This window comes from Microbacterium pygmaeum (genome assembly GCF_900100885.1).
Taxonomy (GTDB): Bacteria; Actinomycetota; Actinomycetes; order Actinomycetales; family Microbacteriaceae; genus Microbacterium; species Microbacterium pygmaeum.
In genome coordinates this window covers 56,028-113,698 of the sequence record NZ_LT629692.1, presented here as the reverse complement: position 1 = coordinate 113,698, position 57,671 = coordinate 56,028, and the positions used below count along the sequence as shown (strand labels likewise).

Genomic DNA, 57,671 nt, shown 5'->3' with positions numbered 1-57,671 from the left:
TCACCGGGTACCGCGCGGTCCTGGACCCCGAGAAGGTCGGCAGGTCGCTCTCGGCGTTCATCGAGATCACGCCGCTGGACCCGTCGCAGCCGGACAACGCACCCGAGGTGCTGGAGCATCTCAGCGCGATCGAGGCGTGCCACTCGATCGCCGGCGACGCGAGCTACATGCTGTTCGTCCGGGTGGGGACGCCGCGCGATCTCGAGTCGCTGATCCGAGACATCCGCGCTGCCGCCGCGGTCAGCACACGCACCACGGTCGTCCTGCAGACGTTCTACGAGAACCGCCCCATCGCACTCGAGGCTTGAAACGCCGCGACTCCTCCGTTTACGGACGGGACATGCCGCCATCGCGCGGCCCAGCGCGGCGTGTCTCGTCCGTAAACGGGCGGCGGCGTTGTCCTCTGGAGCGGTCGAGCAGCTCGCCGTGGAGTTAGTCTCGGGGAATGCACGAGGCGGCGGACAGCACCGGATCCGGCGTTGGACTCCTGATCCTGCGCAACAGCCGCTCGGGCACGGCCGTGATCCGCCGGGATCCCGCCGACGAGTTCGCTCGGCGCATCCCTGATGCGCAGGTGCGGACCCTTCAGGAGGGCGAGGATCTCGGCGAGGTCGTCGCAGCGTCGATGACCTCCGACCATCCTCCCGCAGTCCTGGGCATCTACGGCGGAGATGGTTCCGTGGCCCGGATGGCCGAATTGGCGCGCCGGTTCGCCCTGCCGCTGCTCGTTCTTCCCGGGGGCACGTACAACCACTTCGCGCGCTCAGCGGGACTGGACGACGTCGATGCCGCGCTCGACGCATTCGAGAGCGGCAGGACCGTCCGGGTGAGCGCGATATCGACGGCCTGCGACGGCGCCGACCCGACGCTCGCGCTGAACGCGGTCTCCGTCGGCAGCTATCCCGAGCTCATCGAGGAACGGGAGCGACTGCGTCCGCGACTGGGCAAATGGCTCGGCGGGATCCTCGCCGCGTGGCGGACGATGCGCACCGCTGAGCCCCTCACCATCGTGGTGGACGGCGAGCGGGCGCGCGTCTGGTCGGTGTTCGTCGGCATCGGCCGGAACGACCCCGAGCGGGTCGCCACGATGCAGCGGGCGGAGCTGACCTCCGCGATCCTCGATGTCCGCATCCACCACGCCCGAGGCTCACGGGTGCGTGCGATGGCGGCGCTGGCGTTCGGCCGCCGCACGACGGCCGTGCTGCGGGCGCTCGGTCTCATGCCGCCGAAGCAGGACGTCGAGCGTCTCCTCGTTCCCGCTTTCGAGATGCTGGTGCGCCCCGATGCGGGGCACTCCACGGTCTTCGTGCACGACGGCGAGCTGGCAGACCCACCAGGGCGTGCGTTCACCGTGCGGTGCACGGCGGTTGCCGATGCGGTGGAGGTCTTCGCTCGCTGAAGCGTCCGTTCACGGACGGGACACGCCGCCATCGCGGGGCCCAGCGCGGCCATTCTCGTCCGTGGACGGTCGACCGCTCCTCAGTCGTGCTGCGGGAAGCCGAGGTTCAGGCCGCCGTGCGACGGGTCGAGCCAACGGCTGGTCACGGCCTTCTCCTGCGTGAAGAAGTCGAACCCGTGCGGGCCGTACGCCTTCGCGTCGCCGAACAGCGAGGCCTTCCAGCCGCCGAACGAGTGGTACGCGACCGGTACCGGGATCGGCACGTTGATGCCGATCATGCCGACGTGCACCTCGCGCTGGAAGCGCCGTGCGGCACCGCCGTCGTTGGTGAAGATCGCCGTGCCGTTGCCGTACCGGCTGCCGTTGATGATGCCCAGGCCCTCTTCGTAGCCGTCGACGCGCACCACTGAGAGCACCGGGCCGAAGATCTCGTCCTGGTACACGCTGGAACCGACGGGCACGTTGTCGATCAGGGTCGGGCCGAGCCAGAAGCCGTTCGGGTCGCCGTCGACCTCGATGCCGCGGCCGTCGACCACGACCGAGGCGCCATCAGTCGAGGCCACGTCGATGTACGAGGCGACCTTGTCGCGGTGCACTTCGGTGATGAGCGGTCCCATGTCGGTGCCGCGCGTGCCGTCGCCGGTGCGGAGGGTCCCCATGCGCTCCTTGACCTTCGCGACGAATTCGTCGGCGATGGCGTCGACGGCCAGGACGACCGAGATCGCCATGCAGCGTTCGCCGGCCGAGCCGAACCCCGCGTTGACGGCGGCGTCGGCGGCGAGGTCCAGGTCGGCGTCCGGCAGGATCAGCATGTGGTTCTTCGCCCCGCCGAGGGCCTGGACGCGCTTGCCGTGACCGGTCGCGGTCTCGTAGACGTAGCGTGCGATGGGCGTCGAGCCGACGAACGAGATGCTGCGCACATCGGGGTGCTCCAGCAGTGCGTCGACGGCCTCCTTGTCGCCGTTGACGACGTTCAGGACGCCGTCGGGCAGCCCTGCCTCCTTCAGGAGCGATGCCATCCAGATCGCCGCGGTCGGATCCTTCTCCGAGGGCTTGAGGATCACCGTGTTGCCGGCGGCGATCGCGATCGAGAAGAACCACAGCGGCACCATCGCCGGGAAGTTGAACGGGCTGATGATGCCCACCACGCCGAGCGGCTGCTTCAGGGAGTAGACGTCGACACCGGTCGAGACGTTCTCCGAGTACGCGCCCTTGGTGAGGTGACCGAGCCCGCAGGCGAACTCGACGACCTCCATGCCGCGCGCGATCTCGCCGAGCGCGTCGGAGAGCACCTTTCCGTGCTCGGAGGTGAGGATCTCGGCCAGTTCCTGCTTGCGCTCGTTCAGCAGCTCGCGGAACGCGAACATCACCGCCGTGCGCTTGGAGATCGAGGCGTCGCGCCACGACTCCCATGCCGCCGCGGCGGAGATGACAGCCGCGTCGACGTCGGCGACGGATGCCAGTCGCACGTCCTTCTGGACGGTCCCGAGCGCCGGGTTGTAGACCGGAGCGGTGCGGGTGGACTCGCCCGACCACGTTGCGCCGTCGACCCAGTGGTCGAGGATCGTGGTGGCTGACGGCGCTGTCTGCTCGAGCGTGGTGGTGTCGGTCATGATCTTCCTTCTGCTTCGGCGTGCTTGTGGCACGTCCGTGGGCGCGTGTCCTCTCAGCGTAGGTCGCCGGTGCGACCGCCGGTAGGGGCTGGCGACGGCGAGGTCACCCCGAGGCTTCGACCGCGGTGAGCGCCTCGTCGTAGATCGCCATCGCCTGCGCGACCTCGTCGTCGGTCACCACGCACGGCGGCACGACATGGATGCGGTTGTCCGCCGAGAAGGGTACGAGTCCGCGTGCGGACATCTCCTTCTTCAGCTGCCCGATCACCGCGGCCGCGACCGGTTCGCGGGTGCCGCGGTCGGCGACCATCTCCACCGCCCAGAACACGCCCTCGCCGCGCACCTCGCCGATCAGCGCATGCTTCTCGGCGAGCTCCGCCAGCGCGGGTGCGATCGCCTCGTCGCCGATGCGGCGGGCGTTGTCGACGATGCCCTCGTTCTGCATGGCATCGATGGACGCGATGATGGATGCCGCGGCCAGCGGATGACCGCTGTAGGTCAGTCCCCCGGGGAAGACGCGCTCATCGAAGGTCGCCGAGATCGCGTCCGAGATGATGACGCCCCCGACGGGCACGTAGCCCGAGTTCACACCCTTGGCGAAGGTGATGAGGTCCGGGACGACGTCGTAGCCCTGGAAGGCGAACCAGCGTCCTGTGCGGCCGAAGCCGGCCATCACCTCGTCGAGGATCAGCACGATGCCGTACCGGTCGCACAGCGCGCGGACGCCGGCCAGGTAACCGGGCGGCGGAATCAGGATGCCGGCGGTGCCGGGCACCGATTCGAGCAGGATCGCCGCGATCGTGTCCGGACCCTCCGAGACGATGACGCGCTCCAGGTGATGCAGCGCCCGTGCCGATTCCTCCTCGGGGGTGGTCGCCCAGAATTCGCTGCGGTACAGGTAGGGGCCGAAGAAGTGCACGTGCCCGCGGGCGTACTGGTTCGGCATCCGTCGCCAGTCGCCGGTGGCGACGATCGCACCACCGGTGTTGCCGTGGTACGAGCGGTAGGTCGAGAGCACCGTGTCCCTGCCCGTGTGCAGGCGCGCCATGCGGATCGCGTTCTCGTTGGCGTCGGCACCGCCATTGGTGAAGAACACCTTCGCGAAACCGTCCGGTGCCCTGTCGATGATGCGCTGCGCCGCGCGCCCGCGCGTCAGGTTGGCGGTGGCCGGGCCGATCGTGGCGAGGATGCCCGCCTGCTCCTGGATGGCTGCGACGACGGCGGGATGCTGGTGGCCGATGTTCACGTTCACCAGCTGGCTGGAGAAGTCCAGCATCCGATTTCCGGCGTGATCCCACACGGTCGCGCCCGACCCGCCCGCGATCACCGGCAGGTCGAGGTTCGCCTGCGCCAGCCAGGAGTGGAACACGTACTCCCGGTCGAGCGCCTTGGCAGCCGTGTCGAGGTCTTCGTCGGTCATCATCGTCCTTCTCGTCGATTCGGTTCTGGCCATCGAACGGGGCAGGGCGAGACGAAACGCTCGCCCTGCCCGCTCGAAGACCGTCTCAGGCTACTGTCCGCCCTCGGTGAGCACGACGTCGATCGGCGTGTACTCGCCGCCGACCTCGACGCCCTCGTCCTTCAGCTCTGCCAGCGCCTGCTCGATGTACGTGTTGGAGTACGCCGAATCGGCCGGCTCGGTGGTGATCAGCTCGAGCCCGTCCTGGTTCTTGGCCGACAGGGCACCGGCGACCGTCTTGTCCCACGCCGCCTCGTCGACGATCCCGAAGTCGCCACCTGCCCAGATGAGCTTGTTGACCTCGTTCATCTGCCACTGCTGGTGCACCGGACCGACCGGGAAGGCGGCCTCCGCGTTGATCGCGGCGTCGTACGTGATGGAGGCGGCCTCTTCCGGGTTGTCCCGGGCGAAGACCCATCCCTTGGTGACGGCCTTGAGGAAGCGGACGGCGGCGTCGGCGTAGGCCGGGTCCTCCAGGCGCTGGGTGTCGGCCCAGATCGCGTCCTGCAGCATGGCGCCGTCGGTGTCCTCGTAGCTGATGACGTCGAAGTCCTCGGGCTGGTACAGCTCCCCGGTCGCGGGGTTGACGACCTCGAGGATCTGCGCCCACTCGTTGTAGGTCATCGCCTGCGCCGCGTCGACGTCGCGGTCAAGGAGCGCGTTCATGCTGAAGTCCTGGGTCGTGATGGAGACGCCGCTCGCGTCGAGGTCATCCGCCGCCATGGCGGCGAAGATCTCCCACTCGTTGCCGAAGCCCCACGAGCCGATGCGCTTGCCCTCGAAGTCGGCGACGGATTCGATGCCGTCGCCCGCCCATGACACCTGCAGCGTGCCTGACTTCTGGTACACCTGTGCGATGTCAGTCAATTCGACGCCGGTGGCCTCGAGGGTGCCGAGCACCTTCGGCACCCACGCGATGGCGAAGTCGACATCGCCCGCGACGAGGGCGTCCTGCGGCACGATGTCGCCGCCGGAGGGGACGATCTCGACCGAGTCGAAGCCCTCCTCTTCGAAGTACCCCTGGTCGAGGGCGACGTAGTACCCGGCGAACTGGGCCTGCGGCAGCCACTGGAGCTGGAGCTTGATGTCGGTGATGGGCTCGAAGTCGCCGTCGGCGCCGGTGGTGGCCTCGGGCGCGGGGGCCGAGCAGGCTGCGAGGGCGAGCGCGGTGACTGCTGCTGCCCCGGTGATGGCGAGGAGTCGCCTCGTGCGGTGTCTCATGCTGTTCCTTTCGGGTTGTGATGGTGCAGGTGGTGCGGGCCGGTCAGACCGACGTGTGCCTGGTGACGAGGCGCTCGAGCAGCGTGGTCACGAGGAAGAAGACGAGGCCGATCAGGATGCCGCCCACGACGTACGCCCAGGCGAGCGCGGCGCGCCCCGATTTCGCGTAGGTGGCGATCGCCGTGCCGATGCCGTCGGCGGGTCCCCCGAAGTACTCGGCCACGAGAGCGGCGATCACCGCGAGGGATGCCGCGATGCGCAGGCCCGTCATCAGGTAGGGCAGGGCGGTGGGCAGCGTGAGCAGGCGGAAGGTCTGGCCGCGGGTGGCCGCGGAGGCGCGGAGCAGATCCCGGTGCACGGGGCGGGTCTGGCGGAATCCGCGGAGCACGTTGACGAACACCGGGATGAACGCGGCGATCGTCGCGACCGCCTGTCTGCCGAACTGGCTGGACGCACCGAACATCGTGTTGAGGATCGGGGTGATCGCCACGATCGGGATGACGGCCAGCGCGGCGACGAGCGGCGCGAGCATGCCGTCGATCGGCCGCGCCGCGGCGGCCAGAGAGGCCAGGATGACCGCGAGGATCGATCCCACGAGCAGACCGACGAGCGCGTTGGTCGCCGTGATCAGCATGCCCTTGGAGATGATGTCCCAGCGCAGGACGAACTCGGCGCCGATGGCTGCGGGCGCCGGCAGCATGCGCGGTGCCGACCCGGTGGCGACCCAGACGGACCACAGCGCGAAGATGAGGACGCCGACCACGACCGGCGCGACGAACCGGAGCCACGACGGCAGCGCGCGCGGCGCTCGGGTGTTCGGTCCGTGCGCCTGGCGCAGGGTCGTCACCGTCGAGGCGGTCATCGCTCGTTCGCCCGTTCCACAGGCGTTCCGTGCAGCGCTTCGCGCACCGCCGTGACGCGTGCGAAGTACTGCGGCGACTCGCGCAGCGCCTCCCCGCGTTCGGTGCCGAGCTCGATCGGAATGACATCGGTGATGCGCCCAGGTCGCGGGCTCATCACCACCACGCGATCCGAGAGGAAGACCGCCTCCGGGATCGAGTGCGTGACGAACACGACGGCTGCCTCCGTCTCCACGGCGATGCGGGCGAGTTCGAGCTGCAGGTGCTCGCGGGTCATCTCGTCGAGTGCGCCGAACGGCTCGTCCATCAGCAGCAGCCGAGGCTGTGTGGCCAGGGATCGCGCGATCGCGACGCGCTGCTGCATGCCGCCGGACAGCTGATCCGGATATCGATCGACGAAGTCGGTGAGTCCGACCAGTTCCGCCAGCTCCGCCACCCGGGCCGCCCGTGCCGCGCGTCCCGTGCCCTGCAGCTCGAGGGGGAGCGCGATGTTGGCCGCGACGGTGCGCCAGGGCAGGAGCCCTGCCTGCTGGAAGGCGATCCCGTAGTCCTGGTCGACGCGCGCCTGACGGGCCGGCTTGCCGAAGATCCGCAGCTCGCCGCTGCTGGTCTGATCGAGGTCGGCGATCAGGCGCAGCAGGGTCGATTTGCCGCAGCCGGACGGTCCGATCAGCGACACGAACTCGCCGGCGCGCACCTCGAGCTCGACCTCGGTGAGCGCGAGGACGTCGCCGCCCTTGGTCGGGAAGACCTTGCCCACGCCGCTCGCGGAGACCGCCAGCGCCGCGGTCCCCGCGTCTGCGACGGCTGCTGAGCTCGTCGAAGGATCGTTCTGGGCCATCATGCGGTCGCTTCTCCTCTGCGGTACTTCTTGAGCCCGAGGGCGATGAGCGCGACCGATCCGGCCGCGATCAGTCCGAGCGCGATCGAACCGAAGGTCGGCCCCCACGGGGCGGCCGGGTCGCTGGATGCCTGGCCGGCGAGCTGGATCAGCATCCGACCGATCCCGCCCCGCATCCCGATCGACACCTCTGCGACGACCGCGCCGAGTACTGCATTCGCGGCCGCGAGGCGGAGGGCCGGCAGCAGATACGGAACCGCAGCGGGCAGTCGCAGGCGCAGGATCGTCGGCCAGTACCCCGCGGCGTAGGTCTGCAGGAGATCGACGTGGATACGATCCGGTGCGTTCAGGCCCCGGAGCACGCCGATCGCGACGGGGAAGAACGCCAGGTACGAAGCGATGATGGCGACCGAGAGCCACTGCGGCCATGGCGCGCCACCGCGCGAGATCTGACTGCCGATCGCGTTGACCACCGGGGCGAAGGCGATGAGGGGCACGATCTGGCTCACCACGATCCACGGCAGCAGGCCCCATTCCACGATCCGCCACCGCTGCATGATCAGGCCGAAGAACGCCCCGACGACGACGCCGATGAGCCAGCCGACGGCGGCGATACCCAGCGTGAGCAGCGCTGCCGAGGCGACGGAGACCCACAGGGGCGGCGTGCTTCCCCCGCTGGTGGACTCGAACAGGCGCGCTGCCATGTCCCAGATGTGCGGCATGGCCCGGTCGTGGGTGCGCGGCAGGATCATCACGCCGGAGCCGGTCTGGCCGGACACCGCGCCGACGACGACGCCCTCGGCGGGCCCGAGGAACTTGTACAGCTCCCAGATCAGCATCACCGCGATGATCCCGAGCGCACCCCAGGCGACCGCGGCCCACTGCTGCGGCGCCTCCCGGGTGCGCCGGAACCGTGCCAGGCGTCCGGCGGCGGGTGCGGTCAACGCTTCGCCCGCACGTGCTCGGACAACGCGGGGATCACCGTCTCGCCGTACACGCGGAGGGTCTCCTCCTTGTTGTCGTGCTGGAGGTAGCCGGCGAACTGCGTGACGCCGATCTCGCGCAGCTTCTCGAGCTTGGCGATGTGCTCCTCGGCGGTGCCCAGGATGCAGAAGCGGTCGACGATCTCATCGGGGACGAAGTCGACGTGGTCGTTGCCGGCCTTGCCGTGCGAGTTGTAGTCGTAGCCGACGCGCCCCTCGATGTACGCGGTCAGCGCCGCGGGCACACCGCTCTCGTCGGCGTGGTGGCCGTACTTCGAGACGATGTCGGCGACGTGGTTGCCGACCATGCCGCCGAACCAGCGGCACTGGTCGCGCATGTGCTCCCAGTCATCGCCGATGTACATCGGCGCGGCGACGCAGAAGGCGATGGAGTCGGGGTCCCGGCCGACGTTCGCCGCGGCATCCCGAACGGTCTTGATCATCCAGGCGGCCACGTCCAGGTCGGCCAGCTGCAGGATGAATCCGTCGCCCACCTCGCCGGTGAGCTTGAGGGCGAGAGGACCGTAGGCGGCCACCCACATCTCGAGCTCGGATCCGTGGCTCCATGGGAACTGCAGGGTCGCCCCGTTGTACTCGACAGAGCGCGAGTTCGCCAGCTCGCGGATCACGTGGATGGACTCGCGGAGCTCCTTCATCGTGACCGGTTTGCCGTTGGTCACCCGGACGGCCGAGTCCCCGCGGCCGATGCCGCAGATCGTGCGGTTGCCGTACATCTCGTTGAGGGTGGCGAAGACGGATGCCGTCACCGTCCAGTCCCGGGTGGCGGGGTTCGTCACGAACGGACCGACGGTGACCCGCTTGGTCTCGGCGAGGATCGCCGAGTGGATCACGTACGGCTCCTCCCAGAGCAGGTGCGAATCGAATGTCCACACGTGGCTGAAGCCGTGCGCCTCGGCCAGCTTCGAGAGCTGGACGGTGCGCGCAGCGGGCGGGTTGGTCTGCAGGACGACGCCGAAATCCATGGTGCTCCCTAGATCAGGTACTGGCTCAGGCCGCGCTTGAGGTAGCGTCCGTCGCCCTTGGAACCGAGGTACTGCCCGCCGTCGACGACGACCTTGCCGCGGGAGATCACGGTGTCGACGTGGCCGTCGATCTCGTAGCCCTCCCACGCGGAGTGGTCCATGTTCATGTGGTGGGTCTTTCCCTCCCCGAAGCCGATCGAGGTGTGCCCGTTCGGGTCGTAAACGACCACATCGCCGTCGGCGCCGGGCTGGATGACGCCCTTGCGGCCGTAGAGGCCGAACATCCGCGCCGGGGTCGTGGAGGTCAGCTCCACCCAGCGCTCGAGGGTGATCTGGCCCGTCACCACGCCCTGGTACATCAGATCCATCCGGTGCTCGACAGATCCGATGCCGTTCGGGATCGCGCGGAAGTCGTCGCGACCGAGCTCCTTCTGGCCCTTCATGCAGAACGGGCAGTGGTCGGTGGAGACCATCTGGATGTCGTTGGTGCGCAGGGCCTTCCACATGTGGTGCTGGTGGCCCTCGCCGCGACTGCGCAGCGGTGTGGAGCACACCCACTTGGCGCCCTCGAACTGACCCCACTCCTCGCTGAACGCGCCGAGCTGGTCCTCGAGCGACAGGTACAGGTACTGCGGGCAGGTCTCGCCGAACACGTTCCAGCCCTGGTCCCTGGCCCAGGCGAGCTGGTCGACGGCCTGCTTCGCGCTGACGTGGACGACGTACAGCGGAGCGCCGGTGAGGTTGGCGAGCATGATCGCGCGGTGCGTCGCCTCCTCCTCCATCTGCCAGGCGCGGGCGATGCCGTGGTAGTACGGCGCCTTCTTGCCCGCTTCGGCCAGCTGTGCCGCGAGCACGTCGATGGCCGGGCCGTTCTCGGCGTGCATCATCGTGAGCAGCCCGGTCTCGGCGGATTTCTGCATCGCCTTCAGGATCTGCGCGTCGTCGGAGTAGAAGACGCCCGGGTACGCCATGAACAGCTTGAAGCTCGTGATCCCCTCGTCGATCAGCGAGTCCATCGCCGCGAGCGAGTCCTCGTCGACGCCGCCGATGATCTGGTGGAAGCCGTAGTCGATCGCGCAGTTGCCGGCGGCCTTCTCGTGCCATGCGGCAAGGCCGTCCTGCACGCGCTCGCCGTAGCGCTGCACTGCGAAGTCGATGATCGACGTGGTCCCGCCCCACGCTGCGGCGCGGGTGCCGGTCTCGAAGGTGTCGCTGGCGTTCGTGCCGCCGAAGGGCAGCTCCATGTGCGTGTGCGCGTCGATCCCGCCTGGGATCACGTACTTCCCGGTCGCGTCCACGACGGTGTCCACGGATGCCGCGACGTCCGTCCCGAGCAGCTGCGAGCCGGGCTGCAGCACGGCGACGATGGTCTCGCCGTCGATGAGGACGTCGGCCTGGCCGCGGCCGGTCGAGGAGACGACGGTGCCGCCGGTGATGAGTGTGGTTGCCATGAGGTGCCTACTCCCGCTACGGCTTCGCGATCATCGTGTAGGAGTCCGGCCGGCGGTCCCGGTAGAACTGCCAGTCGTCGCGCATCTGCTGAACCATGTCCAGGTCGAGGTCGCGGATGAGCACCTCCTCGTCGGTGCCCGAGCCGCGGTCACCGACGAAGTTGCCGCGCGGATCGATCACCTGGCTGGTGCCGTAGAAGTCGACGGCGAGCTCGCCGTACTCGTTGTCCTCCCGGCCGACGCGGTTCGGCTGCAGCACGAAGTACCCGTTCGCCACGGCGGCACACGGTCCTTCGACCTCCCAGAGGCGGTTGGACAGACCCGGCTTGGTGGCGTTGGGGTTGAAGACGACGTGGGCGCCGTTCAGGCCGAGCTCGCGCCAGCCCTCCGGGAAGTGCCGGTCGTAGCAGATGTAGACGCCGATCTTCCCGACGGCGGTGTCGAAGACGGGATAGCCGAGGTTGCCCGGCCGGAAGTAGAACTTCTCCCAGAAACGGTCCAGGTGCGGGATGTGGTGCTTGCGGTACTTGCCGAGGATGGTGCCGTCCGCATCGACGACGACCGCGGTGTTGTAGTACACACCGGTCAGATCCTCCTCGTAGATCGGGAGGATCATCACCAGGTTCAGCTCCTTCGCGAGGGCCGCGAAGCGCTGCACGATGGGGCCGTCGGCGGGTTCCGCGTAGCGGTAGTACTTCTTGTCCTCGGTGATCCCGAAATACGGGCCGTAGAACAGCTCCTGGAAGCAGATCACCTGGGCGCCCTGGGCCGCAGCATCCCGAGCGAACTCCTCGTGCTTGTCGAGCATCGACTCCTTGTCGCCTGTCCACGTGGTCTGTGTGATCGCCGCTCGCACCGTCGTCATATCGGTCTCCATCCGTCCTCGCATGAGCCAGTTCAGGCCTTCGTCGAGTGGGCGCCGGTTCGGGTGCCGGTGGGATACGCCCTGACTCCCGATCTTGGTCGTCGCACATTTCCCATCGATTTCAGCCTGTGTCCGCACCGTAAAGCCTGCGCGCGATGCGGGGCAAGAGGGGAGGGCGGATACATCGCAGGACGGATGCCGCGGCATCCGCTCTCACGTAGCGTGAAACCCGTGTTCCGCCCGCTGAAGACCTATCAGGTGGTCGTCGACTGGTCGGTCGCCGCCGTCTGCTTCGTCGCAGCCCTGGCCGTCATCGCTCCGAACGGCTGGCCGGTGGAGGATCTCAACGCCATCGTCCCGACCGTCGCGATGGCGGTGGCACTGGGCCTGCGCCGCCTCGCGCCGGGCAAGGCGCTGGGCCTGGCGTGGATCGGGGCCGCGCTGCAGATGCTGGTCGGGGTGCCGCCGATCCCCGCAAACCTCGCGATCTTCGCCGTCCTGTACACGACGGCGGCGTACGGCGACCGGCTCGCGTTCTGGCTGGGATTCGCCTCGTCGTTCGTGGGCGGCGCGGTCATCTCGGTGTACCTGGTCGTCGCCCGCCCGTCCATCGGCGCGGGGGAGTTCACCTGGAACGCCATGCCACTGGCGCTCGCCGTCCTCGTGGCGGCCGCCTTCGCGCTGCTGCTCTCATGGACCGTCGGCGCACTCGTGCGGACCGCGCTGCGCGCCCGCGAGAACCGCAAGGCGCAGGAGCTGGCCGAGGCGGACGCGATCGTCGAGCAGGAGCGGGTGCGGATCGCCCGCGACATGCACGACGTCGTCGCACATTCGCTCGCCGTCGTGATCGCGCAGGCCGACGGCGCCCGGTACGCCGCCGCACACGATCCGTCCGCTGCGACCGAGGCGCTGGGCACGATCTCGACCACCGCGCGCTCGGCGCTGGCCGATGTGCGACTCCTGCTGACCCAGCTGCGCCATTCCCAGTCCGAGGGTCCCCAGCCCGGCCTCGCCGATCTGGAGGAGCTCTACGCGCAGGTGCGCGTCGCGGGCGCCGACCTGCGGATCGACATCGACCCGGCCCCGCCTGGCGAGCCGCCGGCGGCCGTGCAGCTCGCGGTGTACCGGATCCTGCAGGAGGCCCTCACCAACGCCCTCCGGCACGGCGGTGCTCCGGTGGATGTGCGCCTTGCGTGGCTGGCGGACCGGGTTGAGGTGTCCGTGCGCAATCCACTGAAGACGACCGCGGCCGCGCCGGGTTCCGGGCACGGCGTGATCGGCATGTCCGAGCGCGCGCAGCTGGCGGGCGGAAGCCTGCGTGCCGGCGCCGACGGCGGCGAGTTCGCCGTGCGGGCGAGCATCCCGATCGTGGCGGCCTCGTGAGCGGGCTGATCCGCGTCGTCATCGTCGACGACCAGGCGCTCTTCCGCGCTGGCATCCGCATGCTCCTGGACTCGCAGGCTGATCTGGAGGTGGTCGGCGAAGCCGCTGATGGACGCCAGGCGCTCGACGTCGTCCGTGCGAGTGGCCCCGACGTGGTGCTGATGGACATCCGGATGCCGGGAATGGACGGCCTCGCCGCCACCGCCGAACTGCTCCAGGACGACGTGCCGGACGGGCGAGCGCGTCCGCGGGTGGTGATGCTCACCACCTTCGACCTCGACGAGGCCGCCGCGCGCGCGATCCGTCAGGGTGCGAGCGGGTTCCTCCTGAAGGACGCGGATCCCGAGTTCCTCCTCGCCGCGATACGCACGGTCCACTCCGGATCCGCCGTGATCGCGGCATCGGCCACTCGAGAGCTGTTCGCGCGATTCACGGATGCCGCGCCCCAGCCGATCCCGGCGGCGTACGGATCCCTGACCGACCGCGAGAAGGAGATCTTCGCCCTGGCCGCGAGGGGACTCAGCAACGCGGAGATCGCCGGCCGCGAGTATCTGTCGGAGGCGACGGTCAAGACCCACATCAGCCGGATCCTCACCAAGCTGCGTCTTCGTGACCGCGTGCAGCTGGTGGTCTTCGCCTTCGAGCACGGGCTGGCCTGAGGGCCGGGAGCGCGCTCAGCGGCCCTCCAGCACCGCGCGGTTTCGCTCGTACTTCCCCTTCCCGCTCCACCTCCACAGCAGCCGCGCCGGCGGCGGCAGTTCGTGCAGGAACTCCGTACCCGCGTCCGGCTGCGCCGCCATGATGTCGCCGAGCATGTTCCAGGTCTGCCCCTTCGGCGTCGCGGCACGGCCGTGCGTGCTGAACCAGTCGACCTCCTTCTGGGTGAGGGTGTGCTCCATCACCGGGACGATCGTCGTCTCCTCGTCGGGCAGGTGAACGGCCAGGGCCGCATTGATGCCCTCGAGCGCGGCGAGCACCGCCGCGGGATCCCCGGCGGTGGTGCGCCACGTCGGCAGTGCTGCATCAAGGTCGTTCAGTGGCGCGAGCATCGCCTGATGCTGCTCCTTCATCCGGGCCACGTGCGGACCGCAGGCCGGCGAGCGCTCGTCCAGCGTGCTCCACAGCCGTTCGTCCTCCCCCTCGTGGTGCGCGTGCAGCGCGACCGACAGGGTGTCCAGGTGCACCGCGACCGCCTCGGCATGGCCGGCGTCGCCGGGCCGGATGCCGCAAACGAGGCCGGGCGCCTCACCGAAACCGCGGCGGAAGAAGCGGTGGATCATCGCCATGCCGCTGGCATCGCACATCTTCGCCGGCCGCGGGGCATCGCCGCTGGCGGGCAGGGGAGTAGCAGGCATCGTGTCTCCTTCGAAAGACGCCGGCGGCTCTGCGATCCCACATCGCCGGCCGAGCCAGAGACTAGTGCCCTTCGCCGTGTCGCGGAAGATCATCCCTGCGATGTACAGGCATGGCCCGAGCGACCGACGACGGCCCGGCGGGCGGTTCGTAGCGTCGAACACATGGAACTCACATCGACCGACCTTGGGCTCGCCGCCCGGGTGCACAACCTCACGAAGACATACGGAACGGGCCCCAGCGCCGTCCGCGCGCTGGACGCGGTGAGCCTCGGCATCCGCCGCGGCGAGTTCACCGCGATCATGGGTCCATCCGGCTCGGGCAAGTCGACGATCATGCACATCATGGCGGGGCTCGACACCCCCACGGGCGGTCGGGCATGGATCGGCGACACCGACATCACCGCCCTGTCGGATCTGGAACTGACCCTCCTGCGACGCCGCCGCGTCGGGTTCGTCTTCCAGGCCTTCAACCTGGTGCCCACCCTTGATGCGATCGGCAACATCCTGCTGCCCTTCGACCTCGACGGCCGCCGACCGAGCGCCCTGGAGCGTGCGCGGATCGACGGTCTCGTCGACTCGCTTGGGCTCGCGACGCGCCTCGGTCACCGCCCGCATCAACTGAGCGGCGGCCAGCAGCAGCGCGTGGCCATCGCGCGGGCCCTCGCGACAGCACCCGATCTCGTCTTCGCGGACGAGCCGACCGGCAACCTCGATTCGCGCAGCGGTCGGGAGGTGCTGGGTCGTCTGGCCTCGGCCAGCCGCGAGCGCGGTCAGTCGATCGCGATGGTCACGCACGACCCGATCGCTGCCAGCGCCGCCGACCGGGTGATCTTCCTCGGCGACGGCCGCATCGTGGCCGACAAGCCGAAGCAGAGTGCCGAGGAGATCTCGGCGTACATGCTGGCCGCCGAGCGCGGCGCGCCGGCGGTCGCGGCGGAGGTGCGCTCGTGAGCGCCGCGACGCTGCCAGTCCTCTCGCGGCCGGCTCCCGGGGAGATCCGCCGAGGCTCGGCATCCGCACCCCTTTCCTGGCTGCGGGAGCGGGGGATGGGTGCGAGCGTGCTCGTCGCGGCGATGTCGACCGCGTTCGGGGTGGTCCTCATCACGGCGACCGCCTACATCGGGGCGATGCTGCGCGCCGATCCGTGGCTCGGCGAGAGCGGCCTGCTGGAGTTCGTGCTCGGTTTCCTGACGCTGATCCTGGTCGGAGTCGCCGTGTACGTGGCATCCATCGTCACGGCCAACACCTTCGCGACCGTCGTCGCCGGCCGCACCCGCCGCATCGCGCTGATGCGGCTGATCGGCGCGACCGCGCGCTCGCAGCGCACCGAGATCGCCCGCCAGGGGCTCGTCGTCGGGGTGATCGGCGCGTTCCTCGGGCTGGTCGGCGCAACGGCGCTGGCGGCTGGTGGGGTGTGGCTCGCGGGACGGATGCTGGGCTTCGAGGATCTCGCATTCGCACTGGTGCGCCCCGACCTGCTGCTGCCGGCGGGAATCGTCGCCCTGACGACCTGGGCGGCCGCCTGGGCGGGGTCGCGGCGGGTGCTCGCCGTGACTCCGCTGCAGGCGCTGGGCGGTGCGGTCGAGGCATCCCACTCCTCCGTCACCGGGCGAAGCGGCCGCAACGTGACCGCCCTCGTGCTGTTCGCAGTCGGCGGTGCGCTGCTTGCCCTCGGGATCCTCGTCGGGCTCGTCTCGCCGCTGGGGGTGCTGGTCGCCTTCGTCGGCGGCATCTTCTCGTTCACCGGGCTTGCGCTGGGCGCGGCGCTGGTCATGCCTCCCGTCCTGCGCCTGGTGGGCCGGGCGTTCGGGAGCTCGGCGGCGGCACGGCTCGCGGCCGAGAACGCGCTGCGGTACCCGGAGCGCTCGAGCCGGATGGCGATCGGCGTGGTCATGGGCGTGACCCTCGTGACGATGTTCGCCGTGGCGATCGAGTCGGTGAAGGCGGTGCTCACCGCAGCGGCCGGCGGCCAGCTGCCGATCCAGATGGCGACCGTGCTGGACTCGTTCGCCGGCATCATGATGGGACTCGTCGCCGTCTCGGCGGTGATCGCGGGTGTGGGGCTGGTCAACCTGCTGACGATCGGCGTGGTGCAGCGGCGTCGCGAGCTCGGGCTCCTGCACGCCCTCGGCGTCTCCAACGGCCAGGTGCGGCGAATGGTGCTGCTGGAGGCCGCGCACATCACGATCGCCGCCACGGCGACCGGTCTGGTGCTCGGCATCGTCTACGGGTGGGCCGGTGCGCAGTCGCTGCTCGGTGCGGTTCCCGGCAATCCGGCGCTGCCGGCGGGACCGACGTTCGTCTGGCCCGCTGTCCCGTTGTGGCCGGTCGTGGCGATCGTGGTGGCGACCGCCGCGCTGACGCTGATCGCCGCGGTGGTGCCGACGCGTCTGGCGACGCGGGTCGCACCGGTCGAGGCGCTCGCCGAGTGACGCGTCAGTCGGCGGGGGCGGGCGCGGGATCGTGCGCCCACGACGGCGCCAGCGCGCGGATGCGGGCGGCCCGCCACTGCCAGATCGACCACAGCACCGGCCACAGGGCGACGGCGGTCGGACCGCCGATGACCAGTCGGTCGCGCCACAGCGTCTTCGTCGGATCCCCCGGCGCCGGTGAGATCGCCATCTGGTGGTCCCAGACGTCCAGGCTCGCGAGTGGTCCGGTCAATGGGATGCCGCTGTCGCGGAAGATCCGCACGGTGCCGGACGCGTCGCTGGTCACCCGCTCGCTGACGTGGATGAGCTGACGCCCCATCGGCAGGGCGCCGGCCATCGACAGCTGGACCGCGACGTCGTTGCCCGGCTCCCATGCGCTCGGCAGGCCCTCCGGGCTGAGCGGCGCGAGCTCCATCAGCGGCCCGTACAGCTCCGCCACCGCGCGGGGGGAGTGCAGCGCGCGCCATGCGGCGTCGGCATCGGTGTCGACCACGAGCTTCAGCAGGATGCGCATCTCCCCAGTCTCGCACCCGCGCGGCTCTAGGCTGGCGGGATGCCCGGGCAGCAGCATCCGTTCTCGCAATCCGACTATCAGGTGCGCCTCGATTGGGGCCTGGACGGCCTCGTCCGCATCACGCCGGCGGATGTCGTCGTCATCGTCGATGTGCTGCGGTTCTCGACGACGGTGACCGTTGCGCTCGAGTCCGGTGCCGATTTCCCGCTGGATGCTGCGGCCCACGAGATCTCGATCAACGGCGCGCCGCTCGCCGAGGCGGCCGGTCGAAGCGGCGCGCTGGTGCTGCTCGGCGGGCTGCGCAACGCCGGAGCCGTGGGCGCGGCGATCTACGCCGAGCAGGCCCGCCGCGGTGCGCGCACGAGCATCGCAGTGATCGCCTGCGGCGAGCTCGCCGGCCGCGGCGACGCCCACCGCAACCCTGACGCCCACGTGCGCTTCGCCGTCGAGGATCAGCTCGGTGCCGGCGCGGTGATCGACGCGCTCGCCGAGCTCGGCATCGACCACAGCTCGCCGGAAGCAGCTGTGGCGGGCGAGTCGTTCCGTGCGCTGCGACGCGCGGCGACCCACCTGGTCACGGCCAGCGGCTCGGGACGCGAGCTCGCGGAGGCCGGGCTGCGCAACGAGGTGCTGGCCGCGGCGACCGCGGATGCGGCATCCGTGGTCCCCGTCCTGCGCGAGGGTCTCTTCCGCCCGTTCTGACCACGCGCCCACTCCGGACCCGACACGCCGGCCCGCCCGCCCCCCGGCTACCTCGGCGTCATCGCCGCGAGCCGGGTCTTCGGACTGATCTCGCGCCGCGTCCAGGTGAAGACGAACCGATCGTCGAACCGGGGCGCGCACTTCGCGCACGAGGTCGGCCGGGTCACGCGGCGATGCCGGTACGCGAGGTGTCCGGCGGGGCACACACCGATCCACGGGGCGAGCTCGGTCGCCGTCTCGCCGTGGTGGGTCGTCCCGCCGACATAGCCGATGTCGCGCGCCACCGCCTTCCACTTCGCCCCGTGCCCCGCCGATGCACCCGCCATCGCGTGCGCGACCTCGTGCAGCAGTGTCTGGTGGTTGGTGTCGTCGTCGTAACGGGCCGTGAGGTAGCGCGAGACGCTGATGCGCTTGTGCGTGTAATCGCACAGCCCCGCGCGACGCTTGGCGTTGTCGAACCCGAACGACCACGAGTCATCGAGGTGGGAGGCGATCAGCGCGTCAGCCCAGACGCGCACGCGGTGCAGTTCCGACATGGCAGGGATGCTAGAACATACCTACGACACGATGCCGCACGGGCCGACCACCGTTCAGCTGGCGACGGAAGAGCGCGAACGGCGCCGGTCGGCCGCGTCGATGGCCAGGAGCGTCGACTCGAGCTGATCGTCGGTCGCGCCGGCCTCCTGGCGGAGGAACAGTGCACGCTTGAAGTCGGCGCGGGCTGAAACGAAGTCGCCGGATTCGAAGAACACCTTCCCGCGGTGCTGATAGGCGAACGCGGCGATCCCGTTCCAGTTCTGCCCCTCGGCCTCGTAGGCGCAGGTGGTGAGCTCCTGCTCGGCGGCCGCGAATGCGCCACGGATCTGCAGCACCGACGCGTGCAGGATGCGAGCGCGCAGCAGGTCCTTGCGGGTGCCCGCCATGCGCGCGACGCGCACCGACAGCTCCGACAGCACGAGCGAGTCATCGAGCTTCCCGAGCACCTTCAACAGCCAGACCCGCTCGAGAAGGGCCGGCAGGCTCCGCTGCTCGCCGATCTCGTCGAGGCGGTCCTTGCACTGGCGGGGATCGATCTGCTCCCGCAGCGTATCGGGGTCGTACCCGTGGATATAGCTCACTGCCGACTCCTTCCGCGCGACCCGGTTCGCTCTCCCAGTCTGCACGCGCTGCCCGGCACCGCCCCGAGGACTCGCCGCGCGCCGCCGTCGGGAGACTCGAAATCAGCGCTCGAAGACCGAGCCGGCGGGTTTCGGGGACGGGGTGGAATCGGCATCCGTCGCCACTCGCGCGCCGCGCACGAACTCGTCCAGCTCCGCACCCTGCGCGACCTTGGCGGGGTGGGGTCCGGCCGCCATCAGGCGGGGCAGCCAGTCGGTCGGAAGCGGAGCGTGCGACGCCGTGATCACGAGATTGCCGAATCGGCGACCCTTGAGCACCTGCACCTCGGCCAGCACGAGCACGTGCTCGAAGACCGCGCGCACCGTCGCGACCTGGCGCCGCGCGAAGGCGAGCCCGGCGCCGTCGGCGACATTCACCAGGAGCACGCCGGTATCGGCCAGGAGCGCGGATGCCGCGGTGTAGAACTCCACCGTCGTCAGATGCGCCGGGGTCTGGGCGCCGGCGTACACGTCCGAGATGAGCAGGTCGACCGCGCCGTGCAGACCCGGCGGGAAGCGGCCGAGCCCCTCGCGGGCATCGCCGATCCGCATCCGGATCGAGGCGCCCTTCGGCAGCGGAAGGTGCTCGCGCACGAGCTCCACCAGCGCGGGCTCCAGCTCCACGACCTGCTGGCGGGAGCCCGGGCGGGTCGCCTCGATGTAGCGGGGGAGGGTGAGTCCCCCGGCGCCGAGGTGCACCGCGGTCAAGGGCTGACCCGGCATCCGGAGCAGATCGATCACCGCGCCCATGCGAGCGACGTATTCGAAGTGCAGGTGCGTGGGGTCATCGAGGTCGACGTGCGACTGCGGGGTGCCGTCGACCTGGAGCTCCCACCCGCCGGCGTACGCCGAGCGCACGATGTGCGCGAGGGTGCCGTCGGCGAGCCGCGCCGACGGCGCGGCCGCTTCGAACCGGGCGCGGGCCATGGCTCAACGGTACCCCGGTGGCACTTCCGCCCCGCCCCGCCCCGTCTGCGGTCATCGTCGACTGCAGAACGCAGGACCGACCCGCCGCGTGCCGGCGGCGTGCCCGGGATTCCGCGGGTCCGAGGCGCGGGCGCCCGGCCGATCCTGCGCTGCGCGCGGCGCCCGTGTCATAACTCCGCCTGGCGTTGTGGCGCGCGGTGCGGCGCACCCGTGTTTCCGCGGACGCCGGGCCGACGCCGGCGATCCGAGGAGGAATTGTGACGCGCTCCGACCGCCCCCTGCGGCGATACCGTGGAGCATGGCCTGGATCGACCTCAACGCCGACCTCGGCGAGACCGTCGACGGCGTGCCGACGGCCGACGACGAGGCGATGTTCGCCGTGATCTCCAGCGCCAGCATCGCGTGCGGCGGGCACGCCGGCGACGCGGGGTCGATGCGGGCTGCGGTCTCCCGTGCCGACCGCTTCGGCGTCCGGATCGGCGCACACCCGTCCTACCCGGATCCGGCGAACTTCGGCCGGCGGCCGATCGACATTCCGATGCAGGAGCTGTCGGTCTCCCTCGCCGCGCAGCTCGGCGCCCTGACCGACGCGGGCGCGGACATCCGGTACGTCAAGCCGCACGGCGCGCTCTACCATTCGGTCACCACCGACCCGGTGCAGGCGACCGTCCTCACTCGTGCCGTCGTCGCCCTCGCCGACCGGCTCGGTCATCCGATCGCGGTGCTCGGTCTGCCGGGCGAGATCGAGCGCGCGACGCGCGCCGCGGGTGTGCGCTTCGTGCGCGAGGCATTCCTCGACCGCGCGTACCTCCCCGACGGTTCGCTCGTACCCCGCGGCCGGGCGCGCGCCGTGCTGGACGATCCCGACCAGGTCGCCGGCCGTGCGGTGCGCCTCGCACTCCATCACGAGGTGGAGGCGATCGACGGCACGATCGTGCGGGCCGATGCCGAGTCGCTCTGCGTCCACGGCGACTCCCCGGATGCCGTCGCCATGGCCCGCGCGGTGCGCGCGGCGCTCGGGGCTGAAGGCGTCGACGTGCGGGCGCCGCGGTGAACGGCGTGCGGCTCCTGCCGATGGGGGAGCGCGCGCTCCTGGCAGAGGTCCGCTCCCTCGACGCGGTACTCGCACTGCATGCGCGGCTCGAGACGTCGCGCATCGACGGGGTCGTCGACCTCGTCCCCGCCGCCCGCACCGTGTTGATTCGCGTCGATCCGACCACGCTCACCCTCGCGGCCACCCGGGCGTGGGTGCAGCGCAACGCTGAAGTCCTCGACACGCCGGTGTCCGGCCGTGCGCATCAGCAGGTCGTCGACCTCGACATCGCCTACGACGGACCTGACCTGTGCGACACGGCCGAGCTTCTCGGCATCCCGGTCGAGGAGCTCGTCCGCCGTCACTCCACCGCGGAGTGGACCGTGGCCTTCACCGGCTTCGCCCCCGGCTTCGGCTACCTCGTGAGCCCGGACTGGAGCTTCGATGTGCCGCGCCTCGACACGCCGCGCACCCGCGTCCCGGCCGGCGCGGTCGGTCTTGCTGCGGGGTTCACCGGAGCCTACCCGCGCGAGACACCGGGCGGGTGGCGGCTGATCGGCACCACGTCGGCACGCCTGTTCGATCCGGATGCCGCGGCCGCGGCATCCGCTTCCCTGCTGGCACCCGGCACGCCCGTCCGCTTCCGACCGCGCGCCCCTACCCCTTCCGGCGGGCCCTCATCTCCACCTCGAGACGGTGCGGAACCCCCGCAGTCTCGAGGTGGAGATGAAGTCTCAGTCTCAGGAGCCGCGCCGGTGCGGGGGATCCGGATCGTCGAGCCCGGGCTGAGCGCCACCGTGCAGGACCTCGGACGCCCCGGCGTCGCCTCGCTCGGGGTCGCGAACTCGGGTGCTCTCGACCGCGGCGCGCTGCGGATCGCCAATCGCCTGCTCGGCAACCGCGAGAACGCCGCCGCCATCGAGGTGACGATGGGCGGGTTGCGGGCGGTCGCCGAACGCGACGTCTGGTTCGCGATCGCCGGCGCCTGGGGGCCGCTCCGGCTTGCGGATCGCGAGGTCGACCCCTACCAGGCACACCTCTGGCACGCGGGCGAGGTGCTGCACGTGGACTGGTTCGCACACGGCGTTCGCGCGTACCTCGCGCTGCGGGGCGGGGTCGATGCACGGACGGTGCTGGGGTCCAAGTCGACCGATGTGATGGCCGGTCTCGGCCCGGAACGATTGACTGCCGGCATGCCGATCGGCGTGTCGGGTGACGCCGTGCGGCCGATCCCGGCGACGCAGCTCGTGCCGTGGGGCGCACCGCAGGACGACGAGATCGAACTCGCGCTCGCAGGTGGGCCGCGGGCGGACTGGTTCGAGTCGTCCGCATCGCGGACGCTGTTCGAGAGCACGTGGATCGCGTCGAACGATTCCGACCGGGTCGGCATGCGTCTCGACGGCCCACAGCTCCCGCGAACCCGCACGCGAGAACTCCCCAGCGAGGGGATGGTCGTCGGCGCCCTTCAGGTGCCGCCGAGCGGCCGGCCCACGATCCTCCTCGCGGACGGCCCGGTCACCGGCGGCTATCCCGTCATCGCCGTGGTGTCGGATGCTTCCCTCGATCAGCTCGGGCAGGCACGGCCGGGAACCCGCATCCGGTTCCGTCACGCCCGTCCCACAGCCTGACCTCATCCTGACGCGTCACCAGTGCGCGAGGGCCCGCGTCGCGAGTTCGCGCTCCGCCTCGGGAAGGGCCAGGGCCACCGCTTCGGCCACCGTCAGCTGGGCGCCTTCGCGCTCGCCGGCGGCCACCGCGTCGGGATCGCGCTGACGGACCGCGTCCAGCGACAGCGCGTGAACGGTGAATGCCTCGACATCGAAGACGCCGATGCGGTGCCGGATCGCCGCCGCAGCGGCCGATAGGGCACCCGCACGACGGGCATGGCCGTGCGCGGCGGCGATCGCGCAGAGCCCTTCCAGCCCGTACGCGACCCCCTCTTCATGGTGCAACGTCACCGAGTCGAGCAGGGTTCGGCGGAAGACCGCCTCGGCTTCGGCGACCTGTCCGCCGACGAGCATCAGCCGCCCGATCTGGTTGCCGGCGACCGATCGCGTGAACAGGTCCCCGCCGGCTTCAGCGACCGCGCTGGCGCGTTCGAAGTGCGCCAGGGCGTCCTGCCTCGAACCGCGCAGCCACGCGACGCGACCGAGCGACACGCGCGTGATCGCCTCACCCCAGCCGTTGCCGACCTGGTGCAGTCGCTCGACGGCGTCGTTCAGCTCGCGCTCGCCCGTGTCGAGGTCGGGCGACGGGAGCTGGACGCGCGCGGTCGCGCGGGCCGCGAGGGCCATTGCGGCGGCATCCTCATCACCGCTCTCGGTGAACAGCCGCACGCACTCGGCGAGCCCGGCGACCACCTCGGGCGACGGGTGCTGCCACATCTCGCCCCACAGTGCGAAGAACCAGGCGATCGCCCGCGAGTGGGGCAGGATCGGCTGCTCCTTGTCGAGCAGCTCCAGCATCCAGACGCGCACACCGCCGAAGAGGCCCATGATCCACCAGTAGATGAGCAGACCCCACGCGAAATCGGCCGCATCGTCCAGCCGATCGGTGTACACGAGGTGACGAACCGCTGCTCGGAGGTTGGCCAACTCCAGTCCGAGCGCGGCTGCGGTCGAGGCCTGGCTGCTGCCGCGCAGCAGCCCCGCCTCGCGGCGCACCAGCGCCGTGTAGTAGTCGGCGTGCGCTGCGCGCATCCGGTCGGCGTCGCCGCGCTCTTTCAGCCGACCGAGAGCGTACTCGCGCACGATCGCCAGCAGTGACAGCACCGGGCGGCCGTCGACCTCGGCCTGCTTGACGAGGGAGGCATCGATCAGTGCCGTCACGGCGTCGATCGCGCGCCCGTCCCAAGGCCGTCCGACCCCGAGCGCTTCGACCGCATCCAGCGTGAACCTCTCGGCGAAGACGCCGAGGTCCTCCAGGAGCGCTCGGTCCTCGCCCGCGAGGAGGTCCACGCTCCAGTCAAGTGTCGCTCGCATGGTGCGGTGACGCTCCGGCAGGTCGCGCACCGCCGCTGTGAGCAGGGGAAGGCTGCGCTGCAGTCGCTCGGCGATCGCGCCGGGGGTCAGGATGCGCAGCTTCGCGGCGGCGAGTTCGATCGCCAGCGGCAGGCCCTCCAGACGCCGGCAGATATCCATGACGGCGCCCGCGTTGCCCTCGGTCAGCTGGAAGGAGGGTTTCGCGGCCTGCGCGCGGTCGACGAACAGTGCGACCGCGGCGGACTGGCGTGCGCGCTCCAATGTGCCGGGCGCACCCGGCTCCGGGATCGACAGGGCGCGCACGTCGTAGACCTGCTCGCCGCGGATGCGCAGCACGATGCGACTGGTGACCAGGAAGCTGGCGGTCGGGGCGACGGTGTACAAGCGCACCAGCACGGGGGCGGCATCCACGATCTGCTCGAAGTTGTCGAGCACCAGCAGCACGCGGCGCCCTTCGAGCGCACGGGAGATGCGTTCCTCGAGCGCCGCCTCGCCATTGTCGCGGATACCGAGCGCGTACGCGATGGTCGGCAGGAGCAGGTCGGGCTCGAGGGTGTTCTCCAGCCCGACGAAGTACGTGCCGTCGGCGAACGAGGCGGAGCTTGCGATCGCCACCTCGATCGCCAGCCGGCTCTTGCCGATGCCGCCGGGCCCGATGAGGCTGACGACGCGGTCGTGCCCGCGCGCCAGCAGGTCCGTCACTTCACCGATCTCGCGCTCGCGTCCGACCGTGGTCGTGTATGGTACGGGCACGCGGGCGATCAACGAGTTCGCGACCTCTCCCTGCTCGGTCCAGCGTTCGACGCGCGAGTCGTCGAACCGCTCGGCAAGCAGAATCGCGAGGTCGGCACCGACCTGGTTCTCGAGCTCGTCGGCATTCTCGAACGGGAGGTAGGCGGCGGTGTCATCGGCGCGGATCCGGTCGATGAGTTCGGTCAGCCGCGCCTCGCGCGAGGTGCTCTTCTTGATGTAGATCAGCTTGGGCATCGACCTCGGGGCGAGGTTGTACTCGTCCTCGAGCCCGGAGATCTGCTCGTCGGGAGCGATCCAGCCGTAGCTGTCGGCGTAGATGCCGACGAAGATGTCGCTCTGGGCGAGGTACGACCGGTAGAGATCGCGCGGCGGGTGGGGGCGCGCACCGAGTTCGAACATCACCGCCGCCAGCTGCATCCGCTCGATCGCCGCTCGGACGACGCGTCGCTCGTCGGCGAGCTCGCGCAGCGTGGAACTCACGAACACCCGCAGTCGCTGATCCGGCGTGCGGATCATCGATTGCGCGTCCAGCCCGGTCACCATGCGGCCACCGCATCGCGAAGCTGCGCATCCGCCTCCGGTCCGGGCAGCACAAGCCGGATGGCCTCGCCGAGCCCCATCTCACGGCCGGCGCGTTCACCCGCCGCAACGCCGTCGGGGTCCTCCATGCGCAGGGCCTCGAGCGGAGCCAGATGCACCGCGAATCCCTCGATGTCGAAGACGCCCGTGGTCTCGCGGATCGTGGCGGCGACGGCGGCGAGCGCGCCGGCCCGCCACGCCTCGCCGCGGGTTGCCGCGAGTGCGCACGCACCCTCGATCCCGTAGGTCGCGCCGTCGAGGAAGTGGAGTCGGATCGAGAGCGTCAGCGTGAGGAGGAACTCCTCTTCTGCGGCTTTCTGTTCCCCCAGCAGGAACCGCAGCCGCGCTCGGTTGTTCCCGGACACCACTCGCGTGAACGCGTCGTCGGCGGTGTCGGCGATCTCCACCGCGCGCTCGAAATGCGCCATCGCTGCGGCCATGTCGCCGCAGAGTACGCCCAGCTGCCCGAGCGCCACCTCCGCGAGCGCTTCGGCCCAGAAGTCGCCGATCGCGGCGAGGCGTGCAACGGCCTCGACGAGTCCTTCCTGCGCCACTGTGACGTCGACGTCGGGAAACTGCATCCGCGTCGACGCCTGTGCGGCCAGCGCCATGGCCGCGGCGTCCTCATCCTGACTCGCCGTGAACAGCCGCACGCACTCGCCGAGTGCCGCGACCACCTCGTCGCCCGCGCGCTGCCACACATTCGCCCAGAGAGGGAAGAAGGTTGCGACCGCTCGTGTGTGGTCGGTGATCGGCGATCCGGTCGCGAGCAGCTCCTGCATCCACAGACTCACGTCCGCGAAGTAGCCCGATATCCACCAGTACGGCAGCATCGTCCACGCGAAGTCCCCGGCGTCATCCAGACGCCCGGTGATCACCAGATGGCGAGCGGCTGCGCGCAGGTTGGGAAGATCGAGTCCCAGTTCCGCCGCGGACGCGATCTGTCCTGCCCCCCGCAGCCGCGGCGCGATGCGCTGCACGAGATCCAGGTAGTAGTCCGCGTGCGCCATCCTCAGCGCGTCCGCGTCGCCGCGGGACTCGAGTGCATCGAGGGCGTACTCTCGCACGGTCGCAAGGAGCGAGAAGACCGATCGTCCGCCCGCCTCGACCCGCTGCACGAGGGACGCGTCGATCAGGGCGGCGAGCGTCTCGATCGCGTCGGGGCCCCATGGGCGCGACGCGCCGACCGCCTCCACGGCTTCGAGCGTGAACCGCGCGCCGAAGACTCCGAGATCCTCCAGCATGCTGCGCTGCTCGGGCCTGAGGAGCCCGACGCTCCAGTCGATCGTCGCGCGCAGCGTCCGGTGGCGCTCGGGGAGGTCGCGCGCGGCGGATGACAGCAGCGGGAGGGTCCGCTGGAGGCGCTCGAGCACGTCGTGCGGCGATAGCAGCCGAACGCGAGCGGCGGCCAGTTCGATCGCGAGCGGCAGGCCGTCGAGGCGCCGACAGATCTCGATGACGTCGGCGGCGTTCTCGGCATTCAGGGCGAAGTCCGGCTGGGACGCGGTCGCGCGTTCGGCGAACAGGACGCAGGCCGCTGACGCGCGCGCGCGCGTGAGCGGCGGTCGTGCGTCGTCCGCGGCGAGATCGAGCGTCTCCACCTCGAACACGCGCTCGCCGCGGATACGCAGCACGACACGGCTCGTGACGAGGAAACAGGCGTTCGGCGCGATCGAATACAGGCGCACGAGGACGGGCGCCTCGTCGACGATCTGCTCGAAGTTGTCGAGCACGATGAGGACGCGGCGGTCGCCGATGGCCTGCCCGATGCGATCTTCGAGCGTGCCCGCACCGGTGTCGCGGACGCCGAGGACATACGCCACGGTGGGCAGCAGCAGGCCGGGCTCCAGGACGCCCTCGAGGGGCACGAAGTACACCCCATCCGGGAACACATCGGCGTTCGCGTGCGCGGCCTCGATCGCCAGGCGGCTCTTGCCGATCCCGCCCGGACCGATCAGGCTGATCACGCGGTGGTCGCCACCGGCCAGCAGCGCTCGGATCTCGGCCAGTTCGCCGTCGCGTCCGATCGTCGCGGTGTACGGCTCGGGCACCCGCGCCGTCATGGGGGTCGTGGCGTGTGCGCTCGCTCGTATCCGGGATTGATCGAATCGCTCGGCGAGCAGGGTGGCGAGGTCACCGGCGACCTGATCGGCGAGATCCTCCGCGGCGCGGAAGCGCAGGTACGCCGCGGTGTCATCCGACTGGATGCGGGCGATGAGCTCGCTCAAGCGTTCGTCGCGATGCTCGCTCGCCCTGATGTAGATCAGCTTGGGCATCGACCTCGGGGCGAGGTTGTACTCGTCCTCGAGCCCGGAGATCTGCTCGTCGGGAGCGATCCAGCCGTAGCTGTCGGCGTAGATGCCGACGAAGATGTCGCTCTGGGCGAGGTACGACCGGTAGAGATCGCGCGGCGGGTGGGGGCGCGCACCGAGTTCGAACATCACGGGCGCCAGTCGCATGCGTTCGATCGCGGTGCGCACGGCACGTCGCTCGTCGGCGAGCTCGCGCAGGGTCGAGCTCACGAAGACCCGGATCCGTTGGTCAGGCGTACGGATCGCGGGCCTCTGGGCCCCAGTCATGACGACATCATGGCGCGGATGCCGCGGCATCACCAGTGGCCGGGCCCTTCATCCGGTTGTCGCGCCGGGACCCCCCGGCAGCGGCCAGCGCGTATTCGGCCGCCTCCTGTGCGCCGTAATCCGCACCGCGGATCTCCGCTTCGCGGATCCGATCGGCTGCGCCCTGATCGCACAGCGCCTGGAGGTAACGCGTGTGGAAGACGAACGCCGGGGAGTCGAACACCGCGGCCCGCTTGCGGATCGCTCCCGCCGCTCCCGCCAGGACGCCCGCCCGCTCGGCCTCTCCGCGCAGGGCGGCGATCGCGCAGAGGCCTTCCAGCCCGTAGGCGATGCCCTCCTCGTGGCGCAGGATCACCGACCCGGCGATCGCCTCCGAGAACAGTCGCTCGGACTCGTCCACGCGACCGAGGAACAACCGCATCCGGGCCAGATGATGCGTCGCCACCGTCGCGGCGAACGTGTCACCGCTGGCAGTCGCGGCCGCCACCCCTCGTTCGAACTCGACTGCCGCCGCGTCCAGGTTGCCCAGCAGGGCGTCGATGCGCCCCAGCGCGACGAGGGCCAAGGTCTCGCCCCAGCCGGCTCCCAGTTCGCGGAACCGTTCCGCTCCCTGCCGCAGCCATCCGGTCGCCTGCGGCAGATCGGGATCGGCGGTGTTGATCTCCGCAAGACCGGCTGTCGCGGCCGCCATCGTCGCTCCCAGGTCGTCGCCCTCTCGGGCGAAGCCGTCCGCGGCATCGCGAAGCGACCTGGTCAGCTCGTGCGAGGGCTTCAGCCACATGTCGCGCCACGCGACGTAGAAGGCGGCGATCGCCCCGGTGCGCGGCGACACCGTCGATGCCCTGGACGCCAGCAGCTCCTCCATCCAGACCGCGACTTCGGTCAGGTAGCCGCCCACCCACCAGTACAGGTAGAGCCGCCAGGCCATGTCGGCCGCGCTCTCGACGTCGCCGATCGAGGCGAGATGACGGACGGCAGCGCGCAGGTTCCCCCGCTCGAGATTGAGTCGCGCCACGGACTCGACCTGCTGGCCGAAGCCCAGCCCCCTGCCTTCTCGCTGGGCGAGTTCGACGTAGACATCGGCATGGGCGCGCCGGGCGTCGGGCTCCTGACCGGAGGTGCACAGCTGTTCGAGGGCGAACTCGCGCACGGTCGCGAGCAGCGAGAAGGAGGACTCTCCGTCGAGGTCGTTCTGGCCGACCAGCGACGAATCGACGAGGACCTCCAATGCGCCGAAAGCGTCGAACGCCCACGCGCGTTTCGCCGCGAACGCTTCGACGGAATCCAGCGTGAACCCCGGCGAGAACACCCCGAGCTCGTGCAGCACGATCCGTTCGTCGGACGCCAACAGCCCGGTCGACCATTCGATCGTCGTTCGCAGGGTGCGCTGCCGCTCGGGCAGGTCGCGAGAGGAGTCCACCAGCATCGGCAGCTGGTTGTCCAAGCGCTGCAGGACGCTGGTGGGGCTCAGCACGCGCATGCGAGCGGCCGCGAGCTCGATCGCGAGGGGGAGTCCCTGCAGGGCCTTGCAGATGCCGACGACCGCCGCTGCATTGGCGTCGGTGAGCTCGAAGTCGGGCTTGACCGCGCGTGCTCTGTCGACGAACAGCTCAACGGCCGCGGATGCGCGGGCGCGCGCGACTGAATCCGGCGAGGCCGGATCGTGCGTGGCGAGCGCAGGCACCTCGAACACCTGCTCGCCACGGATGCGCAGCAGTACCCGGCTCGTGACCAGGAACGCAGTGTCTGGCGCGATGGTGTACAGCCTCACCAGAACCGGCGCCGCGGCGATCAGCTGCTCGAAGTTGTCGAGCACCAGCAGCAACCGGCGTCCGGCGAGTGCGATCGCCAGGCGTTCCTCGAGCGGCAGGTCGCCGGCATCCCGCACACCCAGCGCGTATCCGATCGAGGGCAGGACCAGATCCGCTTCGAGCACGTTCTCCAACGGCACGAAGACCGTGCCGTCCGGGAACAGGTCGTCCGCGGCGCCGGCGACGGCGATCGCCAGCCGGCTCTTGCCGATGCCACCGGGGCCCAGCAGGGTGACGAGGCGTCGATCGCGGTTGGACAGCAGATCGAGGATCGCTGCGACGTCCTCGTCGCGTCCGATCAGTCGCGAGTACGGCGAAGGGATGCGCGAGGCCAGGGGTTCGACTGTGGTCGGGGATCCGCCGACGCGTGAGGCGTCGAAGCGGTCGGCCAGCAGCGTGGCGAGGTCGGCCTCGACGAGCTCGGCCAGTTCGTCCGGCGATCCGTACGTCTTGTACGACGTGGTGTCATCCGCCTGGATCCGGCCGACGAGCTCCTCGAGGCGGTCATCGCGATCCGCGGGGGATCGCAGGTAGATCAGCCTGGGCATGGCGTGCGGGGCGAGCCGGTATTCGTCCTCGAGTCCGGAGATCTCCTCGCCGGGGGCGATCCAGCCGTACCGCTCACCGTAGATGCCGACGAAGACGTCGCTCTGCGCGAGGTAGGCGCGATAGAGATCGCGAGGTGGATGCGGGCGCGCACCCAACTCGAACATCACCGGCGCCAGATGCAGTCTCTCGATCGCCGCGCGGACCGCGCGTCGCTCATCCTCGAGCTCCCGCAGCGTCGACGAGACGAAGATCCGCAACCGCTGATCGGGTGTTCGGATCGGCGGCGCGTGGCCGCCCGCGGCATCCCCCATGCGCATCATTGTGGGCATTCCGGCGATCGCCGTCCAGTATCCGCGCGGTTTATACCGCACGTTCGGAAAGTTTTCAAGGACCGACTGGACACGGCGCGTCATCCGGCGTATAGTTGTTCCTTGCGCTCTTGGATTCCCCCTGCCCTCATATGGTGGTCGGCTGTGCCTGCGTGCCCCCGCTTCTCGAAGTCATCTTTGACCAGCGGAGTGTGGCGCCCAGGTTTCGGGGACGAATGAGCACTCCACCCTGACGACAAGGAAACGAGCCCTGCCCCGGGCTCACGGAGGTTATCCCCTTGGCTGCTGCGCGCAACGCATCCACCACCACCAACAAGAACGGCCGCGGAGCTTCCCGCCTCTCGTTCGCCAAGATCTCCGACACGCTGACGGTCCCCGACCTTCTCGCGTTGCAGACCGAGTCCTTCGATTGGCTCGTCGGCAACGATGCGTGGAAGGCGCGCGTCGCCGAGGCGCAGGCCGAAGGCCGCACCGACGTGCCCGAGATCAGTGGTCTCGAGGAGATCTTCGAGGAGATCTCGCCGATCGAGGACCTGAGCGAGACGATGCAGCTCTCGTTCACGAACCCGTATCTCGAGCCGGAGAAGTACTCGATCGACGAGTGCAAGGAGCGCGGCAAGACCTACGCCGCCCCGCTGTACGTCGAAGCCGAGTTCATGAACCACCAGACCGGTGAGATCAAGACCCAGACGGTCTTCATGGGCGACTTCCCGCTCCAGACCGGCAAGGGCACGTTCATCATCAACGGCACCGAGCGTGTCGTCGTCTCGCAGCTGGTGCGCTCGCCGGGTGTCTACTTCGACAAGACGCCCGACAAGACCTCCGACAAGGACATCGTCTCGGCCCGGGTCATCCCCAGCCGCGGTGCCTGGCTCGAGTTCGAGATCGACAAGCGCGACCAGGTCGGTGTGCGCATCGACCGCAAGCGCAAGCAGTCGGTCACCGTGTTCCTGAAGGCCCTGGGCCTGACCAGCGAGCAGATCCTCGAGGAGTTCGCCGGCTTCGACTCGATCGAGGAGACGCTGTCCAAGGACACGATCCTCACGAAGGAAGACGCGCTCCGCGACATCTACCGCAAGCTGCGTCCGGGCGAGCAGGTCGCCGCCGAGGCCGCCCGTGCGCTGCTGGACAACTTCTACTTCAACCCGAAGCGCTACGACCTGGCCAAGGTGGGTCGCTACAAGATCAACCAGAAGCTCGGTCTCGCGGGTCCGCTCAGCGATTCGGTGCTGACCGTCGAGGACATCGTCGCGACGATCAAGTACCTCGTGCGTCTGCACAACCCGCAGGGCCCCGGCGTGCGCGAGCTGTCCAAGGACATCTACGCGTTCGACGGCCAGCGCAGCGGCAAGCCCGCCGAGATCCGTCTCGACATCGACGACATCGACAACTTCGGCAACCGCCGTATCCGCGCCGTCGGCGAGCTCATCCAGAACCAGGTCCGCACCGGTCTCTCGCGCATGGAGCGCGTCGTCCGCGAGCGCATGACCACGCAGGACATCGAGGCGATCACGCCGCAGACCCTGATCAACGTGCGCCCCGTCGTCGCCGCGATCAAGGAGTTCTTCGGCACGTCGCAGCTGTCGCAGTTCATGGACCAGAACAACCCGCTCGCGGGTCTGACCCACAAGCGACGCCTGTCCGCGCTCGGCCCCGGCGGTCTGTCGCGTGAGCGCGCCGGCGTCGAGGTCCGTGACGTCCACCCGTCGCACTACGGCCGCATGTGCCCGATCGAGACCCCGGAGGGCCCGAACATCGGCCTGATCGGCTCGCTCGCATCGTTCGCGCGGATCAATTCGTTCGGCTTCATCGAGACCCCGTACCGCAAGGTCATCGACGGCAAGGTCTCCGAGCAGATCGACTACCTGACGGCGTCCGAGGAGAGCGACTACATCGTCGCCCAGGCCGGGGTCGAGCTGAAGGCCGACGGCAGCTTCGCGCAGGACCGCGTACTCGCACGTCGCGGCCAGGGCGGCGAGGTCGACCTGTTCCACGCCGAGGAGATCGGCTACATGGATGTCTCGCCGCGCCAGATGGTGTCGGTCGCGACGTCGCTGATCCCGTTCCTCGAGCACGACGACGCGAACCGCGCCCTCATGGGTGCGAACATGCAGCGTCAGGCAGTTCCGCTGCTGCGCTCGGAGTCGCCCGTGGTCGGAACCGGCATGGAGGGCTTCGCGGCCATCGACGCCGGTGACGTGGTCACCGCCGAGAAGGCCGGTGTCGTCACCGAGGTCTCGGCCGACGTCGTCACCGTGCAGCTGGACGAGGGCGGCACCCAGCAGTACTTCCTCCGCAAGTTCGACCGCTCCAACCAGGGCACGAGCTACAACCAGCGTGTTGTGGTCTCGGCCGGCGAGCGCGTCGAGGCGGGCGAGGTCATCGCCGATGGACCGGCCACGGAGAACGGCGAGCTCGCGCTCGGCAAGAACCTCCTCGTGGCGTTCATGACGTGGGAGGGTCACAACTTCGAAGACGCGATCATCCTCAGCCAGGACCTGGTGAAGGACGACACGCTCTCCTCGATCCACATCGAGGAGTACGAGGTCGACGCCCGCGACACGAAGCTCGGCAAGGAGGAGATCACCCGTGACCTCCCCAACGTCAGCCCCGACCTGCTGAAGGACCTCGACGAGCGCGGCATCATCCGCATCGGCGCCGAGGTGCGTCCCGGCGACATCCTCGTCGGCAAGGTCACGCCCAAGGGCGAGACCGAGCTGTCGGCCGAGGAGCGTCTACTGCGCGCGATCTTCAACGAGAAGAGCCGCGAGGTCCGCGACACGTCGCTGAAGGTGCCCCACGGTGAGCAGGGCACGATCATCGCGGTCAAGGAGTTCAACGCCGAAGACGGGGACGACGAGCTCGGCTCCGGCGTCAACCGACGCGTCGTGGTCTACATCGCCCAGAAGCGCAAGATCACCGAAGGCGACAAGCTCGCCGGCCGCCACGGCAACAAGGGTGTCATCGCCAAGATCCTGCCCGTCGAGGACATGCCCTTCCTCGCGGACGGCACGCCGGTCCAGGTCATCCTGAACCCGCTCGGCATCCCGGGTCGAATGAACTTCGGCCAGGTGCTCGAACTCCACCTCGGCTGGATCGCCCAGCAGGGCTGGAAGGTCGAGGGCAAGCCGACGTGGGCCAAGAGCCTGCCGGAGGAGGCCTTCTCGGCCGAGCCCGGCACCAAGGTCGCCACCCCGGTGTTCGACGGCGCCTTCGAGGAGGAGATCGCGGGTCTGCTGGATTCGACCACGCTCACCCGCGACGGCGAGCGGCTGATCGACTCCACCGGAAAGGCCCTGCTGTTCGACGGCCGGTCCGGCGACCCGTTCCCGGCGCCCGTCTCGGTCGGCTACATGTACATCCTGAAGCTGCACCACCTCGTGGACGACAAGATCCACGCACGCTCCACGGGTCCGTACTCGATGATCACGCAGCAGCCGCTGGGTGGGAAGGCGCAGTTCGGTGGACAGCGCTTCGGTGAGATGGAGGTGTGGGCCCTCGAGGCCTACGGTGCCGCCTACGCACTGCAGGAGCTCCTCACGATCAAGTCCGACGACATCCTCGGCCGCGTGAAGGTCTACGAGGCGATCGTCAAGGGCGAGAACATCCAGGAGCCGGGCATCCCCGAGTCCTTCAAGGTGCTCATGAAGGAGATGCAGTCGCTGTGCCTGAACGTCGAGGTCCTCTCGGCCGACGGCACCCCGGTCAACCTCCGCGACACCGACGATGACGCCTTCCGCGCAGCGGAGGAGCTCGGCATCAACATCTCCAGCCGCTTCGAATCCTCGTCGATCGACGAGATCTAAGCCGCCGGTCCGATACAGAATTCCGATACAGGAGAACTGAGAACTAGTGCTCGAATCAACAACTTTCGATCAGCTTCGCATCGGCCTGGCTACCGCTGACGACATCCGTCGTTGGTCGTACGGCGAGGTCAAGAAGCCTGAGACCATCAACTACCGCACGCTCAAGCCCGAGAAGGACGGTCTCTTCGGAGAGCAGATCTTCGGACCGAGCCGTGACTGGGAGTGCGCATGCGGCAAGTACAAGCGCGTCCGCTTCAAGGGCATCGTCTGCGAGCGCTGCGGCGTGGAGGTCACCAAGTCCTCCGTGCGCCGCGAGCGCATGGGCCACATCGAGCTCGCCGCGCCCGTCACGCACATCTGGTACTTCAAGGGCGTCCCCTCGCGCTTGGGCTATCTGCTGGACATGGCACCCAAGGACCTCGAGAAGGTCATCTACTTCGCCGCCTACATGGTGATCTCCGTCGACGAGGAGGCGCGTCACCGCGACCTCCCCACGCAGGAGAACAACATCCGTCTCGAGCTGAAGACGCTCGGCGACCGCCGCGACTCGCGCATCGCCACCCGTCTCCAGAAGCTCGAGGAGGAACTGGCCGCTCTGGAGGAAGAGGGCGCCAAGGCCGACCAGAAGAAGAAGGTCAAGGACGCTGCCGAGAAGGAGATGGGCAGCATCCGCAAGAACTTCGACGACCAGATCACGCGCCTGGAGCGCGTCTGGGAGGAGTTCCGCACGCTCGAGGTCGGCGCCCTGAAGGGCGAGGACGAGATCTTCCACGAGCTGCAGGACCGCTTCGGTCAGTACTTCGAGGCCCACATGGGCGCCGAGTCGATCAAGCGTCGCCTGGAGGCGTTCGACCTGGCCGAGGAGTCCGACTCCCTGCGCCTGCAGATCTCCGAGGGCAAGGGACAGCGCAAGATCCGCGCGATCAAGCGCCTGAAGGTCGTCAACTCGTTCCTGATGACGGGCATGAGCCCGGCATCCATGGTCCTGGACGTCGTCCCGGTGATCCCGCCGGAGCTTCGCCCGATGGTGCAGCTGGACGGTGGCCGCTTCGCGACCTCCGACCTGAACGACCTGTACCGCCGCGTGATCAACCGCAACAACCGTCTCCGTCGCCTGATCGACCTCGGTGCACCCGAGATCATCGTCAACAACGAGAAGCGGATGCTGCAGGAGGCCGTCGACGCGCTGTTCGACAACGGCCGCCGCGGTCGCCCCGTGACCGGTACCGGCAACCGGGCGCTGAAGTCCCTGAGCGACATGCTCAAGGGAAAGCAGGGTCGGTTCCGCCAGAACCTGCTCGGCAAGCGCGTGGACTACTCGGGTCGTTCGGTCATCATCGTCGGACCCCAGCTGAAGCTGCACCAGTGCGGCCTGCCCAAGCAGATGGCGCTGGAACTGTTCAAGCCGTTCGTGATCAAGCGCCTGATCGACCTCGGTCACTCGCAGAACATCAAGGCCGCCAAGCGCGCCGTCGAGCGCACGCGTCCCGAGGTCTGGGACGTGCTCGAGGAGATCATCCGCGAGCGGCCCGTGCTGCTCAACCGCGCGCCGACGCTGCACCGACTGGGCATCCAGGCGTTCGAGCCTCAGCTCGTGGAGGGCAAGGCGATCCAGCTGCACCCGCTCGTGTGCGCCGCGTTCAACGCGGACTTCGACGGTGACCAGATGGCCGTCCACCTGCCGCTGTCGGTCGAGGCCCAGGCCGAGGCACGCATCCTGATGCTCGCCTCGAACAACATCCTGAAGCCGTCCGACGGCCGCCCGGTCACCCTGCCCTCGCAGGACATGATCATCGGCCTGCACCACCTGACCACGGTCAAGGTCGGCGCAGCCGGCGAGGGTCGTGTATTCGGCTCGGTCGGCGAGGCGATCCTGGCCAAGGACGAGGGAACCCTCGACCTGCAGGCCAAGGTCCGCATCCGCATCCCCGGTCTGACCTTCCTCGAGTCCGAGGGCGAGACCCCCGAGAGCATTGCGACGTACGAGCGCAACGGTCTCGTGGAGACCTCGCTGGGTCAGGCGATCTTCAACGACACCCTGCCCAAGGGCTACCCGTTCGTGCGCGAGCAGGCCGACAAGGGCAAGCTGTCGCAGATCGTCAACAAGCTGGCCGAGGAGTATCCGAAGGTGGAGGTCGCGGCATCGCTGGACCGCATCAAGGACGCCGGCTTCTACTGGGCCACCCGTTCGGGTGTCACCGTGGCGCTGAGCGACATCCTCACCCCGCCGGACAAGCCGCAGATCGTGGCACGCCACGAGAAGCGCGCCGCCAAGGCGCAGGACCAGTTCGAGAAGGGTCTGACCACGGACTCGGAGCGCCGTCAGGAGCTCATCAAGATCTGGACCGAGGCGACCGACGAGGTCCAGAAGGCCATGCGCGACAACTTCCCCGAGGACAACACCATCAACCGCATGGTGTCGTCGGGTGCTCGTGGTAACTGGCTGCAGATCCGGAACATCGCCGGTATGCGAGGCCTGGTGAACAACCCCAAGGGTGAGATCATCCCGCGTCCGATCATCTCCTCGTACCGTGAGGGTCTGTCGGTGGCGGAGTACTTCATCGCGACGCACGGTGCGCGCAAGGGTCTGGCCGACACGGCCCTGCGTACAGCCGACTCGGGCTACCTCACGCGTCGTCTCGTGGACGTCTCGCAGGATGTCATCATCCGTGAGGACGACTGCGGTACGACCAAGGGTCTCGAGCTGCCGATCGCGGCTGCCGGTGCCGACGGTGTCCTCGTCAAGGACGCGAACGTGGAGAACTCCGTGTTCTCGCGCACCCTCGCCTCCGACGCGGTGGATGCCGCGGGCAACGTGCTGGCCTCGGCCGGCGACGACGTGGGCGACGTGCTGCTGAACACGCTGATCGAGGCGGGTGTGGAGACCATCAAGGTGCGCTCCGTGCTCACCTGCGACTCGGCCGTCGGTGTCTGCGCGCAGTGCTACGGCCGCTCGCTCGCGACCGGAAAGCTCGTCGACATCGGAGAGGCCGTCGGCATCATCGCGGCCCAGTCGATCGGTGAGCCCGGAACGCAGCTCACGATGCGCACCTTCCACACGGGTGGTTCGGCCTCGGCCGATGACATCACCCAGGGTCTGCCGCGTGTGCAGGAGCTCTTCGAGGCGCGTACCCCCAAGGGTGCGTCGCCGATCGCCGAGTCCGACGGTCGCATCACGATCGAAGAGACCGATCGCGCCAAGAAGGTCATCCTGACGCCCGACAACGGCGATGAGCCGCATGTCTACCCGGTGCTGCGCCGCGCGACGCTCCTGGTCGAGGACGGCCAGCACGTCACGGTCGGTCAGCCGATCCTGGTGGGAACGCTGGACCCCAAGGAGGTCATGCGCGTCATGGGTGCCCGCGAGGTGCAGCGCTACCTCGTCAACGGCGTCCAGGGCGTCTACCGCTCGCAGGGTGTGCCGATCCACGACAAGCACATCGAGGTCATCGTGCGCCAGATGCTGCGGAAGATCACCGTGGTGGACCACGGCGAGACGACGCTGCTGCCCGGTGAGCTGGTGGACTTCAAGAAGTACCAGAACATGAACCGCGAGGTCGTGGCAGAGGGCAAGCGCCCCGCGTCGGGTCGTCCGGAGCTCATGGGTATCACGAAGGCGTCGCTCGCGACCGAATCGTGGCTGTCGGCCGCTTCCTTCCAGGAGACGACCCGGGTCCTGACCCAGGCCGCGATGGAGGGCAAGAGCGACCCGTTGCTGGGCCTCAAGGAGAACGTCATCATCGGAAAGCTCATCCCGGCCGGAACCGGACTTGCGAAGTATCGCAACGTCGCGGTCGAGGCCACGGAGGAGGCCAAGAGCGAGCGGTACCCCAACCGCATCTTCGCCTCGGACGGCGCCTACACCGACGCCGACCTGAGCTACGTCGACTTCGACAGCTTCTCGACGGATGACTTCACCCCCGGTACGTACAACTGACGTATCGAGATCTGAAGGACTGAAAGGCCCCGGTTCGCCGGGGCCTTTCGGCGTTCGCTGGCGCGCGGCGTGCCTTGGCCTCGAGCCTCCGCGGGCCCGCCTAGCGTGGAACGCGGGGAAGGGAGGTGGAGTCGTGGCGCGCACGGGCGGACGCAATTCATGGATCGCGTGGCCGGTCGGCATCATCTGCGCCTCCGTCGTGGTCGCCCTCGCCTACCTCTCCCAGCCGATGATCCCGGTGACGGCGACCTGGGTGGGTCAGATGTTCTACTCCGCGACCCATCTGCCGCCGCCCGCCGAGACGGGGCAGAGCGTGACGGCGGGCCTGGCGGTCTCGCCCGAGCTGGACTGCCGCCGGATGTACCCGGATGACCTGTGGGCCGAGCTCACCTGGACACCGGACGTGCTGCTCTCGCAGAACACGGCGGCGCCGGCGACCTCCGTCACCGCCTTGACCGACGCGCTGGCACCGACGGTGCTGCGCACGTGCTCGTGGCGGGCCGAGGGCGGTATCACGATCAGCTCCACGCTGGCACGGGTGGGGGCGGAAGGGCCGGCCGTCGCGGATGCCGCGCTGCGCGGCCAGGGCTTCTCCTGCTCCGACGACGCCGCGGGCCTGACCTGCACGCGGACGGAGGGGGACGTGACCGAGGAGCAGGTCCTTCGTGACGGACTGTGGCTGTCGAGTGTGGAGCACTCGTGGCATCCGCGTGCCTACGGCGACCGCCTCGCCACGCACGTCTTCGGCTGAGTGCCGGAGATTCCCTGCGGCACGCCACGCCGCACTGCGGCACGCCTCCGGGGAGCGGCGGTTCCTGCACGTTACTCTCGCTGTGCAGGGATGGGCCTTGCGTGAGGAGTGCATCCGATGAGTGACTCGAAGTCGTCCTACGGCGAGCCGGTCGAGGAGCCCACGGCGGAGGGCGACGTGGTCGGCAGCGCCCACGAGGGCATCGCAGAGGCTGAGGCTGCGCGCCGCGATGCGGTCTCCCCTGCCGAGGCGGATGCTGCTGCCTCCCAGCCCGCGTACGCCGGGCCGGTCACGCCGACCGCCGAAGAGCCCGTCTACACCGACGCATCCTCCGGGGACCTCTCCTACATCGACACGACGCCCGAGACGGATGCGACCGCGGCGACCACCGCGTACGCCCCCGTCGAGCACGAGACCGTCGTCGCGCCGGTCGTGACCGCGAGCGAGCCCGCACGTGACACCGACTACAGCACGGACTACGCCACGGTCCCCGTCGTCGCAGGCACGGCTGCGGCGGGCACCGCGGCAGCCGGCGCGTACGCACCGCAGCCGATCTTCGTGCAGGCTCCCGAGGCGCCCAACCCGCGCGGCAACCGCGGTGCCGCCGGTGCCATCGGACTCCTCGCCGCGATCTCCTTCGCGGTCCTCTACCTCGCTGCATGGCTGGGCTTCGGGTTGCTCAGCGGCGCTGTGGCGGCCGATGATCTGGGCACCGCCGCCCTGTCCGCCCTCACGACCTGGTCGCTGTGGGTCCCGGTCGTGGTGTTCTTCATCGCCTTCTGGCTGCTCGGCGCGATCATCAACCGCGGTCGTTGGGCCGCATGGGTCATCTTCGGTCTTCTCGTCGGTGTCGCCAGCTACGCCGGTCACATCCTGGGTGCACTGTTCCAGGCGCCGTTCTGGATGCTCACGGCGAGCGAGGGATCCGCGCTGGTCGAGCGCGAGCTGCTGGCACCGCTGGCGATCGCAGCCTTCGTGATCGGTCGCGAGCTGACCATCTGGTTCGGTGCGTGGGTCGCGAAGCGGGGCGCGCGGGTCACCGAACTGAACATCGAAGCCCAGCGCGAGTACGAGCGCACGCTCGAGGCGGGTCCGCAGCTCACGCGCGTGTGATGACCGACGAGCGGGGTGCGGCGGGCGGCTCGGTCCGGCCCGCCCTTGCCCTGGTCTTCGCGACGGTCGCGTTCGTCGCGCTCCTGATCTTCGGACTCGGGATGCTGAGCCTCGTCCTGAACGCGGACGTGGTCGCAGCCCCGGGGCTCGGCCAGATCCCCGGGGTGATCGCCGTGATCGTCGCAATGGGCGCCTTCGCGGGAGCGCTGTGGGCCGGCATCCGGTCGCCGCATCCCTCCTTCTGGACCGCGCTGTGGACGGCGCTGGCCGCTGCGGCCGGCTACATCGTCGGCCTCTGGCTCGGGGCGGTCTTCACCGGCGCCGATGTGGGTGTCGCGACGGCGGCCGCCGGCCGGATCGCGACATCATGGTTCGGCGCAGTGGTGGGCGTCTCGGGCGCGATCGCCGGCTGGGGCGGTGTCGCCCTCGTCCGGACGCGATCGCAGCGCCCGAGGTGGCCGTGGGAAGACGAGTTCGACGAGTGAGGGGTGCGGCGGGCACACACCCCGTCGGCGCGCTGAACCGCGGAAGAACGCCGCTTCTCGGGCGTGTCGGGCTAGCGTGTAACCCGTGGAGCGCTCGCTCGAGACGCAGGTCAGCCAGGCGGTGGACGCCTGGCTGCGCTGGCTGCCCAGATGGGAGCCGGCCACGCACCGCGGGCGGGTGGCACCGTGTCGGCGCTGCTTCGGTTCGCCGGTGCTCTCCGCGGCCGGCCTGGGCGCCGATGTGCCGCACGGAGTGCAGCACGGGCTCTCCACCCGCATCAAGTCGATCGTGGACCATTCGGTCGCCGAGTACACCGCGGTGAACCTGCCGATGCTGCAGGCCGAGCTGGATCAGCAGGCGGCCCGCAACCGGGCGCGCAGCTATCGTCCGGCCGAGGGCCTGGAGCCGGAGTTCGAGGGGCTCCCCCTGGATCCGGAGCCGCTGCCGGGGGCGCCGTTCCTGTTCACGATCTCCGGGATGGCCGAGGAGGCCGATGCCGGCGTGCCCGATCTGCCCCCGCTCAGCGACGAGGCGAAGGCGGCGCTACGCCAGGAGGTCGGCCTTGCCGACGACTACGCGAACATGGTGGGGCGCGAAGTGTGCACGATCCTCCTGCACCACCGGCTGCGCATCCAGGCCGCGATCACGCAGTACGTCGAGCCGCAGATCGAGGCGATGCTCGAAGAGCTGACGCGTTCGCTGGACGCGCCGTTCGACCCGAATGAGCCGCCGCCACTCTGAGTCGCACCGCACATCGGCCTTCCCCGCGGGTTTTGTTAGCATGAGCGGGTTTACGCAGGGCTCGCAGCATCGCGGGCGACTTCACGCCAGGGGAGGGTTCGGTGGCCACACGCCTGCCGTCCGCGCCCCCCATCCTCCCCGGCCTCGTCTACATCCGCCCCCTCGGCTCCGGCGGCTTCGCGGACGTGTTCCTCTACGAGCAGGACATGCCCAGGCGGGATGTGGCCGTGAAGGTCCTTCCCAGCGACGTGCGCGATCCCGACCTGCGCCGCATGTTCAACGCCGAGGCCGACGTCCTGGCCCACCTCTCGGCGCATCCGTCGATCGTGACCGTCTACCAGGCGGGGATCTCCGCCGACGGTCGCCCCTACATCGTGATGGAGTTCTGTCCCGGCTCGCTCGCCCAGCGCTATCGCATCGAGCGTGTGCCGGTCGGAGAGGTCCTGACGGTCGGGGTGAAGATGGCCAGCGCCCTCGAGTCCGCACACCGGGCGGGGCTGGTCCATCGCGATGTGAAGCCGAGCAACATCCTGGTGACGACCTTCGGCGCTCCGGTCCTGGCCGACTTCGGCATCTCGTCATCGCTCGCGAGGGCGACCGCCGACGAAGTGCTCGCGATGTCGATCCCGTGGAGCGCCCCCGAAGTCGTTGACGAATCGACCTCGGGCACCATCGAGAGCGAGGTGTGGAGTCTGGGCGCGACGGTCTACTCGCTGCTGGCCGGTCACAGTCCGTTCGAGCGCCGTGAGCGCGGACAGAACAGCAAGGAGCAGCTGCGGCGTCGAATCGCCCGCGCGACCTACACCGCGATCCCACGCGCCGATGTGCCGCCATCTCTGCAAGACGTCCTGGCCCGCTCCATGAACCGCGATCCGCGCCGGCGTTACCCTTCGGCACGGGAGTTCGCCGACGCGCTCCGGGCCGTGCAGACCGAGCTCGGACTCGCGCCCACGCCGCTGGAGATCGCCGCGGGCGGATGGATGCCGAGCGCCGTCGACTTCGGCGACGCGCAGTTGCGTGGGCCTGCGCGCAGCCGGATCGAGCGCGAGGAGACCCGCAAGACGCGTTCCGGCACCGGCGTCGCCGCCCTCGCCCGCGATGAGGACACCGACCTGTCGGCGGCGGAGCGCTCCCGCGCCCGAGTGCCGGTGTGGGTGTATGCCGCGATCGCGGCGGCTGTCGCCGGAATCGGCGTGCTCAGCACGGTGCTGCTGACGGGCGGGCGATGATGCGCCGCAGGACGACCGCCGGGATCGTCGCCGCCGCGGCCGCCGTCGCGCTGGTGGCAGGAGTGAGCCTCGCGTGGCCGGGACTCGACGCGCAGGAGACGGCGAAGGTCGACCCGTCGGTGTGGGCCCTGCAGACCGCAGAGGGAAGCCGCTACGCCCGCGTGAACACCGCGATCGGCGAGCTGGACACGGTGCGCGACATCAGCAGCCCGAGCACCGTCGCGCAGAGCGCCGACGCGGCGTACCTGTTCTCCGACAGCTACGCGAAACTCACCCGGATCGACGCGGCCCTGCCGGCGAACCTCGACGAGGAGGAGCTGGAGGCCTCGCCACCGACGCCGGCCGGCACCATCGAGGTGGTCACGGCGGATGACTTCGTCGCCTACCGCACCGACAGCGGAGCGGTCTACACCGGGCGGCTCTCCACCGGCGAGACGACCCAGCTCGAGCCGTACTCCTCCGACGACGAGGACGGGCCGCAGTACAGCGCCGAGGCCATCGCGATCGACGCGCGCGGCATGCTCTTCAGTTACTCCCGCGCCGACGGCGCGGTGCTGCGCTACGACGTGCCGGCATCCGAGGTGCGCGAGCGGAACGAGCTCGACGCAGGCGGCCTGTCGGCGCCCGCACTCACCGCCGCGGGGGATACGTGGGTGCTGGTGGACGCAGACGACGGCGACGTGTGGATCAAGGGGACGGATGCCGTGCAGTCCGCACCCACGACGGGCGCGGTCACCCTCGGCGAACCGGATCCCGACGGCGCTGCCGTCTACCTCGCCGACGAGACCGGCCTGGTCCGCGTCGGCACCGACGGTTCGGGCATCTCGGCAGTTCTCGAGGACTCGGCAGTGCGCGGCACACCGGCTCGTCCGATCGTGCACGACGGCGTGGTGTACGCCGCGTGGCTTCCGCAGGGCGCGGGCACGGGCTCGCTGTGGCGGTCCGACGGCGCCGAGGTGTCGCTCGACTACGGCGGGCTCGAGCTGCCCGATCAGCGGCGGCCCGTCTTCGTCGCCTCCGACGATGCGGTCATCCTCAACGAGACCCGCAGCGGCTGGGTGTGGACCGTCCCCGACGGCACTCTGGTCGCTTCCAGCCAGGACTGGTCGCTGGATGAGCGCACGGACCCGGACGCTGAGCCCAGCAGCGAGCAGTTGACCGTCGTGCTCGACCCGCGGCCGCCGGTCGCCGAACCCGACTCCTTCGGCGTGCGGGCGGCGAGCCTGGTCACCCTGCCCGTGCTGATCAACGACCACGACCCGAACGAGGACGTCCTGAGCATCGATGCCGCCTCGGTGACGCCGATCGATCCGGCCTTCGGTGTCGTCTCGATCACCGACGACGCGCAGCGTCTCACAGTGCGCGTCGCGCCGGGGGCGAGCGGGGCGGCCACCTTCGCCTACGCCGTCACAGACGGCACTGCGGACGGCGGGCTGGTCTCGACCCCCGCTACGGTCACCCTGACCGTCGCCGGCGCTGAGGCGGAGAGCGCGCCGCAATGGTGCGGGGTCGCCGACTGCCTCGTGCCGTGGCCGCAGCCCGAGGTCGCCCGCGGCGGGACGGTCACCGTGCCGGTGCTGCCGGGGTGGGTCGACCCCGAGGGCGACCCGGTGCTGCTGCTCTCGGTGCAGAACCCGTCCGGCATCGGCAGCGTCGCCGCCACCCCGTCGGGCGATGTCATCTACCAGCACAGCGACGGCGGCGGCGGCACGGGCGAGGAGGTGGTGGAGCTGACTGTGACGGTCTCGGACACCGCCGGCCAGATCAGCACCCGGCCGCTCACCGTCACCGTCTCGGACGAACCCGCCCTGACGGTGCAGTCCTTCGCCGTCGTGGACACGATCGATGCGGGGCTGACCGTGGATGTCACCCCCCATGTGACGGGCACCGCCGGCACGATCTCGCTCGCGTCCGTCCGGGTCCAGGGCGATGCCGCCGCCACCGCGACGATCGTCGGCGGGTCGGCATCCTTCGATTTCGCCGCACAGACACCCGGCACCTTCCGCGTCAGCTTCACCGCCACCGACGGCGTGCGGGACGCGACCGGCACGGCCCGCATCACGATCCTCCCCGCCGACGCGCCGCCGCAGCTGGCGACATCGCCGGTCGTCGCGTTCGTGCATCCGCAGTCGGATGCGACGCTGGACGTCTTCGCCGCCGTGGCCAACGCCACCCGCCGCGTCCTGCTGCTCAGCGACGTGGTCGCCCACGCCGACCCCGGTGCGACGCTGTCGGTGGATGCCGTGGGCCAGAGCAACCTGCGGGTGTCCGGGAGCACCGCATCCGGAGGCACCGGTCGGCTCGGCACCGTCTCGTACACGGTCAGCGACGGGACCGACGACCAGGGGGCGCGGATCGAGGGGGAGGCGACGGTGTACCTCCTGCCGCCGGCACCGGAACTCGCGCCGATCGCCGTCGACGACAGCGTTGTCGTGCGTGCCGGCGCCCAGATCGACATCCCGGTGCTGGAGAACGACATCGCGCCTTCCGGCGGCCGTCCGACGCTGAATCCGGCATCGGTCACCTCGTCCACTCCCGAGGCGCTCGCCTTCGCCAGCGCGGACGTGCTGCGCTACCTCGCCCCGACCACGCCCGGTATGTACACCGTCGACTACGGGGTGTTCACGACGGGTGCGCCGGCGCTCGCCGACGCCGCGACCGTGCGGATCGAGGTGCTGCCGGACGACGCGAACCGCTCGCCCCTCCCCGAGACGCTCGAGGGCCGGGTCCTCAGCGGCGAGTCGACCCTCATCGAATTCGACGACTTCGGCACCGACCCGGACGGTGACGTCGTCACACTCGACCGGATCTCGAGTCAGCCGCAGAGCGGTTCGGCGACCCTCTCCGCCGACGGCGAGTCGATCCTGTACACGAGCGTCGCCGGGCACCGAGGACAGGTCGCGTTCCGCTACCGCGTTGTGGACGCGTTCGGCGCCACCGGCGAGGGCACGGTGCGCATCGGGGTGCTCGACAACCAGTCCAATCCCAGCCCAGTCACGTTCACCGACTACGTCCAGGTGCAGGCGGGGTCCGGCAGCACCATCCGGGTCAGTCCGCTCGCCAACGACGTCGACCCGACCAGGGGCGCACTCGCGATCACGGACGTGCGTCCCGACCTGCCTGCCGCGCTCGCGGACGGCTCGGACAACCCGGAATACGAGCGGCTCAGCGGGCGGCTGATCTCCGCAGGGGATTCGACCGTCGTGATCGCCGCCGGCACTGAGCCGTCCACCATGTCGTTCCTGTACGACGTGGAGTCCAGTTCCGGCAACACCGGCCGCGGCCTCATCGTCGTGCGCGTGGTCCGCGAGAGCGTCCCCGACTATCCGGTCGTCGCCGACACATCGCTGACCGTGGAGAACCGGGACGAGTTCACCCGCGGCGTCGATGTCCTCGCCGGAAAGGCATCGTGGGCCGGCGGCGAGATCGACGATCTGGAGGTGAGCCTCTGGGGCGATCCGCAGGGCGTGCGGGTGGAGGGCGGGCAACTGCGCGGACCGCTTCCGTCGACCGGTCGGGTCATCCCGTTCGCGGTGACCGGCCAGAGCGCATCAGGACCGGTGACCACCTACGCATTCCTGCGGGTCCCGGGCGATGACGATCTGTCCGTGTCGCTGCGCTCGAGTGCGCAGCCTCCCGAGGTGGACGAACTGCAATCCACGACCTTCGACATGAGCCGGCTGGTCGTCAAGCCGCAGGGCAGCACCGTCGAGGTCGGCACCGACATCCGTTCCTCCGGCGCCCGCGCCGAGGCGACCTGTGCGATCGAATCGGGCACCACCGTCCGGTACACCGCCGGAAGCGGAGCGCCGTGGACCGACGCATGCCAGGTGCCGGTCCGCGTCGCCGGGCAGGAGGACTGGACCTACCTCGCGGTGCCCATCCTCGTGCGGCCCCTCGATCCGCAGCCGGAGCTGCGCGCAGGCTCGGTCACCGTGGGGCCGGGCGAGACGGCGACCTTCGATCTGAAGAACATGACCACATGGCAGCTCCGGGAGGACTGGGCCGGCATCCGCTACGCATTGGACTACCCGGGCTCGGCGTTCGAAGTGAGCCTCGCCGGGTCCATCGTCACGATCACCGGACAGGACCGCGCTGAACCGGGCTCGGAGGAGGCCGCCCTCATCTCGGTTCCGAGCCACAACGCCGTGACCCCGGTCCGCCTGATCCTCCGGGTGGGCGCCGCGCCCTCGACGCTCCCGCAGGGCGGGTCGGTCGCGCAGCAGTGCTCGCAGGCCGGCGGCTCGTCGTGTGCCATCTCGGTGATCGGCGCGGTCGGCGAGGTCAATCCTCTGCCGCGGACGCCGCTCACCGTCGCCGCGGTACGACCCACCGGTGCCTGCGCCGGCGTCACCTTCGCACCGGACGGGGGAGCGGGCGTGGTGGCATCCTGGTCTGCGGATGCCCCGGGCGCGACCTGCACCGCGACGTTCTCGGTGCAGGATGCGCAGGGACGGGTCACCAGCGCAGAGCGGGACGGGCGGATCCTGCTCGATCTGCAGGGATACCCCAAGGCGCCTGCCAGCCTCACCCAGACCGCGTACGCCGATGGTGAGCTGACGCTCCGGGTCGATCCCGGAGAAGCACGACTGGCCTACCCGGGCCTCGGCGGATTCGTGATCCGCTGGAACGGCACGGATGTCGCGCAGTGCTCAGCGGACGGCTCGTGCCCGCCGATCGCGGCACCCAACGGCGAGCAGCGCACCTACGAGGCGTTCGCCGTCAACGCGGTCGGGCTCTCCCGCGGCAGTGTGCGCACGCTCGCCTGGGCGTACAACGCACCGCCCGCGCCGGCACTGGCAACGAGCACGCCGGTGCGTACCGACGGCGAAGGCGGCATCGTCGCCCTCAGCGTCGACGGGGTCGAGCCGGTCCAGACCGGCGGCCTGGAGATCACCAGCCCGAGCGGGGAGACCGTCCAGGTGCCGGTCCGTCGCGACCAGACCCGCGTCGAGGTGCCCGCCTACCGGGTCGGCTCCAACACGGCGGGCCCGATCACGATCGCGCCGATCTCGCGCTTCGAGCTGCCGCCCGGACTCGGCGGAACGCCGTCCGGCTCGGCGATCACCATCACCGGCAACGGGGTGGGTGCGCCCAGGGAACCCCAGCTCATCCTCAGCTCGCGGTCCGACGGTGACGGGACCTCGACCGTGACCGCCAACGCGACCGCGCTCAGCGGCGGAGACGGCTCGTCGCTGCGCTACGGGATCGTCCGGGACGGCGATCGCTGCCGGGCGAGCGTCGACGGCAGCGTCGCGACGTTCGCCGCTCTGGCGGATGGCGAGGAGTACGCCTTCACGCTGTGCGTCGAATCCTGGTTCGGAGACCAGATCTTCGGGCGGGCGACCACCACCGCCAGTGTCCGCGCCGAGCAGAGCGGGAGCGCGCCGGGCGGCTACACCTTCGTCGTCGACGCGACGCCGCACGTGGGATCGGGGCGCGCGGAGTGGGTCATCCGCACCGCTCCCGAGTCCGCCGAGTCCGTGCCCAACCGCAACCACCCGGAGTTCTCCGGTCTGCCCAGCTCCGTGTTCGACCGCGACCCCGGCGTTCAGGTGCGCTACGTCCACGACCGCTGGGGGACGACGACGCCGTGGGCGGGCGTCCAGCCCCGTGCCGGGAGCGCGCCCTACCAGGTGCAGGCCCGCTGGTCTCTCGCCTCGTGCGTGGGTGGCGGCGTCCTCGCGCCGCAGGGCGACTCGTCCACCGATCCCGCCGGCGGAAAAGCGGTGATCACGTTCGGCTACGCCGACTTGCGCTTCTACGACGAGGCGGGCGGGCTGCTGGCCTACACGCCCGACAGCCTGGTCGTCCCGGTCGGCGCGAAACGGGTCGAGGGCATCACCGTGTCCGTGGACTGGTCGGCACAGGGCTGGGGTCTCGCGCCGGCCACCTCGACGCTCTCCGCGGCGTGCGATCCCAACCTTCCCGTGCCACCCGTCCCGAATCCTTGATGCGCACCGCACCGGTACACCCCCACCAGAGGACAGCATGACCATCACGCAAGAGCAGGCCACGTGGTTCGAGCAGACGTTCGGCCAGCTGGCCGACAACGTCGAGCGCGCGGTCCTGGGCAAGCGCCGGGTCATCGAGCTGGTCCTGACGGCTCTGCTCAGCGAGGGTCATGTCCTGCTCGAAGACGTTCCGGGGACCGGCAAGACCTCACTGGCGCGCGCGATCGGGCAGTCCGTGCAGGGGACCAATACGCGCATCCAATTCACCCCCGACCTGCTCCCCGGCGACATCACCGGCATCACCGTGTACGACCAGAAGACGGGCACTTTCGAATTCCACTCCGGTCCGATCTTCGCCAACATCGTGCTGGCTGACGAGATCAACCGCGCCAGCCCCAAGACGCAGTCCGCGCTCCTGGAGGTCATGGAGGAGGGGCACGTGACGATCGACGGGGTCACGCGCAGGGTCGGGGTTCCCTTCCTGGTCCTGGCGACGCAGAACCCCATCGAGCAGGCCGGCACCTACCGACTGCCGGAGGCGCAGCTGGACCGGTTCCTGATGCGCGCGTCGCTCGGCTACCCCGACCACGCCGCCACCGTCCGGATCCTGGACGGCGCGGCCGTCTCGACAGATGTCCTCACACCGGTGATCACCCCGCAGGCGCTGGTGGGCATGGCCGATCTGGCAGCGTCCGTCTACGTCGACGCCCTGGTGCTGGACTACATCGCGCGCCTCGTGGACGGGACCCGCTCAGCCGACGAGGTGCGCCTCGGCGTCAGCATCCGCGGCGCTCTCGCCCTCACGCGCGCGACCCGGACGCGCGCGGCCTCGCAGGGGCGCACCTACGCCACACCCGACGACGTGAAGGCGCTCGCGGTCCCGGTGTTCTCGCACCGGCTGATCCTGCACCCGGAGGCTGAGTTCGACGGCGTCACCCAGGAAGCCGTCATCGGCCAGGTGCTGCTGGATGTCGCCCCGCCCACCAGCCGCGAGGTCGTATGAGTCCCGACCCTCGCATCACCCGCACGCCGACGTCGACCTCGAGCCGGCCCGGGTCGGCGAGCTTCAGCGCGACGACCCTGACCGGCAGCACGCTGACGCGCACCGAGGTGACCTCGCGGGTGGGCGATCGGCGCATCGTCCGCGCGGCCGTGTGGGGAACCCGCGCTTGGCGCGCCACCGAGCGCGCCGCACGGGAAGCCGTCTCCTGGGCGGCCGCGACGCTGCGGCCGGCAGGCGCGCTGGTGCTGCTGACCGCGACGGCGGGTCTGGGCCTCGGGATCGCGTTCGGGTGGGTCGAGTGGATGGTCGCGGGCGTGATCGCCCTGCTGCTGCTGGCGATGAGCGTGCCGTTCCTGTTCAGCGCACGCTCCTACGAGGTGGACCTGGCGCTCGCGCACGAACGCATCGTCGCCGGCGAGGGCGTGACCGGACAGATCGTGGTCCGAAACGACGGCACGCGCACCGCGCTGCCGGGTCGGATCGACATCCCGGTCGGCGCGGGGCTCGTCGAATTCGGGGTGCCGATGCTTCGCCCAGGGCACGCAGTGACGCAGCCGCTGGAGATCCCCGCGCTGCGCCGCGGCATCGTCGCCGTCGGCCCCGCGACCACGGTCCGCAGCGACCCGGTCGGCCTCCTGCGCCGCGAACACGCGTTCGATGACGTCCACGAGCTCTTCGTGCACCCGCGGACCGTCGTCCTGCCCTCCACGAGCGCCGGGGTGATCCGCGATCTCGAGGGCGCCCCGACGCGGCGCCTCGTCGACGCCGACATGTCCTTCCACGCGATCCGCGAGTACGCGCCGGGCGATTCGCGTCGGCAGGTCCACTGGAAGTCCACCGCCAAGACCGGTCAGCTGATGGTGCGCCAGTACGAGGAGTCCCGACGCTCGCGCATGGCGGTGGTGCTCGGCGATGCGGCGGCGGAGTACGCGGATGCCGATGAGTTCGAGCTCGCCGTCTCATCCGCCGCCTCCCTCGGCCTGCGCGCGGTCCACGACGCGCGCGATCTGGACATCGTGACCGGCTCCGAGATTCCGCGCGTCGTGCGTGGGCGCCTGCGCGCTATCCGGCGCCTCCCCGCCCCGTCCCGCCGCGCACTGCTGGACGGGTTCAGCGGCGTCGAGCTGCTGGAGAGCACGATGCCGGTGGAGGCGATCTGCGCGCTGACCGCCGAGACAGCCGACCAGCTGTCGATCGCGTTCGTGGTGGCGGGCTCGCGGGTGACGCTGAGCCGCCTGCAGCGGGCGGCGCTCTCGTTCTCGGCCGACACGACCGTCGTCGGCGTGATCTGCGACGAGCGAGCGCACCCCCGCATGCAGGCGGTGGCGGGGCTGACGGTGCTCACCGTCGGTACGCTCGATGACCTGTCGGGTCTCCTGGTGCGAGGGGCGACGTCGTGAGCATCCTCCGCTCCGACGACCGGCAGATGGCGGCGAGCGAGCCGCGGTTCGCTCCGCGCATCGCCGTCGGCTCGGCGTACTTGGGTGCCGTCGTGATCATCGCGGCCGTCGCGGCGTGGCCGATCTACCGCTCGGCGTCGCTGGTCGTCCTCGTCGCGGTCTCCGCTGTCGTCGCCACCGGGATCGCCGGGTTCGCGCGGTGGCGCGGGTGGGGTGCCGGCCGCGTCGCCCTCGCGCTGGCCGCCGCCGTCGCGGTCCTCGGCGTCCCGCTGGCGGTCCCCTCGCGACTGGGCGGGATCGCGCAGGGCGACCTGCTCGAGCTGCCGCGCGGTCTCGGCGACGTCGCCACCGGACTCGTGCTGGCATGGAAGGACCTGGTGACCGTCGATCTCCCCGTCGGGTCCTATCGCAACCTGCTCGTGCCGGCCCTCCTGATCTTCCTGGTCGGCACGTGCATCGGGCTGGTGCTGGTCTGGCGGCAGGACCGGTGGGCCTATGCCGCGGTGCCCGTCGCCCTGGTGATGATCTCGTTCGGGCTGTTCTTCGGTCGGAGCACGGTGAGTGAGCCGCTGCGGTGGGGGCCGGTTACGGTCTTCGCGCCGCTGGAGACGCTCCTGGGCGTCGCGGGACTGGTCGCGAGTCTGCTGTGGCTGTCCTGGCGAAACCGCGACGAGCGTATGGACTCGCTCCAGCGCGCCGCCGTTTCCAGCGGTGTCCGCGTCACACGCCGCCCGTCGCGCGCGGACCGCCGCCGTGTCGGGCAGGGTGCGGGGATGATCGCCGTGGCCGTGGTCGCGGCGGCGGTCGTGGTGCCGTTCGCGGCACGGGGCGCGGAACGAGATGTGCTGCGCTCTGCGATCGGTCCCGAGATCGACATCTCGTCGGCGATCAGCCCGCTGGCGGACTATCGCGACAACTTCGCGCCGAGCCGCGCCGACGACGTGCTGTTCACCGTCGGTTCGGGCCCCGGCGAGTCGCTCCCCGACCGCATTCGGCTCGCTGTGCTCGACGACTACGACGGCGATGTCTACCGCAGCGGCGGCGCGGGCTCCGTCGATGCGGCCCGCTTCGTGCGGGTGCCCGCCACGCTGGAGGCCGGTGAGGGGGAGCCCATCGAGGTGCGGGTCACGATCGGCGCCCTGGACGGGATCTGGATGCCGACCGCCGGCCGCCTGGAATCCGTGCAGTTCGACGGCACGAGGGCAGCCGCTCTCGCCGACGGCTTCTACTATCGCGCGGGCGCCGCCGCCGGGGTGCAGACCGCGGGCGGCGGCCTGGCGTCCGGCGACTCCTACCTGCTGCGCGCAGTCGAGCCCGCTCCCGCCGACCTCGCGTCGATCTCCGCTCCTGGCGAGGTGGCCGGCGCCGTGGAAGCGCCGCCGAGTCTGGTCGCGTGGGTGACGGCGCACGAGAGCGGATCGGGTGGGGCGGCCCTGCAGGGGCTCGTCGATCTGCTGCGCGACCGCGGCTACCTCAGCCACGCGCTCGCGGTCGGCGACGAGCCGCTGCCATGGATGACCGAGCTGGCGGACTACGGGTTCCAGCCGAGCGCGGCGGGCCATTCCCTTGCGCGTATCGACGCCATGTTCGCGCGGCTCCTCGAGCGCGAATCCGACCCGCGCGCGGAAGCAGCGGACAACTTCGTCGCGGCGGTCGGCGACGACGAGCAGTTCGCGGTGGCGGTGGCGCTGATCGCACAGGAACTGGGCTTTCCCGCACGGGTGGTCGTCGGAGGAGTGCTGAACTCGACGGATGCCGGGACGCCGACGTGCCGGGACGGCCAGTGCCGGCCGTCCGATCTTTCCGCGTGGACCGAGGTGCGCGCCGCCGACGGGCGCTGGGTGCCCATCGATGTGACCCCGCAGTTCGAGCAGTCGCCGAGTCTCGAAGTCGCCGAGCAGCGCGATCCGCTCAATGTGACCGAGGTGCGGCCCGACCCCGTCGAAGAGGTCGTGCCCCCCGATCCCGTGCAGGATGACACGGCGCGCGATGAGGAAACCGACGCGCAGGGCTGGGATCTCGCGTGGCTCTGGCCGGTGCTGCGGATCGGCGGACTCGCCCTGCTGGTGCTGGTGATCGCGCTGGGTCCCTTCGTCGTCATCGCCGCCGCGAAGGTCGTCCGTCGCCGCGCGCGCCGTCAGCAGCCTGATCCGACGGCGCGGATCGCCGCGGGCTGGGACGAGTACGTCGATGCGGCCGTGGATGCCGGAGCCGACCCGAGTCGCACCCTGACCCGGTCCGAGCTCGTGGAGCGCTCCGACGCCCCCGCCGGCCGCATGCTGGCGCGCGAGGCCGATCGCGCGATCTTCTCCGATGCGCCGGTCTCCGCCGAGGACGCGGACCTCTACTGGGAGGCGGTCGATGAAGAACGCACGCGTCTCCGGGAGGAGCGCGGTTTCTGGCGGGGTCTCGCCGCAACCGTATCGTTGAGATCATTCGTACGACACCTGGCCCACCCCGTGGCCGGGCCGCGCTCCGCCGAGAGGGGGAAGCGCCGGGTCATCCAGCCCGCGCGCTGAACACATGAATTCCATCAGCGCCCTTCCGATCCTGGACGCAGCGACCGCATCCGCCGACACCTCCGCGGTCCTCGGCATCACGCTCGGCTCCTTCGCCCTGGCAGGAGTCCTCTACGTGTGGACGGCGCTGGCGCTGTCAGCGGTCTTCGGCAAGTCGGGAGTGCCGGCGTGGAAGGCGTGGGTGCCGTTCCTCAACACGATCGAGCTGCTGCAGCTGGGCGGGCTCTCCGGGTGGCTGGTGCTGCTCGTCCTGTTCCCACCCGCGCTCTGGGTGGTGGTGGTGATCGCGTGCTACCGCGTGAACGTCTCATTCGGCCTCGGCGTAGGCATGACCGTGCTCGCCGCCCTGTCGCTGCCGATCTGGGCGACGGTGCTCGGATTCGGATCCGCCCGCTGGATCGGCACGCCCGCCCACGCGGCGGGCCCCGCACCCGGACCCCGACGCGGCGCAGACGGCCCGTTCGGAACGTCCGCCTCGCCGGCTGCGGATCCCCTGGCCCGGAGACTCGGCGGCCCGATCGATGCGCCGCCGCCCGCATCCCCCTCCGTCGTGTCCTCGTTCGCGCCCAGCCCGTCGCCGGTGGACGAGGTCAGCGCGCCCGCTCCTGCTCCGCTGCCCGTCTTCACACCAGCCCAGCCGCCATCCGGTCCGTCGGGCCGTGCGGACGACGACGGCTTCGACCTCGGCGCCGTGGGCGAGCTGACCAGCGGCGCGACCGACGCCGTACCGGGTGCACCCGCCCCGGTGTCGGCCATCCCGACCCGCACCGCCGAACCCGCGCTGCCGCCGGTTTCATCCGTGCCCCTCGCGTCCTTCGCCGGAGCGCCCGACGGCCAGGCTCCGGCGGCGACGCCGCCGGTCACCCGCGTGCCGGCGGCGGCTCACGCCGCCGTCGCAGACGAGCCGTGGGCGCCGCGTCGATCGGCTGCCGGCGCGGACTCGGACGCCTCGCCGTTCTCGGAGGCCTCGGCCGAGGTGTCCGCGATCGCCGGAGCGCCCGATGCCGGGTCCCCGCAGTCGGCGCGCGGATCCGTCTCGGCGCAGCACACCCGCCCCGAGATCCCCGACGAGCCGCTCGACCAGACGATCCTGACCCGCCGCAAGCGCACGGCGTGGTCGCTCGTACCCCCGGCCGGCACCGCGGTGCCCATCGGCTCGCATGTGGTGATCCTCGGCCGCAAACCCTCCGCCGATGCGGCGTTCCCGGGTGCGCAGCTGATCCCGGTCGATGACGGCACGGTCTCCAAGACCCACGCTCGCCTCGAACTCCGGGACGACCGGTGGTACATCACCGATCTGGGATCGACCAACGGCGTGCTGTTCGCGACGCTGATGGGAACCGAGATCGAGGCGACCCCCGGCGTCGAGGTGGAAGCGGGCGAGCGGTTCTACCTCGGAGATGCCGAGGTCCGGCTCCGACGGAGCGACGGATGAGCGACCTGCCCGACGACGACACCATCCGGGTCCGCCGGTCGTGGGCGGGAGCGCCGCCGGTGCCCGACGATGCCGAGGGCGACCTCGACGAGGTCACGGCGGTCTCGCGGCGTCGTGGCGCGGGCCGGGTCCCACCCGCATTCGCAGCCCCGGCCTCACCGCACGCGGCGCCGGTTACCACGGATCCCGGCATCGGCCCCCGCCGCTCGACCTACATCGACGGTCCGCTCGATACCGAGCAGGTCGACTTCGAGCCCGGCGACGGCTCCACGATCGTCGCGCGCCGTGAGTCGCGTCGTCGCGCGGCACGCGAGCCGTCGCTCGACGACGCGCCCGCTGCGCCGACCGCATCCGCGCCGCCGACTCAGCACTCACCGGGCGAGCAGGCTGTTGCCGGGCGCACCGCGCACAGCCCCGCGCACTCCTCGGAGACCTACGGCGTCCGGCGTTCCGGACCCGCGATGGCCGTGCATCGCGACGCCGGCAATGAGGCCCCCGAGCGGTCGCGGCAGACGCCGGTGGACGCGGCCGCGGTCGACGCTCGTCGCCGACGCGGTGAGCGCCGGGCGACGATCATCGTGGTCGGCACGGCGTCCGCGATCGTCGTGGCCGCGGCATCCGCTCTCATCGCCATCGTGCTCTCGCTGTGAACCTCGTCCACGTTTGACCACCCCCGCTCAGAGCGCGTATCATGGAAGGGTGTGCGCTTCCGCGCGCCGTCCGCCGTGCCATGGCACGGATGCGGTAGAGCGAAGCACCACATCTCAGGGAACCGGCCTGCGAACAGGCCACCCCCACGGCATATCCACCACTCAAGCTCGGCAGCCCTCTGTCGTGCCGGTGGATCTGTGGTGAGAACACCATCGCTGTCACCGTGCAGCACAACAAGGAGAGAACGTGCCAACCATTCAGCAGTTGGTTCGCAAGGGACGTCAGCCGAAGGTCGTCAAGACCAAGGCTCCCGCCCTGAAGTCGAACCCGCAGCAGGCCGGGGTCTGCACCCGCGTCTACACGACCACGCCTAAGAAGCCCAACTCGGCGATGCGCAAGGTCGCCCGTGTCAAGCTCCGCAACGGCACCGAGGTCACCGCCTACATCCCCGGCGAGGGCCACAACCTGCAGGAGCACTCGCTCGTGCTCGTCCGCGGCGGTCGCGTCAAGGACCTCCCCGGTGTCCGTTACAAGATCGTCCGTGGCGCCCTGGACACCCAGGCCGTCAAGAACCGTAAGCAGGCTCGCAGCCGCTACGGCGCGAAGAAGGGTTAAGGAACATGCCTCGCAAGGGACCCGCCCCGAAGCGCCCGGTCGTCAACGACCCGGTCTACGGCGCACCGATCGTCAGCCAGCTCGTCAACAAGATCCTCGTCGACGGCAAGAAGTCGCTCGCCGAATCGATCGTCTACACCGCCCTCAAGGGCGTTGAGGCCAAGAACGGCCAGGACGCCGTCGCCACGCTCAAGAAGGCGCTGGACAACGTGCGCCCGACCCTCGAGGTCAAGAGCCGCCGCGTCGGTGGTTCGACCTATCAGGTGCCGGTCGAGGTCAAGCCTCACCGCGCCAACACCCTCGCACTGCGTTGGCTCGTCAGCTACGCGAAGGGTCGTCGTGAGAAGACGATGACCGAGCGCCTGCAGAACGAGATCCTGGACGCCTCGAACGGCCTGGGTGCCGCGGTCAAGCGCCGTGAAGACACCCACAAGATGGCCGAGTCGAACCGCGCGTTCGCTCACTACCGCTGGTGAACCCCTCGACGGGCTCGGGGACCGCACGGTTCCCGAGCCTGTCGAAGGACCGGCCGCCCCACCCCGCCTGATCGTCACGAACGATCGACTGGATTCCGACAAGTAAGGAACACCCCGTGGCACAAGACGTGCTCACCGACCTCACCAAGGTCCGCAACATCGGCATCATGGCGCACATCGATGCCGGCAAGACGACGACGACCGAGCGCATCCTGTACTACACGGGAACCAACCACAAGATCGGCGAGACGCACGACGGTGCCTCCACGACCGACTGGATGGAGCAGGAGCAGGAGCGTGGCATCACGATCACCTCCGCCGCCGTCACATGCTTCTGGGACAAGAACCAGATCAACATCATCGACACCCCCGGTCACGTGGACTTCACGGTCGAGGTGGAGCGCTCGCTCCGCGTCCTCGACGGTGCCGTCGCCGTCTTCGACGGCAAGGAGGGCGTCGAGCCCCAGTCCGAGACCGTCTGGCGTCAGGCCGACAAGTACAACGTCCCGCGCATCTGCTTCGTCAACAAGATGGACAAGCTCGGCGCCGACTTCTACTTCACGGTCGACACGATCGTAGGCAAGCTCAAGGCCAAGCCGCTGGTCATCCAGCTGCCGATCGGCGTCGAGAACGACTTCGTCGGCGTCGTCGACCTGGTCGAGATGCGCGCGCTGGTCTGGGCCGGAGACGCCAAGGGTGATGTCACCATGGGCGCCAAGTACGACGTGCAGGAGATCCCGGCCGACATGGCCGACAAGGTCGCCGAGTACCGCGAGCTGCTGCTGGAGACGGTCGC

The 57,671-nt window shown here is 70.0% G+C and carries 42 protein-coding genes (2 of these 42 cut by a window edge); 25 read left to right on the top strand and 17 right to left on the bottom strand.

The window, feature by feature from the left end:
• Positions 1–308 carry the 3' portion of an Lrp/AsnC family transcriptional regulator gene (locus BLT19_RS00505; protein WP_091484940.1) on the top strand. 142 nt of this gene lie to the left of the window's left edge, so 308 of the gene's 450 nt are visible here — the last part of the coding sequence; its start codon lies beyond the left edge, outside the window; its stop codon occupies positions 306–308.
• Between the two features lie 137 nt (positions 309–445).
• Complete coding sequence (locus BLT19_RS00500) at positions 446–1,399, top strand: diacylglycerol/lipid kinase family protein (protein ID WP_091484937.1); 954 nt, start codon at positions 446–448, stop codon at positions 1,397–1,399.
• 80 nt (positions 1,400–1,479) lie between these two features.
• On the opposite strand, the gene BLT19_RS00495 is transcribed toward BLT19_RS00500, so the two are convergent.
• The 9 genes from BLT19_RS00495 to BLT19_RS00455 form a co-directional block, all read right to left on the bottom strand.
• The gene (locus BLT19_RS00495; RefSeq protein WP_091484935.1) at positions 1,480–3,012 is read right to left on the bottom strand and encodes a CoA-acylating methylmalonate-semialdehyde dehydrogenase; all 1,533 of its coding nucleotides are present in this window, start codon (positions 3,010–3,012) and stop codon (positions 1,480–1,482) included.
• Between the two features lie 103 nt (positions 3,013–3,115).
• Positions 3,116–4,432: an aspartate aminotransferase family protein gene (locus tag BLT19_RS00490; protein ID WP_091492993.1), complete on the bottom strand. Its 1,317-nt coding sequence runs from the start codon at positions 4,430–4,432 to the stop codon at positions 3,116–3,118.
• Positions 4,433–4,522: 90 nt separating this feature from the next.
• On the bottom strand, positions 4,523–5,692 hold the full coding sequence (locus BLT19_RS00485; RefSeq protein ID WP_091484932.1) for an ABC transporter substrate-binding protein: 1,170 nt from the start codon (positions 5,690–5,692) through the stop codon (positions 4,523–4,525).
• 43 nt (positions 5,693–5,735) lie between these two features.
• Positions 5,736–6,554 (bottom strand): ABC transporter permease, encoded by an 819-nt coding sequence (locus tag BLT19_RS00480; protein WP_091484929.1) that lies wholly within the window; start codon positions 6,552–6,554, stop codon positions 5,736–5,738.
• Positions 6,551–7,396, bottom strand: a complete 846-nt coding sequence (locus tag BLT19_RS00475) for an ABC transporter ATP-binding protein (protein ID WP_091484926.1) — start codon at positions 7,394–7,396, stop codon at positions 6,551–6,553. Before BLT19_RS00475 ends, BLT19_RS00480 begins: the two co-directional genes overlap by 4 nt.
• A complete protein-coding gene (locus BLT19_RS00470; RefSeq protein WP_231917718.1) occupies positions 7,393–8,337 on the bottom strand; it encodes an ABC transporter permease in 945 nt (314 codons plus the stop codon). The genes BLT19_RS00475 and BLT19_RS00470 overlap by 4 nt, the downstream gene beginning before the upstream one ends.
• Positions 8,334–9,359, bottom strand: coding sequence for a TIGR03842 family LLM class F420-dependent oxidoreductase (locus BLT19_RS00465; protein ID WP_091484923.1), 1,026 nt, complete (start codon positions 9,357–9,359; stop codon positions 8,334–8,336). Before BLT19_RS00465 ends, BLT19_RS00470 begins: the two co-directional genes overlap by 4 nt.
• 8 nt (positions 9,360–9,367) lie before the next feature.
• Complete coding sequence (gene hydA, locus BLT19_RS00460; RefSeq protein WP_091484921.1) at positions 9,368–10,810, bottom strand: dihydropyrimidinase; 1,443 nt, start codon at positions 10,808–10,810, stop codon at positions 9,368–9,370.
• A gap of 16 nt (positions 10,811–10,826) precedes the next feature.
• Positions 10,827–11,675, bottom strand: coding sequence for a nitrilase-related carbon-nitrogen hydrolase (locus tag BLT19_RS00455; RefSeq protein ID WP_091492987.1), 849 nt, complete (start codon positions 11,673–11,675; stop codon positions 10,827–10,829).
• Between the two features lie 231 nt (positions 11,676–11,906).
• Here BLT19_RS00455 and BLT19_RS00450 point away from each other — a divergent pair, with 231 nt between their 5' ends.
• Both BLT19_RS00450 and BLT19_RS00445 read left to right on the top strand, forming a co-directional pair.
• Complete coding sequence (locus tag BLT19_RS00450; protein ID WP_091492984.1) at positions 11,907–13,058, top strand: sensor histidine kinase; 1,152 nt, start codon at positions 11,907–11,909, stop codon at positions 13,056–13,058.
• A gap of 5 nt (positions 13,059–13,063) precedes the next feature.
• The gene (locus BLT19_RS00445; protein ID WP_172825663.1) at positions 13,064–13,717 is read left to right on the top strand and encodes a response regulator; all 654 of its coding nucleotides are present in this window, start codon (positions 13,064–13,066) and stop codon (positions 13,715–13,717) included.
• Positions 13,718–13,732: 15 nt separating this feature from the next.
• Here the strand turns inward: BLT19_RS00445 and BLT19_RS00440 are convergent, their stop codons facing one another.
• Positions 13,733–14,506, bottom strand: a complete 774-nt coding sequence (locus BLT19_RS00440; RefSeq protein WP_231917717.1) for a hemerythrin domain-containing protein — start codon at positions 14,504–14,506, stop codon at positions 13,733–13,735.
• A gap of 69 nt (positions 14,507–14,575) precedes the next feature.
• Between BLT19_RS00440 and BLT19_RS00435 the strand changes: the two genes are divergently transcribed.
• Both BLT19_RS00435 and BLT19_RS00430 read left to right on the top strand, forming a co-directional pair.
• Positions 14,576–15,364, top strand: coding sequence for an ABC transporter ATP-binding protein (locus tag BLT19_RS00435; RefSeq protein ID WP_091484913.1), 789 nt, complete (start codon positions 14,576–14,578; stop codon positions 15,362–15,364).
• A 95-nt stretch (positions 15,365–15,459) separates the two neighbouring features.
• The gene (locus BLT19_RS00430) at positions 15,460–16,845 is read left to right on the top strand and encodes an ABC transporter permease (RefSeq protein ID WP_091484910.1); all 1,386 of its coding nucleotides are present in this window, start codon (positions 15,460–15,462) and stop codon (positions 16,843–16,845) included.
• A gap of 4 nt (positions 16,846–16,849) precedes the next feature.
• Here the strand turns inward: BLT19_RS00430 and BLT19_RS00425 are convergent, their stop codons facing one another.
• Positions 16,850–17,359 carry a hypothetical protein gene (locus BLT19_RS00425; protein ID WP_091484908.1) on the bottom strand — a complete coding sequence of 170 codons (510 nt, stop codon included), beginning with the start codon at positions 17,357–17,359 and terminating at the stop codon, positions 16,850–16,852.
• Positions 17,360–17,398: 39 nt separating this feature from the next.
• On the opposite strand from BLT19_RS00425, the gene BLT19_RS00420 reads away from it, so the two are divergent.
• A complete protein-coding gene (locus tag BLT19_RS00420) occupies positions 17,399–18,061 on the top strand; it encodes a 2-phosphosulfolactate phosphatase (RefSeq protein WP_091484905.1) in 663 nt (220 codons plus the stop codon).
• Between the two features lie 47 nt (positions 18,062–18,108).
• Here the strand turns inward: BLT19_RS00420 and BLT19_RS00415 are convergent, their stop codons facing one another.
• The 3 genes from BLT19_RS00415 to BLT19_RS00405 all read right to left on the bottom strand — a co-directional run bounded on the left by BLT19_RS00415 (position 18,109) and on the right by BLT19_RS00405 (position 20,145).
• On the bottom strand, positions 18,109–18,597 hold the full coding sequence (locus BLT19_RS00415; RefSeq protein WP_091484902.1) for a SprT-like domain-containing protein: 489 nt from the start codon (positions 18,595–18,597) through the stop codon (positions 18,109–18,111).
• A gap of 54 nt (positions 18,598–18,651) precedes the next feature.
• The gene (locus BLT19_RS00410; RefSeq protein WP_091484899.1) at positions 18,652–19,179 is read right to left on the bottom strand and encodes a hypothetical protein; all 528 of its coding nucleotides are present in this window, start codon (positions 19,177–19,179) and stop codon (positions 18,652–18,654) included.
• A gap of 102 nt (positions 19,180–19,281) precedes the next feature.
• Complete coding sequence (locus BLT19_RS00405) at positions 19,282–20,145, bottom strand: spermidine synthase (protein WP_091484896.1); 864 nt, start codon at positions 20,143–20,145, stop codon at positions 19,282–19,284.
• 298 nt (positions 20,146–20,443) lie between these two features.
• Here BLT19_RS00405 and BLT19_RS00400 point away from each other — a divergent pair, with 298 nt between their 5' ends.
• Both BLT19_RS00400 and BLT19_RS00395 read left to right on the top strand, forming a co-directional pair.
• Positions 20,444–21,199, top strand: a complete 756-nt coding sequence (locus tag BLT19_RS00400) for a 5-oxoprolinase subunit PxpA (protein ID WP_091484894.1) — start codon at positions 20,444–20,446, stop codon at positions 21,197–21,199.
• Entirely contained in the window at positions 21,196–22,806 is a 1,611-nt protein-coding gene (locus BLT19_RS00395; protein WP_231917716.1) for a 5-oxoprolinase subunit B/C family protein, read from the top strand. The genes BLT19_RS00400 and BLT19_RS00395 overlap by 4 nt, the downstream gene beginning before the upstream one ends.
• Positions 22,807–22,821: 15 nt before the next feature.
• Here the strand turns inward: BLT19_RS00395 and BLT19_RS00390 are convergent, their stop codons facing one another.
• From BLT19_RS00390 to BLT19_RS00380, 3 genes are all read right to left on the bottom strand, one after another.
• On the bottom strand, positions 22,822–25,455 hold the full coding sequence (locus BLT19_RS00390; protein ID WP_091484892.1) for a DUF4062 domain-containing protein: 2,634 nt from the start codon (positions 25,453–25,455) through the stop codon (positions 22,822–22,824).
• Complete coding sequence (locus BLT19_RS00385; protein ID WP_172825564.1) at positions 25,449–28,013, bottom strand: ATP-binding protein; 2,565 nt, start codon at positions 28,011–28,013, stop codon at positions 25,449–25,451. Before BLT19_RS00385 ends, BLT19_RS00390 begins: the two co-directional genes overlap by 7 nt.
• Positions 28,014–28,077: 64 nt before the next feature.
• Positions 28,078–30,843, bottom strand: a complete 2,766-nt coding sequence (locus BLT19_RS00380; RefSeq protein ID WP_091484886.1) for an ATP-binding protein — start codon at positions 30,841–30,843, stop codon at positions 28,078–28,080.
• A gap of 194 nt (positions 30,844–31,037) precedes the next feature.
• Between BLT19_RS00380 and rpoB the strand changes: the two genes are divergently transcribed.
• The 16 genes from rpoB to fusA all read left to right on the top strand — a co-directional run.
• Positions 31,038–34,565 (top strand): DNA-directed RNA polymerase subunit beta, encoded by a 3,528-nt coding sequence (rpoB, locus tag BLT19_RS00375; protein WP_091484883.1) that lies wholly within the window; start codon positions 31,038–31,040, stop codon positions 34,563–34,565.
• Positions 34,566–34,611: 46 nt separating this feature from the next.
• Positions 34,612–38,502, top strand: coding sequence for a DNA-directed RNA polymerase subunit beta' (locus BLT19_RS00370; RefSeq protein WP_091484880.1), 3,891 nt, complete (start codon positions 34,612–34,614; stop codon positions 38,500–38,502).
• A gap of 133 nt (positions 38,503–38,635) precedes the next feature.
• Positions 38,636–39,253 carry a hypothetical protein gene (locus BLT19_RS00365; RefSeq protein ID WP_091484879.1) on the top strand — a complete coding sequence of 206 codons (618 nt, stop codon included), beginning with the start codon at positions 38,636–38,638 and terminating at the stop codon, positions 39,251–39,253.
• A 117-nt stretch (positions 39,254–39,370) separates the two neighbouring features.
• Positions 39,371–40,366: a hypothetical protein gene (locus BLT19_RS00360; RefSeq protein ID WP_091484877.1), complete on the top strand. Its 996-nt coding sequence runs from the start codon at positions 39,371–39,373 to the stop codon at positions 40,364–40,366.
• Positions 40,366–40,851 (top strand): hypothetical protein, encoded by a 486-nt coding sequence (locus tag BLT19_RS00355; protein WP_091484875.1) that lies wholly within the window; start codon positions 40,366–40,368, stop codon positions 40,849–40,851. Before BLT19_RS00360 ends, BLT19_RS00355 begins: the two co-directional genes overlap by 1 nt.
• Positions 40,852–40,936: 85 nt before the next feature.
• Positions 40,937–41,593, top strand: a complete 657-nt coding sequence (locus BLT19_RS00350) for a spermidine/putrescine ABC transporter substrate-binding protein (RefSeq protein WP_091484872.1) — start codon at positions 40,937–40,939, stop codon at positions 41,591–41,593.
• Between the two features lie 101 nt (positions 41,594–41,694).
• Positions 41,695–42,822 (top strand): serine/threonine-protein kinase, encoded by a 1,128-nt coding sequence (locus BLT19_RS00345; protein ID WP_091484870.1) that lies wholly within the window; start codon positions 41,695–41,697, stop codon positions 42,820–42,822.
• Complete coding sequence (locus BLT19_RS00340; RefSeq protein WP_231917715.1) at positions 42,819–48,776, top strand: Ig-like domain-containing protein; 5,958 nt, start codon at positions 42,819–42,821, stop codon at positions 48,774–48,776. The genes BLT19_RS00345 and BLT19_RS00340 overlap by 4 nt, the downstream gene beginning before the upstream one ends.
• 37 nt (positions 48,777–48,813) lie before the next feature.
• Positions 48,814–49,779, top strand: coding sequence for an AAA family ATPase (locus tag BLT19_RS00335; RefSeq protein ID WP_091484865.1), 966 nt, complete (start codon positions 48,814–48,816; stop codon positions 49,777–49,779).
• Entirely contained in the window at positions 49,776–51,179 is a 1,404-nt protein-coding gene (locus tag BLT19_RS00330) for a DUF58 domain-containing protein (protein ID WP_091484862.1), read from the top strand. The genes BLT19_RS00335 and BLT19_RS00330 overlap by 4 nt, the downstream gene beginning before the upstream one ends.
• Positions 51,176–53,698 carry a transglutaminase-like domain-containing protein gene (locus BLT19_RS00325; protein WP_231917714.1) on the top strand — a complete coding sequence of 841 codons (2,523 nt, stop codon included), beginning with the start codon at positions 51,176–51,178 and terminating at the stop codon, positions 53,696–53,698. The genes BLT19_RS00330 and BLT19_RS00325 overlap by 4 nt, the downstream gene beginning before the upstream one ends.
• A gap of 4 nt (positions 53,699–53,702) precedes the next feature.
• A complete protein-coding gene (locus BLT19_RS00320; protein ID WP_091484859.1) occupies positions 53,703–55,133 on the top strand; it encodes a DUF5684 domain-containing protein in 1,431 nt (476 codons plus the stop codon).
• A complete protein-coding gene (locus tag BLT19_RS00315; RefSeq protein ID WP_091484857.1) occupies positions 55,130–55,783 on the top strand; it encodes a hypothetical protein in 654 nt (217 codons plus the stop codon). Before BLT19_RS00320 ends, BLT19_RS00315 begins: the two co-directional genes overlap by 4 nt.
• 247 nt (positions 55,784–56,030) lie before the next feature.
• On the top strand, positions 56,031–56,399 hold the full coding sequence (gene rpsL, locus BLT19_RS00310; RefSeq protein ID WP_091484855.1) for a 30S ribosomal protein S12: 369 nt from the start codon (positions 56,031–56,033) through the stop codon (positions 56,397–56,399).
• A gap of 5 nt (positions 56,400–56,404) precedes the next feature.
• Positions 56,405–56,875, top strand: coding sequence for a 30S ribosomal protein S7 (gene rpsG, locus BLT19_RS00305; protein ID WP_056117669.1), 471 nt, complete (start codon positions 56,405–56,407; stop codon positions 56,873–56,875).
• Positions 56,876–56,991: 116 nt separating this feature from the next.
• Positions 56,992–57,671, top strand: partial view of an elongation factor G gene (fusA, locus tag BLT19_RS00300; RefSeq protein ID WP_091484852.1) — the 5' portion only. Its footprint extends 1,435 nt past the window's final position; only the first 680 of its 2,115 coding nucleotides appear in the window; it begins with the start codon at positions 56,992–56,994; the stop codon falls past the right edge of the window.

Bases quoted from the DNA above. Each gene is read 5' to 3' on its own strand.
- BLT19_RS00330 (WP_091484862.1), top strand. From the start codon at position 49,776: ATGAGTCCCGACCCTCGCATCACCCGCACGCCGACGTCGACCTCGAGC.
- BLT19_RS00475 (WP_091484926.1), bottom strand. From the start codon at position 7,396: ATGATGGCCCAGAACGATCCTTCGACGAGCTCAGCAGCCGTCGCAGAC.
- BLT19_RS00435 (WP_091484913.1), top strand. From the start codon at position 14,576: ATGGAACTCACATCGACCGACCTTGGGCTCGCCGCCCGGGTGCACAAC.
- BLT19_RS00405 (WP_091484896.1), bottom strand. From the start codon at position 20,145: ATGGCCCGCGCCCGGTTCGAAGCGGCCGCGCCGTCGGCGCGGCTCGCC.
- BLT19_RS00425 (WP_091484908.1), bottom strand. From the start codon at position 17,359: ATGCGCATCCTGCTGAAGCTCGTGGTCGACACCGATGCCGACGCCGCA.
- BLT19_RS00340 (WP_231917715.1), top strand. From the start codon at position 42,819: ATGATGCGCCGCAGGACGACCGCCGGGATCGTCGCCGCCGCGGCCGCC.
- BLT19_RS00380 (WP_091484886.1), bottom strand. From the start codon at position 30,843: ATGACGCGCCGTGTCCAGTCGGTCCTTGAAAACTTTCCGAACGTGCGG.
- BLT19_RS00495 (WP_091484935.1), bottom strand. From the start codon at position 3,012: ATGACCGACACCACCACGCTCGAGCAGACAGCGCCGTCAGCCACCACG.
- BLT19_RS00390 (WP_091484892.1), bottom strand. From the start codon at position 25,455: ATGGTGACCGGGCTGGACGCGCAATCGATGATCCGCACGCCGGATCAG.
- BLT19_RS00315 (WP_091484857.1), top strand. From the start codon at position 55,130: ATGAGCGACCTGCCCGACGACGACACCATCCGGGTCCGCCGGTCGTGG.
- BLT19_RS00480 (WP_091484929.1), bottom strand. From the start codon at position 6,554: ATGACCGCCTCGACGGTGACGACCCTGCGCCAGGCGCACGGACCGAAC.
- BLT19_RS00400 (WP_091484894.1), top strand. From the start codon at position 20,444: ATGGCCTGGATCGACCTCAACGCCGACCTCGGCGAGACCGTCGACGGC.
- BLT19_RS00335 (WP_091484865.1), top strand. From the start codon at position 48,814: ATGACCATCACGCAAGAGCAGGCCACGTGGTTCGAGCAGACGTTCGGC.
- BLT19_RS00355 (WP_091484875.1), top strand. From the start codon at position 40,366: ATGACCGACGAGCGGGGTGCGGCGGGCGGCTCGGTCCGGCCCGCCCTT.
- BLT19_RS00455 (WP_091492987.1), bottom strand. From the start codon at position 11,675: ATGACGACGGTGCGAGCGGCGATCACACAGACCACGTGGACAGGCGAC.
- BLT19_RS00430 (WP_091484910.1), top strand. From the start codon at position 15,460: ATGGGTGCGAGCGTGCTCGTCGCGGCGATGTCGACCGCGTTCGGGGTG.
- BLT19_RS00360 (WP_091484877.1), top strand. From the start codon at position 39,371: ATGAGTGACTCGAAGTCGTCCTACGGCGAGCCGGTCGAGGAGCCCACG.
- BLT19_RS00320 (WP_091484859.1), top strand. From the start codon at position 53,703: ATGAATTCCATCAGCGCCCTTCCGATCCTGGACGCAGCGACCGCATCC.
- hydA (WP_091484921.1), bottom strand. From the start codon at position 10,810: ATGGCAACCACACTCATCACCGGCGGCACCGTCGTCTCCTCGACCGGC.
- rpsG (WP_056117669.1), top strand. From the start codon at position 56,405: ATGCCTCGCAAGGGACCCGCCCCGAAGCGCCCGGTCGTCAACGACCCG.
- BLT19_RS00465 (WP_091484923.1), bottom strand. From the start codon at position 9,359: ATGGATTTCGGCGTCGTCCTGCAGACCAACCCGCCCGCTGCGCGCACC.
- BLT19_RS00490 (WP_091492993.1), bottom strand. From the start codon at position 4,432: ATGACCGACGAAGACCTCGACACGGCTGCCAAGGCGCTCGACCGGGAG.
- BLT19_RS00485 (WP_091484932.1), bottom strand. From the start codon at position 5,692: ATGAGACACCGCACGAGGCGACTCCTCGCCATCACCGGGGCAGCAGCA.
- BLT19_RS00415 (WP_091484902.1), bottom strand. From the start codon at position 18,597: ATGTCGGAACTGCACCGCGTGCGCGTCTGGGCTGACGCGCTGATCGCC.
- BLT19_RS00500 (WP_091484937.1), top strand. From the start codon at position 446: ATGCACGAGGCGGCGGACAGCACCGGATCCGGCGTTGGACTCCTGATC.
- BLT19_RS00420 (WP_091484905.1), top strand. From the start codon at position 17,399: ATGCCCGGGCAGCAGCATCCGTTCTCGCAATCCGACTATCAGGTGCGC.
- BLT19_RS00440 (WP_231917717.1), bottom strand. From the start codon at position 14,506: ATGATCTTCCGCGACACGGCGAAGGGCACTAGTCTCTGGCTCGGCCGG.